58 protein-coding genes and 4 pseudogenes (2 of these 62 cut by a window edge) are annotated in these 55829 nt (G+C 60.9%); 34 read left to right on the top strand and 28 right to left on the bottom strand.

Annotated elements, in window-relative coordinates:
- The 5 genes from EB815_RS14675 to EB815_RS14655 all read left to right on the top strand — a co-directional run.
- Nucleotides 1-1655, top strand: partial view of a cation-translocating P-type ATPase gene (locus EB815_RS14675; protein ID WP_056570659.1) — the 3' portion only. Its footprint begins 607 nt before the window's first position; the window shows 1655 of its 2262 coding nt (coding positions 608-2262); the start codon falls outside the window, past its left edge; its stop codon occupies nt 1653-1655.
- Between the two features lie 19 nt (nt 1656-1674).
- Complete coding sequence (ccoS, locus tag EB815_RS14670; RefSeq protein ID WP_056570657.1) at nt 1675-1830, top strand: cbb3-type cytochrome oxidase assembly protein CcoS; 156 nt, start codon at nt 1675-1677, stop codon at nt 1828-1830.
- Entirely contained in the window at nt 1820-1987 is a 168-nt protein-coding gene (locus EB815_RS14665) for a hypothetical protein (RefSeq protein WP_155772521.1), read from the top strand. Before ccoS ends, EB815_RS14665 begins: the two co-directional genes overlap by 11 nt.
- 42 nt (nt 1988-2029) lie before the next feature.
- Nucleotides 2030-3136 carry a copper-containing nitrite reductase gene (gene nirK / locus EB815_RS14660; RefSeq protein ID WP_056570654.1) on the top strand — a complete coding sequence of 369 codons (1107 nt, stop codon included), beginning with the start codon at nt 2030-2032 and terminating at the stop codon, nt 3134-3136.
- A gap of 65 nt (nt 3137-3201) precedes the next feature.
- A complete protein-coding gene (locus EB815_RS14655) occupies nt 3202-4059 on the top strand; it encodes an SUMF1/EgtB/PvdO family nonheme iron enzyme (protein ID WP_348626808.1) in 858 nt (285 codons plus the stop codon).
- 55 nt (nt 4060-4114) lie between these two features.
- Here EB815_RS14655 and EB815_RS14650 read toward each other — a convergent pair whose 3' ends face one another.
- Together EB815_RS14650 and EB815_RS14645 are read right to left on the bottom strand one after the other, a co-directional pair.
- A complete protein-coding gene (locus tag EB815_RS14650; protein ID WP_056570651.1) occupies nt 4115-5290 on the bottom strand; it encodes an NnrS family protein in 1176 nt (391 codons plus the stop codon).
- A 97-nt stretch (nt 5291-5387) separates the two neighbouring features.
- Nucleotides 5388-5825: a pseudoazurin gene (locus tag EB815_RS14645; protein WP_056570649.1), complete on the bottom strand. Its 438-nt coding sequence runs from the start codon at nt 5823-5825 to the stop codon at nt 5388-5390.
- A 145-nt stretch (nt 5826-5970) separates the two neighbouring features.
- Here EB815_RS14645 and EB815_RS14640 point away from each other — a divergent pair, with 145 nt between their 5' ends.
- Nucleotides 5971-6672, top strand: a complete 702-nt coding sequence (locus tag EB815_RS14640; protein WP_056570647.1) for a Crp/Fnr family transcriptional regulator — start codon at nt 5971-5973, stop codon at nt 6670-6672.
- A 3-nt stretch (nt 6673-6675) separates the two neighbouring features.
- Here EB815_RS14640 and EB815_RS14635 read toward each other — a convergent pair whose 3' ends face one another.
- Nucleotides 6676-6891 (bottom strand): DUF1858 domain-containing protein, encoded by a 216-nt coding sequence (locus EB815_RS14635; protein ID WP_056570645.1) that lies wholly within the window; start codon nt 6889-6891, stop codon nt 6676-6678.
- 180 nt (nt 6892-7071) lie between these two features.
- A pseudogene (locus EB815_RS33600) lies at nt 7072-7290 on the bottom strand (VIT1/CCC1 transporter family protein); the annotation flags it as partial.
- 731 nt (nt 7291-8021) lie between these two features.
- On the opposite strand from EB815_RS33600, the gene EB815_RS33595 reads away from it, so the two are divergent.
- The 3 genes from EB815_RS33595 to EB815_RS14620 are packed head-to-tail and all read left to right on the top strand — an operon-like array spanning nt 8022 to nt 10580.
- Nucleotides 8022-8324 (top strand): FMN-binding protein, encoded by a 303-nt coding sequence (locus tag EB815_RS33595; RefSeq protein WP_244494052.1) that lies wholly within the window; start codon nt 8022-8024, stop codon nt 8322-8324.
- Nucleotides 8325-8349: 25 nt separating this feature from the next.
- Nucleotides 8350-9072 carry an FAD:protein FMN transferase gene (locus EB815_RS14625; protein ID WP_244494051.1) on the top strand — a complete coding sequence of 241 codons (723 nt, stop codon included), beginning with the start codon at nt 8350-8352 and terminating at the stop codon, nt 9070-9072.
- Nucleotides 9069-10580, top strand: coding sequence for an FAD-dependent oxidoreductase (locus tag EB815_RS14620; protein WP_056570637.1), 1512 nt, complete (start codon nt 9069-9071; stop codon nt 10578-10580). The genes EB815_RS14625 and EB815_RS14620 overlap by 4 nt, the downstream gene beginning before the upstream one ends.
- Before the next feature lie 7 nt (nt 10581-10587).
- Here the strand turns inward: EB815_RS14620 and EB815_RS14615 are convergent, their stop codons facing one another.
- From EB815_RS14615 to EB815_RS14605, 3 genes are read right to left on the bottom strand one after another with little or no spacing between them, the layout of a single operon-like run.
- Entirely contained in the window at nt 10588-11931 is a 1344-nt protein-coding gene (locus EB815_RS14615) for a sensor histidine kinase (protein WP_056570635.1), read from the bottom strand.
- Complete coding sequence (locus EB815_RS14610) at nt 11931-12596, bottom strand: response regulator transcription factor (protein ID WP_056570633.1); 666 nt, start codon at nt 12594-12596, stop codon at nt 11931-11933. Before EB815_RS14610 ends, EB815_RS14615 begins: the two co-directional genes overlap by 1 nt.
- A complete protein-coding gene (locus EB815_RS14605) occupies nt 12596-12865 on the bottom strand; it encodes a PepSY domain-containing protein (RefSeq protein ID WP_244494050.1) in 270 nt (89 codons plus the stop codon). The genes EB815_RS14610 and EB815_RS14605 overlap by 1 nt, the downstream gene beginning before the upstream one ends.
- A gap of 184 nt (nt 12866-13049) precedes the next feature.
- Between EB815_RS14605 and EB815_RS14600 the strand changes: the two genes are divergently transcribed.
- The 3 genes from EB815_RS14600 (at nt 13050) to EB815_RS14590 (ending at nt 14701) form a co-directional block, all read left to right on the top strand.
- On the top strand, nt 13050-13283 hold the full coding sequence (locus EB815_RS14600) for a hypothetical protein (protein ID WP_056570629.1): 234 nt from the start codon (nt 13050-13052) through the stop codon (nt 13281-13283).
- A gap of 120 nt (nt 13284-13403) precedes the next feature.
- The gene (locus EB815_RS14595; protein WP_244494049.1) at nt 13404-13871 is read left to right on the top strand and encodes a DUF2231 domain-containing protein; all 468 of its coding nucleotides are present in this window, start codon (nt 13404-13406) and stop codon (nt 13869-13871) included.
- Nucleotides 13872-14002: 131 nt separating this feature from the next.
- A complete protein-coding gene (locus tag EB815_RS14590) occupies nt 14003-14701 on the top strand; it encodes a CBS domain-containing protein (RefSeq protein ID WP_056570625.1) in 699 nt (232 codons plus the stop codon).
- A gap of 101 nt (nt 14702-14802) precedes the next feature.
- On the opposite strand, the gene EB815_RS14585 is transcribed toward EB815_RS14590, so the two are convergent.
- The 5 genes from EB815_RS14585 to EB815_RS14565 form a co-directional block, all read right to left on the bottom strand.
- On the bottom strand, nt 14803-15351 hold the full coding sequence (locus EB815_RS14585; RefSeq protein ID WP_056572004.1) for a hypothetical protein: 549 nt from the start codon (nt 15349-15351) through the stop codon (nt 14803-14805).
- A 109-nt stretch (nt 15352-15460) separates the two neighbouring features.
- On the bottom strand, nt 15461-15730 hold the full coding sequence (locus EB815_RS14580) for a DUF6455 family protein (protein ID WP_081295083.1): 270 nt from the start codon (nt 15728-15730) through the stop codon (nt 15461-15463).
- Between the two features lie 87 nt (nt 15731-15817).
- Nucleotides 15818-16273: an NUDIX domain-containing protein gene (locus EB815_RS14575; RefSeq protein WP_056570621.1), complete on the bottom strand. Its 456-nt coding sequence runs from the start codon at nt 16271-16273 to the stop codon at nt 15818-15820.
- A gap of 28 nt (nt 16274-16301) precedes the next feature.
- Nucleotides 16302-18929 carry a magnesium-translocating P-type ATPase gene (mgtA, locus tag EB815_RS14570; protein WP_056570620.1) on the bottom strand — a complete coding sequence of 876 codons (2628 nt, stop codon included), beginning with the start codon at nt 18927-18929 and terminating at the stop codon, nt 16302-16304.
- Nucleotides 18929-19738, bottom strand: coding sequence for a universal stress protein (locus tag EB815_RS14565; RefSeq protein ID WP_056572002.1), 810 nt, complete (start codon nt 19736-19738; stop codon nt 18929-18931). The genes mgtA and EB815_RS14565 overlap by 1 nt, the downstream gene beginning before the upstream one ends.
- A gap of 200 nt (nt 19739-19938) precedes the next feature.
- Here EB815_RS14565 and EB815_RS14560 point away from each other — a divergent pair, with 200 nt between their 5' ends.
- Nucleotides 19939-21495 carry a PAS domain S-box protein gene (locus EB815_RS14560; protein ID WP_056570618.1) on the top strand — a complete coding sequence of 519 codons (1557 nt, stop codon included), beginning with the start codon at nt 19939-19941 and terminating at the stop codon, nt 21493-21495.
- Nucleotides 21482-22096 carry a response regulator FixJ gene (gene fixJ / locus EB815_RS14555; RefSeq protein ID WP_056570616.1) on the top strand — a complete coding sequence of 205 codons (615 nt, stop codon included), beginning with the start codon at nt 21482-21484 and terminating at the stop codon, nt 22094-22096. The genes EB815_RS14560 and fixJ overlap by 14 nt, the downstream gene beginning before the upstream one ends.
- Here the strand turns inward: fixJ and EB815_RS14550 are convergent.
- Nucleotides 22093-22365: a hypothetical protein gene (locus EB815_RS14550; RefSeq protein WP_320412011.1), complete on the bottom strand. Its 273-nt coding sequence runs from the start codon at nt 22363-22365 to the stop codon at nt 22093-22095. The genes fixJ and EB815_RS14550 overlap by 4 nt on opposite strands.
- Before the next feature lie 318 nt (nt 22366-22683).
- Here EB815_RS14550 and EB815_RS14545 point away from each other — a divergent pair, with 318 nt between their 5' ends.
- Nucleotides 22684-22977: a lipoyl domain-containing protein gene (locus tag EB815_RS14545; protein WP_244494048.1), complete on the top strand. Its 294-nt coding sequence runs from the start codon at nt 22684-22686 to the stop codon at nt 22975-22977.
- Nucleotides 22978-23037: 60 nt separating this feature from the next.
- Nucleotides 23038-23424 carry a hypothetical protein gene (locus EB815_RS14540; RefSeq protein WP_056570614.1) on the top strand — a complete coding sequence of 129 codons (387 nt, stop codon included), beginning with the start codon at nt 23038-23040 and terminating at the stop codon, nt 23422-23424.
- 106 nt (nt 23425-23530) lie between these two features.
- Here the strand turns inward: EB815_RS14540 and EB815_RS14535 are convergent, their stop codons facing one another.
- Complete coding sequence (locus EB815_RS14535) at nt 23531-23821, bottom strand: c-type cytochrome (protein WP_056571995.1); 291 nt, start codon at nt 23819-23821, stop codon at nt 23531-23533.
- 73 nt (nt 23822-23894) lie between these two features.
- A complete protein-coding gene (locus EB815_RS14530) occupies nt 23895-24278 on the bottom strand; it encodes a phasin family protein (protein WP_056570611.1) in 384 nt (127 codons plus the stop codon).
- Nucleotides 24279-24479: 201 nt separating this feature from the next.
- Between EB815_RS14530 and EB815_RS14525 the strand changes: the two genes are divergently transcribed.
- Together EB815_RS14525 and hemA are read left to right on the top strand one after the other, a co-directional pair.
- On the top strand, nt 24480-25304 hold the full coding sequence (locus tag EB815_RS14525; protein ID WP_056570608.1) for a universal stress protein: 825 nt from the start codon (nt 24480-24482) through the stop codon (nt 25302-25304).
- A gap of 137 nt (nt 25305-25441) precedes the next feature.
- Nucleotides 25442-26718, top strand: a pseudogene (gene hemA / locus EB815_RS14520) (5-aminolevulinate synthase).
- A 42-nt stretch (nt 26719-26760) separates the two neighbouring features.
- Here the strand turns inward: hemA and EB815_RS14515 are convergent.
- Nucleotides 26761-26928 (bottom strand): hypothetical protein, encoded by a 168-nt coding sequence (locus tag EB815_RS14515; protein ID WP_155772426.1) that lies wholly within the window; start codon nt 26926-26928, stop codon nt 26761-26763.
- Here EB815_RS14515 and EB815_RS14510 point away from each other — a divergent pair.
- The 3 genes from EB815_RS14510 to EB815_RS14500 are packed head-to-tail and all read left to right on the top strand — an operon-like array spanning nt 26927 to nt 28517.
- Entirely contained in the window at nt 26927-27361 is a 435-nt protein-coding gene (locus tag EB815_RS14510) for a DUF2267 domain-containing protein (protein ID WP_056578407.1), read from the top strand. The genes EB815_RS14515 and EB815_RS14510 overlap by 2 nt on opposite strands.
- 3 nt (nt 27362-27364) lie before the next feature.
- Nucleotides 27365-28051 (top strand): phosphoribosyltransferase, encoded by a 687-nt coding sequence (locus EB815_RS14505; RefSeq protein WP_056578410.1) that lies wholly within the window; start codon nt 27365-27367, stop codon nt 28049-28051.
- A gap of 19 nt (nt 28052-28070) precedes the next feature.
- Nucleotides 28071-28517, top strand: coding sequence for a pyridoxamine 5'-phosphate oxidase family protein (locus tag EB815_RS14500; RefSeq protein ID WP_056578412.1), 447 nt, complete (start codon nt 28071-28073; stop codon nt 28515-28517).
- Between the two features lie 81 nt (nt 28518-28598).
- On the opposite strand, the gene EB815_RS14495 is transcribed toward EB815_RS14500, so the two are convergent.
- Nucleotides 28599-29435 carry a universal stress protein gene (locus EB815_RS14495; RefSeq protein ID WP_056578414.1) on the bottom strand — a complete coding sequence of 279 codons (837 nt, stop codon included), beginning with the start codon at nt 29433-29435 and terminating at the stop codon, nt 28599-28601.
- A 174-nt stretch (nt 29436-29609) separates the two neighbouring features.
- Between EB815_RS14495 and EB815_RS14490 the strand changes: the two genes are divergently transcribed.
- Together EB815_RS14490 and EB815_RS14485 are read left to right on the top strand one after the other, a co-directional pair.
- Nucleotides 29610-30008, top strand: coding sequence for a c-type cytochrome (locus tag EB815_RS14490; RefSeq protein WP_056578416.1), 399 nt, complete (start codon nt 29610-29612; stop codon nt 30006-30008).
- Between the two features lie 49 nt (nt 30009-30057).
- The gene (locus EB815_RS14485; protein ID WP_056578418.1) at nt 30058-31611 is read left to right on the top strand and encodes an AAA family ATPase; all 1554 of its coding nucleotides are present in this window, start codon (nt 30058-30060) and stop codon (nt 31609-31611) included.
- Between the two features lie 20 nt (nt 31612-31631).
- Here EB815_RS14485 and EB815_RS14480 read toward each other — a convergent pair whose 3' ends face one another.
- On the bottom strand, nt 31632-34313 hold the full coding sequence (locus EB815_RS14480) for a bifunctional acetate--CoA ligase family protein/GNAT family N-acetyltransferase (RefSeq protein ID WP_056578421.1): 2682 nt from the start codon (nt 34311-34313) through the stop codon (nt 31632-31634).
- A gap of 166 nt (nt 34314-34479) precedes the next feature.
- Here EB815_RS14480 and EB815_RS14475 point away from each other — a divergent pair, with 166 nt between their 5' ends.
- The 5 genes from EB815_RS14475 to EB815_RS14455 all read left to right on the top strand — a co-directional run bounded on the left by EB815_RS14475 (nt 34480) and on the right by EB815_RS14455 (nt 39172).
- The gene (locus tag EB815_RS14475) at nt 34480-36333 is read left to right on the top strand and encodes a heavy metal translocating P-type ATPase (RefSeq protein WP_065005229.1); all 1854 of its coding nucleotides are present in this window, start codon (nt 34480-34482) and stop codon (nt 36331-36333) included.
- Between the two features lie 27 nt (nt 36334-36360).
- Nucleotides 36361-36810: a thioredoxin TrxC gene (gene trxC / locus EB815_RS14470; RefSeq protein WP_056578959.1), complete on the top strand. Its 450-nt coding sequence runs from the start codon at nt 36361-36363 to the stop codon at nt 36808-36810.
- Between the two features lie 13 nt (nt 36811-36823).
- Nucleotides 36824-38077, top strand: a complete 1254-nt coding sequence (locus EB815_RS14465; RefSeq protein ID WP_065005230.1) for an MgtC/SapB family protein — start codon at nt 36824-36826, stop codon at nt 38075-38077.
- 85 nt (nt 38078-38162) lie between these two features.
- A complete protein-coding gene (locus EB815_RS14460) occupies nt 38163-38549 on the top strand; it encodes a hypothetical protein (RefSeq protein ID WP_056578424.1) in 387 nt (128 codons plus the stop codon).
- Between the two features lie 32 nt (nt 38550-38581).
- A complete protein-coding gene (locus tag EB815_RS14455) occupies nt 38582-39172 on the top strand; it encodes an NAD(P)H-dependent oxidoreductase (RefSeq protein WP_056578427.1) in 591 nt (196 codons plus the stop codon).
- Between the two features lie 14 nt (nt 39173-39186).
- Here EB815_RS14455 and EB815_RS14450 read toward each other — a convergent pair whose 3' ends face one another.
- Together EB815_RS14450 and EB815_RS14445 are read right to left on the bottom strand one after the other, a co-directional pair.
- The gene (locus EB815_RS14450; RefSeq protein WP_056578965.1) at nt 39187-40170 is read right to left on the bottom strand and encodes a zinc-dependent alcohol dehydrogenase family protein; all 984 of its coding nucleotides are present in this window, start codon (nt 40168-40170) and stop codon (nt 39187-39189) included.
- 150 nt (nt 40171-40320) lie between these two features.
- Complete coding sequence (locus EB815_RS14445) at nt 40321-40818, bottom strand: cupredoxin domain-containing protein (protein ID WP_056578431.1); 498 nt, start codon at nt 40816-40818, stop codon at nt 40321-40323.
- Between the two features lie 257 nt (nt 40819-41075).
- Here EB815_RS14445 and EB815_RS14440 point away from each other — a divergent pair, with 257 nt between their 5' ends.
- From EB815_RS14440 to EB815_RS14425, 4 genes are all read left to right on the top strand, one after another.
- A complete protein-coding gene (locus EB815_RS14440) occupies nt 41076-41354 on the top strand; it encodes a PepSY domain-containing protein (RefSeq protein WP_056578434.1) in 279 nt (92 codons plus the stop codon).
- A gap of 43 nt (nt 41355-41397) precedes the next feature.
- Entirely contained in the window at nt 41398-41928 is a 531-nt protein-coding gene (locus tag EB815_RS14435) for a cytochrome b/b6 domain-containing protein (protein WP_056578436.1), read from the top strand.
- A 412-nt stretch (nt 41929-42340) separates the two neighbouring features.
- Nucleotides 42341-42988, top strand: coding sequence for a helix-turn-helix domain-containing protein (locus EB815_RS14430; RefSeq protein WP_056578439.1), 648 nt, complete (start codon nt 42341-42343; stop codon nt 42986-42988).
- A gap of 105 nt (nt 42989-43093) precedes the next feature.
- The gene (locus EB815_RS14425) at nt 43094-43615 is read left to right on the top strand and encodes a GNAT family N-acetyltransferase (protein WP_056578442.1); all 522 of its coding nucleotides are present in this window, start codon (nt 43094-43096) and stop codon (nt 43613-43615) included.
- On the opposite strand, the gene EB815_RS14420 is transcribed toward EB815_RS14425, so the two are convergent.
- Both EB815_RS14420 and EB815_RS14415 read right to left on the bottom strand, forming a co-directional pair.
- Nucleotides 43604-44821: an acetate/propionate family kinase gene (locus tag EB815_RS14420; RefSeq protein WP_056578446.1), complete on the bottom strand. Its 1218-nt coding sequence runs from the start codon at nt 44819-44821 to the stop codon at nt 43604-43606. The genes EB815_RS14425 and EB815_RS14420 overlap by 12 nt on opposite strands.
- A 51-nt stretch (nt 44822-44872) precedes the next feature.
- Nucleotides 44873-47296, bottom strand: coding sequence for a phosphoketolase family protein (locus EB815_RS14415; RefSeq protein ID WP_056578968.1), 2424 nt, complete (start codon nt 47294-47296; stop codon nt 44873-44875).
- Between the two features lie 1554 nt (nt 47297-48850).
- Here EB815_RS14415 and EB815_RS14410 point away from each other — a divergent pair.
- Nucleotides 48851-49591 carry a hypothetical protein gene (locus tag EB815_RS14410; RefSeq protein ID WP_065005227.1) on the top strand — a complete coding sequence of 247 codons (741 nt, stop codon included), beginning with the start codon at nt 48851-48853 and terminating at the stop codon, nt 49589-49591.
- 589 nt (nt 49592-50180) lie between these two features.
- Here EB815_RS14410 and EB815_RS14405 read toward each other — a convergent pair.
- The 6 genes and pseudogenes from EB815_RS14405 to EB815_RS14380 form a co-directional block, all read right to left on the bottom strand.
- Nucleotides 50181-50618: pseudogene (locus EB815_RS14405) on the bottom strand (cysteine peptidase family C39 domain-containing protein); the annotation flags it as partial.
- 32 nt (nt 50619-50650) lie between these two features.
- On the bottom strand, nt 50651-51736 hold the full coding sequence (locus EB815_RS14400) for an HlyD family secretion protein (RefSeq protein ID WP_171883355.1): 1086 nt from the start codon (nt 51734-51736) through the stop codon (nt 50651-50653).
- 517 nt (nt 51737-52253) lie between these two features.
- A complete protein-coding gene (locus tag EB815_RS14395; protein ID WP_155767382.1) occupies nt 52254-52418 on the bottom strand; it encodes a hypothetical protein in 165 nt (54 codons plus the stop codon).
- Nucleotides 52419-52835: 417 nt separating this feature from the next.
- On the bottom strand, nt 52836-53333 hold the full coding sequence (locus EB815_RS14390) for a hypothetical protein (protein WP_065005775.1): 498 nt from the start codon (nt 53331-53333) through the stop codon (nt 52836-52838).
- Between the two features lie 69 nt (nt 53334-53402).
- Complete coding sequence (locus EB815_RS14385) at nt 53403-54014, bottom strand: radical SAM protein (protein ID WP_065005776.1); 612 nt, start codon at nt 54012-54014, stop codon at nt 53403-53405.
- 416 nt (nt 54015-54430) lie between these two features.
- Entirely contained in the window at nt 54431-55090 is a 660-nt protein-coding gene (locus tag EB815_RS14380) for a hypothetical protein (RefSeq protein WP_155767381.1), read from the bottom strand.
- A gap of 660 nt (nt 55091-55750) precedes the next feature.
- On the opposite strand from EB815_RS14380, the pseudogene EB815_RS14375 reads away from it, so the two are divergent.
- A pseudogene (locus tag EB815_RS14375) lies at nt 55751-55829 on the top strand (transposase) (its annotated part continues 319 nt past the right edge of the window); the annotation flags it as partial.

Here is a 55829-nt window from a genome sequence, read left to right as displayed (position 1 = left end):
ATGAAACGATCAATCATGGCGAACAAGCCTATTTCGACGCGTCGGTGTCGTTGCTGTTCTTCCTGTTGATCGGCCGCACGCTGGATCACGTGATGCGGGAGCGTGCCCGCACCGCGGTGAAAAGCCTGTCGCAGCTGGCCGCGCGTGGCGCCATGGTGCTGCGCGCAGACGGCGCACGGGACTATTTGCCGGTTGGCGAGATCGAACCAGGGATGCAGCTGCTGATAGCAGCCGGTGAAAGAATCCCGGTTGACGGCAAGATCATCCAGGGAGCGTCGGATCTCGACTGTTCGCTGGCCTCAGGCGAGAGCACGCCGAAAAACGTGGCGTCAGGCGAAGCCGTGCAGGCTGGCGTGCTCAACCTTACCGGCCCGCTGACGATCGAGGCGACAGCCTCCGCAAAGGATTCGTTCCTGGCCGAAATGGTTCGGCTGATGGAGGCTGCCGAGGGCGGTCGTGCGCATTATCGCCGCATCGCCGATCGCGTCTCGGCGCTCTACGCGCCTGTGGTTCATCTCACCGCCTTGGTGACGTTCCTGGGCTGGATCGCGACGACCGGCGACTGGCACCGCGCGATGACGATCGCCATCGCTGTTCTCATCATCACATGCCCCTGCGCGCTCGGTCTTGCGGTGCCGATCGTCCAGGTGGTCGCCGCGCGGCGCCTGTTCGAGAACGGCATCATGGTCAAGGACGGCTCGGCGATGGAACGCCTGGCAACGATCGACACGGCGGTGTTCGACAAGACCGGAACGCTCACGCTCGGCCAGCCCCGGCTCGTCAACGCGTTGTCGATCGATCCCGCAATGTTGGCAATCGCGGCAGACATGGCCGCGCATTCGCGCCATCCATTTTCAAAGGCCGTGGCCGGATTTGCCGCTCCTGGCGGGCACCATAAATTCGATGCGGTCACCGAGCACCCGGGATTTGGCATCGAAGCCACTGACGCCGGAAGCACCTGGCGGCTGGGTCGACGCGGATGGGCTGGGTGGAAGGCTCGAACCGGTGGTGAAGGCAAACATGGCTACGGCGGAACGGTCCTGACGAAAAACGGGATGATTGTCGCATCCTTCGTTTTCGAGGATGCATTGCGTGCCGACGCTTGTGCGGCCATCGATCAATTGAAGCATGCTGGGATGTCGGTGGAAATGCTGTCGGGCGATACCGCGGCAGCCTGCGCCGAGGTTGCGAAAGGGCTGGGTGTCGATGACTTCGTTCCCTGCCTGCTGCCATCCGGCAAGGTCGAGCGCATCGAGACCCTGGAGAAGGACGGGCACAAGGTTCTGATGGTTGGCGACGGCCTCAACGACACGCCGGCGCTGCGCGCGGCGCATGTCTCGATCGCGCCGGCCACCGCCGCCGACATTGGCCGCAACGCAGCCGACTTTGTCTTCCTGCGCGAAAGTCTTCTGGCCGTGCCTCTCGCGTTGGACGTCTCGCGCAAGGCGGGCGGCCTGATCCGCCAGAACATCGCGATTGCGATCATCTACAACGCTGTCGCCGTGCCGATCGCCATCCTGGGACACGTCACACCTCTTATCGCGGCGATCGCCATGTCCGCTTCTTCGCTGCTTGTGATCGGAAATGCGCTGCGACTGCAAGGTTCAATGCCAAATTCGCTGGCGAAGAGTGTTCGGCGCGACGTTCCGAAATAAATGAATTGGCCCCATCCGCATGACCACCCTCACCTACCTCATACCCGCTGCTCTCTTTCTTGGTGCGCTTGGCCTGGGGGGCTTCCTGTGGGCTTTGAAAAGCGGCCAATATGAAGATCTCGACGGGGCCGCCGAGCGGATTCTGATCGATCCAGAAGATAAAATTGGCCGCTGATCTTCAGAACTCCGCCAGTGACAGCACACATTTGCAGAAAACTGCAACACCAAACTTTTACATGTCAAATCTTGCTCGCATGCCGAAGCTGTTCTTTCTGCGATTAACCTCCACCAATTTGCGCCAGCGCAAAGAAACGCTGCGTCAGGTCAGCTAGGTTCTGCTTATCCGCAACGGTTGAGAGACAGGAGACTCTGACATGATCACGCGACGCGAAGCTCTGCTCGGTGCAGCGATTGGCGCTGCCACCGTGGCAGCACTGCCGGCATTTTCGGCAACTGTGACAAAGGCAGACATTCAGGGTCTCGTCCGAGAGAAGATCAAGCTTGTGGCGCCGCCTTTCGTGCATCCGCACGAGCAGGTCGCCAAGGGCGGACCGAAAATCGTCGAGTTCACCATGACGATCGAGGAAAAGCCTGTCGTCATCGATGCCGACGGCACAAAGCTCAATGCGATGACCTACGATGGGTCGATCCCCGGGCCGCTGATGGTGGTGCATCAGGACGATTATCTCGAGCTGACGCTGATCAATCCGGACACCAACTCACTTGCCCACAACATCGACTTCCATGCCGCCACCGGCGCACTGGGCGGCGGCGCGCTGACCTTGATCAATCCGGGCGAACAGGTGACCTTGCGCTTCAAGGCGACGCGAACCGGGACATTTGTCTATCACTGCGCGCCAGGTGGTCCGATGATCCCATGGCATGTCGTCTCCGGCATGAATGGCGCAATCATGGTGCTGCCGCGCCACGGCTTGAGGAACGACAAGGGCGAGCCGGTAAAATACGACAAGATCTTCTATATCGGCGAGAGCGACTTCTATATCCCGCGCGATGAGAAGGGCAACTTCAAGAGCTACGAATCGGCCGGTGACGGCTACGATGACATCGTCAAGGTGATGCGCGGACTGATCCCGACGCATGTCGTGTTCAACGGCAAGGTCGGCTCCTTGACCGGCGACAACGCCATGACGGCGAAAGTCGGAGAAACCGTCTTGATCGTCCACTCACAGGCCAACCGCGATACCCGGCCGCACCTGATCGGCGGCCACGGCGATTATGTCTGGGAACAGGGCAAATTCGCCAATCCGCCGGCCAAGGATCTGGAGACATGGTTCATCCGTGGCGGTTCTGCGGGTTCGGCGCTCTACACCTTCCTGCAGCCAGGGGTTTACGCATACGTCAACCACAATCTGATCGAGGCCGTGGAACTCGGGGCGACCGCTCACTTCAAGGTCGAGGGCGAATGGAATGATGACCTGATGACGCAGGTCGAGGCGCCCAAACCCATCGCCACCAACTGAACGTCACTCCTATTTGCCCGGACAGTGACGCTGTCCGGGCTTGGAGAAAAGACATGTCCCCTCTCATGCTCAAGCTCGTACCGATCGCCATGGTGACCGCGGCTGTGACGGCGGGGCTCTCGATGCAGGCGGCCCGTGGTCATCGACAGTCCCACGCCGTTGCGATGACGGTTATCCTGCCTGGCGGCTCGATCACGTACCCAATGCCGGGCGAGTTCCTGAAGGACGGACACCCGCAAGCCAATCCCAAGGTTGATCGGCAAATCAGCGCCCCACTCGACATCATGGCCAACCAAGTCAGCGCCGCTGACTACACGGATTGTGTGTCGGCGGGTGCCTGTCGGCCGGCGCAGGAGACCCGGTCAATCCCGCGTGACGCACCTGCGACAGGGGTGAGTTATCTCGACGCCGTCGCCTACGCCCAATGGTATTCCGATGTGACCGGCAGCCAATGGCGGCTGCCTTCCGACGAAGAGTGGGCCTTTGCCGCGGCGGAGCGGTTTGCAGGAGAATTCGAGGGCGTCGAAAACGACGCCAACAATCCCGCTAGGCGGTGGCTCACCGGCTACCAGGCCGAGGTCGACCTCAATCGCAAACCAGATCCGTTACCCAGGAGCCGCGGCTCTTTTGGCTTCAATTCCCTGGGCCTCGCCGACTTTTCGGGCAACGTCTGGGAATGGACTTCGACCTGCTATGTCCGCACGACGCTGGCCGACCAAGGAGGCGGTGTTGCGAGTTCGGTCGACAATTGCGGCGTCCACGTTCTTGAAGGCCTCCACAGAGCTTATATGTCGAACTTCGTCAGCGACGGCAAAAGCGGCGGCTGTGCCGTTGGCACGCCTCCTGACAATCTGGGTTTCAGGCTGGTGCGGGACCGTACGGAATGGGTGAACCGTATCCTCGGCTACTTCGGCATTGCCTGACAGATCGGAAGCGGCTCCTGCGGTCGCGTCTTCGACGGCCGCCCGCTCTCCCGCCTCACCGCGCCTTTGGCGTCATCAACGCGAGTCCGTGGACGAGGACGAAGCCGGCGAATGCCGCCACCCATGCCGTGCCAGCCATGTCGATCGCCACGTCAGAAGGGACGAAGGCGGCCAGGATTCTCAATGATCCCGCGAGCAGGACGGTCACGAAGATGAACGAGGCACCTTTCCCAGCCTTGAGCTCTCGCCCGGTATGGCCGAGCGTCGCGCGGGTCATCACGGCAAGCGTCATCGAGCCCACCGCACCTGTTCCGAGCGCATGCAGTCCCGCCGCCGCCGGCACGGCATCGGGAAACAAGATCGACGCCGAGATCAGGGCAAGCCCAACCGGCACGAAGGCATAGGCAAGATGCAGAACGAGCACCAGCGGATCCCGCAATGTACGCTCGCCAGCCCAGCGTGATAGCCGCCACGCCTGGCAAATGGCGGCGACGGCGATAAGCAGTGCTGAGGAGGTCTTGTCTGGGACGAATGTCCATGTTCCTAGCGCAACGGCTGAAACGGCTATGGATGCGATGTCAAAACGGTCGAACGGTGCCGGCAGCCTGCCAGGATTTTCGCGCACGAGCCAGTTGCGTGTGAAGCTCGGAATGATGCGCCCGCCGATCAGCGAGATGAGCATGATTGCAGCAGCCATGCCGAGCCGGCGGCTGATGTCGGATGCGCCTTCAAGGTGCGCTTCGATGTGGAACGCACCGTTGGCACAAGCCAGGACCGCAAGCGGCAGCAGCACCTTGAGGTTGCGCCAGTTGCGCCCCGCGACGATTTCGCGTGTCGCCGCCGCAGCGACCGCCAGCAGAAAAGAGCCATCGACCACAGCGGCTGTTTGCCAACCGATATCCGCCGAGAAGAAGACGGCGGCGCGGCCGGCAAGCCACAGGACAACCAGCGCCAGCAGCGGCAGGCCTTGCACGGGCAGCCGGCCGGTCCAGTTGGGAATGGCGGTCAGCAGGAACCCGGTAATGATCGCCGGCAGATAGCCGAACAACATTTCGTGGATGTGCCAGTCGACCGGGACAAACGCACTGTGGCCATCGAGCGCGCCGGCATACATCGGTAGCCAGAGCAGAATGGAGAGCGCGGCATACAGCGAACCGAGGAAGAAGAAAGGCCTGAACCCGTAGGATAGAACCGCGGGTCCGGTGTAGGCCCGCAGGCGTGGAGTCCCCATGATCTGTATCTCCAATGAACAGGGCCGGATGAACCGCCGCCCTCGGTCCGTCCGGCCCTTTCCCGCCTCACTTATGGCAGGCAGGCTGTACGATGCTTCAGTTGGCCGGAACCTGGGTGAACAGGTCGGCGAACACCGTCTTTGCCTTGCCAGGATGCTTGACCGCCTTGGCCGTATCGAGATTGACCGGCTTGCCGACAACGATCAGCGCGACCATGCCCATGCCGTAGTGGGGCGCGCATTTCACACCGTAGACGCCCTCCTTCGTAAGCGTGACGGTGATTTCCTCACTGGGCTTTCCCTTGAAAGGCTCAGCGCCGTCCGGAATCATGTCCTTGATCGACTCGGCATTATGCGTCTTGTCGGTCGGCACGAACTTCACGGTGTCGCCAGGAGCGGCCTTGACGAAGGCCGGCTGGAAAACCATTGCACCTTTTTCGCCCTTGTTGAGCATTTGCACCACATGCTCTTCGGCGCTTGCGCCGCCGGCGAGCGCCAGGATGGAGACTGCGGCGGCGAGGATGGAGAGTTTCATCGGTTTGTCCTTGTTTCGTCTTCGCGGCATTGCGCCGTTCCATGCCATTTAGCCTGATGCGACTGGGAACAATTTGCGCTGGCGCAAACTCGGGATAAGAAAGGGCTGCCGCACGATTGATGCGGAAGGGCCGTGAGGGATCCGCTTGGCTGCGCTGGACCGATCGCTGATTTCTCGACTGCCGCTCTTCCAGGGGCTGACACCCGACGAGCAGAGCGAGATCCTGCGAAACGCACGGTCGTCCCGCTATGCCAAGGACTCTGCGATCTTCGAGCAGGAGGCCGAGGCCCATTCCTTCTTCGTTCTGATCGCCGGGCACATACGGGTGATCCGCACCACGCCGGACGGACAGCAGGTCATCGCCAGATACATCAGCGAAGGCGAGATCTTTGGCGTCGCCGCGGCGCTGGGGCGGACGACCTACCCCGCCAGCGCCGTCGCGGCGGTGGATTGCGTGGTGCTGGCTTGGCCCAATGCTCATTGGCCGGAGTTGGCGCGACGATTCCCGGCCTTTGGGGCAAGCACCTACAGGACGGTGGGAACCAGGCTGCAGGAGGCCCAGACGCGCGTGGTGGAGATGTCCACGGAACAGGTGGAGCAGCGGGTCGCGCATGCCTTGTTGCGATTGGCAAACCAGACCGGCCGAAAGACCGACAGCGGCCTCGAGATCGATTTCCCGATATCGAGGCAGGACATTGCCGAAATGACGGGGACGACGCTGCACACCGTCAGCCGGCTGCTCAGCAAGTGGGAGGAGAACGGAATAGTCATCAGCGGGCGCCAGAAAGTCACCGTCAAGGATGCGCATCGCCTCGTGGTTCTGGCCGAGAACCGGGACAAGGACTGACCGTCATCGTTCTCCTCGAATGGTCAATTCGAGTTCGATCAGAAAGTCGCCCTCATCGACCCGATGTTCCCTGCACGCCTCGGTAACTGTATGGAAAGTGCCGATCGGACAGCCGACGCAGAGCATCTTGTGTCTCAGCACCACAGCCACCGTTGCCGGCCATTTTCTCATGATTTCGTCGACGACCATGTCCGGGTTGATTGAACTGCGCTGCTTCACGATGACGTCTCCGCGATTTGCGAAGCCCCTTCATAAATCTCCTTAGGACCGCCCTCGTTGCGCTTTCGCAACTTCATAGGAATTGGTTCCGAACCATCTCGGGACCGCCAGATGGCGGTGCCAACGACGGCACCGATACCGGCGGTCAGCGCGAGGCGACAGACACCGTTGCGGCGAGCATGCGGCCGGTGAAACAAGCACCATCGCCAATGGCATGGCCGCTCCAACCGAAAATGCAGCCGCCGAGGCCAGAGCCGCCTGGATCGGCCGCGCCGTCGTCATCTCCGAAATGCCGAGTTCGTCGCGCGCGTGGGCGATGCCGTCATTGGCGCCGAGTACGGCGGCGCGCGGCCAGCCAATGCGGGATATGAGATGGTTTTCCGTATGCAGGCGGCTCACGCGAACGCCCAATGCTTCAGGATGCGGGTGCTGGAATGGCCGGCAGGCTCGTTGGCAACGGTCATAGACAGCTACCTCGCTAGGAGCACCTCCCTACCTCGCGGCTTATGCGAGATTCCTGATTTAGGACAAATCAATTTGCTGCCTACCCTGAAGCTTCACGGCTTCTCGCAGCTTGAGCTCGGCTGACAGCCAGTTGTCAGCTTGGTCGTGGGATATTGCCTCCGAGACGGACCAGATGGACCGCCTTGCGAGATTCAACGTGGAAATACAATTCGATGAAACAGATTGCGCTATCGCTTTTCGTGATCGCTGCCTCCGGCGCCTATGTCTGGGATCAGGCCGGCAGGAATCCGGCAAACGATATGCTTGGGGAAGCGCTGCCGGCCGATGCAGCCGAAGCGCCTTCCGTGCAACCGAAAGAGCCCGCATCCGCTGCGGCTTTGCCGGTGCTCCGCACCTCGCCGGCGCCCCTCGATCCCCGGCTCAGAACAAGGTTCCCGATTGCCCGCGAAACGACGGCTGGCATAGCCGTGCCCGCCAAACGGCCAAATGATCCAGTCAAACAGACAGTGGTTCCAGTGGCACCACAGCCGTCGCCAGCGCCGCCGGCTGTCACCGATCCTGCGTCGTCAACGCCTTCATTCGCCGTAACGCCCGCCATCTACATACCAGTCCCGCAACCGAGGCCGGCATATCCGAATGCACCAGCGCGTGTCGTCCGGGTGGGCATGAAGCTCGCCGCACATGGCTATGCCGATGGCGTCTACACCGGCCCCACGGCCGATGCCTACTACGGCATCATCCAGATCCAGGCCCTCGTACAGGGCGGACAGCTTACGGCGCTGAAAGTGCTGAAATACCCCTCCGACCGCCGCACCTCGGTCAACATCAACAGGCAGGCGCTGCCCATGCTGCGCGACGAAGCGATCAGCGCCCAGAGTGCCGATGTCGACATTATCTCGGGCGCGACGCTGACCAGCAGGGCCTTCATCCAGTCGCTGCGCGGCGCGCTGAAGAAAGCGTCGTCCTAGGTCCATGCGTGAAACGCGTATTTTGATGGGAATGCCCATTACGGTCGACATCGGCGACGCGTCGAGCGGTGAGCTGATCGAGACGGTCTTCGGCTATTTCGAGCATATCGACCGGCGCTTCAGCACATACCGGACCGACAGCGAAATCACGGCCATCAACCGCGGCGACGTTCCGGTCGTCGACTGGAGCGGCGAGATGACCGAAGTGTTTGCTCTCGCGCGGCAGACGAAAGACGAGACGGACGGATACTTCGACATTCGCAAGCCCGACGGGTCGCTCGATCCTTCCGGTATCGTCAAGGGCTGGGCCATCCGCAACGCGGCAGCCATCATTCAGCGGGCCGGCATCAGCGATTTCTTCATTGAGGCGGGAGGCGACGTCCAGTCCTGCGGCAAGAATGCCTCGGGTCATGACTGGAGTGTCGGCATCCGCAACCCCTTCAACGCGGACGAGATCGTAAAGATCGTCTATCCCCGCGGTCGCGGCGTCGCAACCTCCGGCACCTATGTCCGCGGTCAACACATCTACAATCCGCACGGAATTGGCATTCCGATCCAGGACATCGTCAGCCTGACCGTGATCGGCGCCGATGTGCTCGAAGCCGATCGTTTCGCCACAGCGGCCTTCGCCATGGGGCGGGACGGCATTCTCTTCATCGAGCAGACGCCCGGCCTGGAGGGCTATCTCGTCGCCGCCAATGGCCGCGCCACGCCGACAACCGGGTTCGGAGCCTTTTGCTTGCCATGATCAAGACCATCGACCGATTTCTCGATCACCTGACCATGTACAGGCTGGTCCTCTACTATCTGATGACACTGGTCGGCGCGGCGTTCGTGCTCGGCTTCGTCAAGCTGGTGCCACATGATCCGATTGCGCTTGCCTCCACCACGGCGCTTGCGCTGGCCGCCTGCTGGATCACCAACAAGGTCTTTACGCATGTGTTCAAAGTCCCGGCCAACAACGAGTCCGTCTACATCACCGCACTCATCCTGGTGCTTATCCTCGATCCGGTTGCGGCCACGGACATCAAGGGGATCGCGGCGGTGGCGTTCGCGTCTGTCTGGGCGATTTCATCCAAATTCATTCTCGCCGTCGGACGGAAGCACCTTTTCAACCCGGCTGCTTTGGGCGTGGCGCTGTCCGCGCTGCTGCTCGACCAACCAGCCACCTGGTGGATCGGCGGCAATCTGCCGCTGCTTCCGCTCGTCCTCGTCGGTGGCATGCTCATTGTCCGCAAACTGCGCCGGCTTGATCTTGTCTCGACCTTCGTTGTCGTGGCACTGGCAACCATTCTGGCAACCAGCGACCCGTCGCAATACTGGACCGCGCTTACGGAGACACTGGGTTCGTCGCCTGTATTGTTCTTTGCCTTCGTGATGCTGACAGAGCCGCTTACCGCGCCGACGATGCGTTGGCCGCGTATCGCCTTTGCCGCCATCGTCGGCTTTCTGTTTGCGCCCAACATCCATGTCGGCTCGTTCTATTTCACCCCGGAACTGGCGCTGCTCGCCGGCAACCTGTTCGCCTATGCGGCGGGTCCCAAGGGGCGCTTCGTGCTAACCTTGGAACGCATTGAGCAATCGGCCCACGACAGCTTTGACTTCGTCTTCCGCTCGCCCCGCAAGCTCGCCTTCGAGGCCGGCCAGTATCTCGAATGGACGCTTGGCCTCGATCGTTCAGACAATCGCGGCAACCGCCGCTATTTCACTGTCGCCTCGGCGCCGACGGAGGAAACAGTCCGCCTCGGCGTCAAGTTCTATCCGCGATCAAGTGCCTTCAAGCGCGAATTGCTGACCATGAAGCCAGGCAGCACGATCCATGCCGCGCAACTGGCCGGCAATTTCACGCTGCCCGCCCGGCGCGAAACCAAGATCGCGTTCCTGGCCGGAGGCATCGGCATCACGCCGTTCCGCTCGATGCTGCAATATCTGCTCGACCGCAAGGAGCGGCGACCGATCGTCATTCTCTATGGAACCGAAGGCCAGCAGGATATCGCTTATCGCGACGTGCTTGGCGCGGCCAGGCAGGAACTTGGCATCAAGACGATCCACGCTGTGGCGCGCGGCGGCGAGCGCGGGCAATATCCCGGATACATAGACGAGCGCCTGATACGTCTGGCCATACCCGACTACCTCGAGCGCACCTTCTACATTTCCGGCCCGCAGGCGATGGTCAAGGCGCTGCGCCAGAAGCTGCTGGCCATGGGCGTTCGCCGCTCGAAGATAAAGGTCGACTATTTTCCAGGTTTTGCCTGAAGCACGCTCAACCGTGTCGCGGCAAGGCAATGGTCACGACCAGGCCCGGATCGGCGTTGGCCATGGCAAGGCGTCCGCCGTAAGCTTCGACGATGTCGGAAACGATTGCCAGGCCAAGGCCGCTGCTGCCGCCCTTGCTGTCGAGTTGGACGCCGCGCGACAAGGCGGATTCGCGATCGGCATCTGGTATACCTGGGCCATCGTCGGCGACGGTAACGATCACCTCGGCAGCCGTGGCGGATGCATCGACACGGACTGACGACTTTGCGTAGCGCGCAGCGTTTTCGATTAGATTGCCGAGGATCTCTGACAAGTCACCCTCGTCAATTGGCGCCGCCAGTTCTGCCGTGACGTCCATATTGAATGAAAGCTGCTTGCCGCTTGGCGTCCGTTTGACGACGGCAATGATACCAGTCGCAACGTCCGAGACCCGGCAGGATGCCTTGCCAGAGACGCCTGGCGCGAGTCGGGCGCGCGCGAGCTCCCGCTCGACATGGCGCCGGATCGCCCCAGCGCTCTTCTCAATCTCGTTGGCCAGTTCCGTCTCGCCTTTCTTTCGCAAAGCGCGGATGTCCGCCGACAGCACTTGCAGAGGCGTCTTGAGACCGTGCGCCAGATCGGTGGCGCGCGACCGGGCGCGCGCCAGTGCCCTCTCCTGGGCATCGAGAAGACGATTGATTTCGTCCGCGAGCGGCTGCACCTCGCTTGGTGCGGTCACCTCGAGGCGTGCAGTTCGCTGAGCAATCACGCTTCCGACGGCGGCCCGCAAGGTCTCCAGAGGCGCTAGACCAACGGTGATCTGAATGAAGAAGGCAGCCATGAGCGCAATGGCGAGCAAGATCAGGGCAGGCGCCAGGTCGCGGACATACCCGTCGACGGATTCTTTCACGGTTTGGTGGTCTTCGGCCACGATGGCCCGAAACGAGCGGCCGCTGGCGTCGATGATGGTGCGCTCGACGGCGATGGTGAGTTCCCCTTGCGGCCCTTTGAATTCCTTGATCTCTCTGAGCACGCCAGCAGTTGCGCGCTCAGGCAGGACAAGTGTCGCATCCCACAACGAACGCGACCGGACCAGGCTGCCCGAGCCGGTATCCAGTACTTGCCAGTAGTGACCGGAAAAGGGGATGGCGAAACGCGGGTCAGCCAAGCCCGCCTGGACCGAAAGCCGGCCATCGGCGGTGAAACTGGTCGCTCCGATAAGGTCGTTCAGGTCGACGGTCAGCTCACTGACGACGCGCCGCTCGACATTCAGTTCGAATAGATAGCGCAGTCCGATACCGGCGATGGCAAGAGCAACCAGGATCGAGATCGTTGCCGCCAACCAGAGCCTGAAGCGGATCGAGTTGCCCATCAGCGGGAATCGTCAGGTATCAAATACCCGAATCCGCGGCGCGTTTCGATGATGTCGCCTCCGAGCTTCCGTCGCAACCGCGCGACTATGACCTCGATCGTGTTCGGATCGCGGTCGTTGCCTGAATCGTACAAGTGCTCGGCAAGCTCGGTAGGCGCCACGACCCTTCCGGCGTGGTGCATCAGAAACGCCAGCAGCCGGTATTCCAGAGGCGAAAGAGAAATAGGAATGCCACGGAGCGAGATGCGCATCTGGCGCGTGTCCAGGAGCAAAGGACCAGACTTCAGCACGGGTGCTGCCTGTCCCGCCGAGCGACGCAGGATTGCCCGTAACCGGGCGAGCAGTTCTTCCATTTCAAAAGGCTTGGGAAGATAGTCGTCGGCACCGGAATTGATGCCGTCGACGCGTTCGGTCCACATGCCTCTTGCGGTCAGGATGAGAACCGGAAACCTGCGCTCATTGGCCCGCCAACGCTTCAAGACCGTCAGACCATCGAGCTTGGGCAATCCGAGATCCAGAATCGCGGCGTCATAATTCTCGACATCGCCTGCGAACCAGGCAGCTTCACCATCCTTCACGATATCGACCGCCATTCCGGACGCCTTGAGGACGGTCGCGATATCGGCGGCGATACGGGGCTCGTCTTCGGCCAAGAGGATCTTCATCAGTCGCCCTCCCCGTCGCGCATGATCACACCGGCGCCGGCGTCGACGTCGACGGTCTTTCGCCGGCCATCGGCACCGACGACCTGAAACCGGTAGACCCATCTGTCGGCCTTGCGGATGAGATCGACCGCAACAACATCGCCGGGAGCTGTGGCGCGGACAACGTCCAGTATGTTGGCAAGGCCCTTGATTTCGCCGCGCTCGTACAAATCCCGCGCCCGGTCATGGTCGCCGTCATCGTCCTCGTCGGCACGGACAGCGAGAGGCATTGCCAGGACAAGTCCCGCGAGACCCAGCACCGCCAAACGCTTCCATTGTCTTTTCATCGGCAGGCATGTCGCACGTTGCAGCTTTCAATTTGCTGTCAGTTATCCTCAGCCTACAGCAAGCAAAAGGTTCATATCAGGGCATTATCGCGTCCAATCATGGCCGCGCTGAGAAGGATACGAGACCATGCGCAATTCCATGCTTGTTCTTGCGGCACTTGCAAGCCTCACGATCTTTGTCCTGCCGGCGGCCGCTGAATCGGACGAAGGATTTTGTGGGGCGCCATCGTCTGTTGCCCCGTCAGGCCCGATCGACCTGCAGGCCATCCCCATGCTGGACGCCTCCACCCCGAAAGCCATCAAGGGTGGCGGCGATGCATGCGACGACCAACAGGGCGATGAAGCCGACGACAACGACTAGGTCTTCCCTTCGCTGTGCATGGCCCACCACGGCACATGACGCTTGCCAATGTCGTGGGCCACGGCTCGCTGCAAAGCCGGCAAATTATCCAAAGTCCCCTGCCAATTTCTGGAGAGTTTCGTGATCCCCATTCAACATATCCACCCCATGCTTGTTCATTTTCCCATTGTTCTGATCTACCTGCTCGTGGCTATCGACCTTGTGGCGCTCGTTGGCGGCAGCGCCGTCACCAGGAGATCGGGAGCCGGCACGATCTCTACTTTTGTGGCCCTGGCTGCCGGAATGTTCGCTATGGGGACCTGGTTCTTCGGAGGTCTTGCGCTGGATCATGCCGAAGCGGCCGGATTCAGCAGCGATGTCGCGGAGATCCATGAAAGCCTGGGAGGGATCACAGCCTTTGCTTTTCTGATCTGGGGAATCGTGCGGCTCGCGCTTTGGCTGCGGAACCGTGACATGCGGGTTGTAACGATCGCCATTCCTCTGATCGAAGTTTGCGGAGCATTTCTGGTCACTGCGACGGCCTACTATGGTGGACTGCTTGTCTACGAACTTGGCGTGAACGTCGCCAAGGCCGCGATCACTGGTTGACCGGTTCGCGCCCCGTAATTCACGGCTCCAGCTTTGGACCATTTGCCTCGACGGAAAAATGATTCAGATCAAGGCGCTTCGTGCGGGTGAAATCTAAGAAGCCGGAGGTTGGAAAACTCGGGAGAGCGAACATGCAAGCCGAAGCCATCATGAGCAAGCCAGTCGTCGGCATCGACCCGTCCGCATCGATCGCCGAGGCTGCCGGGTTGATGCTTTCCAAAAAGGTCAGCGGCCTCCCCGTCATTCGCAACGACGGCAGGCTGGTGGGGATCGTCAGCGAGGGCGATTTCCTGCGCCGGGGAGAACTGGGCACGGAGCGCAAGCGCTCGCGGTGGCTGGAGTTTCTCGTCAGCCCTGGGAAGGCCGCCGACGAATATGTCCGCGCCAATGGCCGACGGGTTGAGGAGGTGATGTCGCAAGATGTCGTCACGGCATCCCCTGCGGCATCGCTCGCAAAAATCGTCGAGCTCATGACGCGTCACCATGTTAAACGCATTCCGGTCATCGACGGCGGGAAAGTCGTGGGCATCGTCACCCGCTCTGATCTTCTGCGGGCATTGCTCGGCGTCCTTCCGGATGGCGCCGCTACGGTCATCGATGACGAACAGATCCGCCACAACATCGCCGCCGAGCTTGCGAGGCGGAAATGGGCCGGCAACGATTTGATCAACGTAATGGTGGACGAGGGCGTGGTGACGCTGAGCGGCGCCATTTTCGACGAACGCGAGCGCCAGGCAGCGATAGTCGCCGCCGAAAACGTCGCCGGTGTCAATGTTGTCAAGGATAATCTCTTCTGCGCCGATCCTGTGTCGGTCGTCCTTGTTTCGTAGCTAGGGCAATACTAGCCAGATTGCCGGTACACGACATTGATCGAAGCCAGGTGCCTTTGGCTGAGTGAGTTGCCAGTCCTCGCCCAAGGCTTCGCCGCGCTTTAGGTCGCGACCAGGGGTATCAACGGTCGAAGCAGTAACAGGGCAAAGGCAATAAGCGCCGCGCCCACAACTCTTTCTACCGTTGTTTTGCCTCCGCTGAGGCGCCGACCCAGCAAAAGCCACACCGATCCGGTGGCGGCTGTCATTACCAGGAGCGCAATCCAGAACATCCCCAGCGCGCGCGGTTCGGTGTTCATCGGCACGATAGCCAGGCAATAAATGAAGGCCTTCGGATTGAGAGCACTGGTCGCCGCAACAGAAATGGCGTCGCCATTTTTGGAAACGTTGATCCGTGCGCTGATTATCAGACTCAGGCCAAGAACCACGAGCCATCCGGCTGCTGCCAGCCTGAGTATTTGAATGGCGTCGGGCGACGCGAAGGGACGCAGCGAAAACCAGCATGCGGATGCGATCCCGTATCCGCATGCCTGAGCGGCCAAGAGCTTGACCGCTTTCTCTCGCTTGACCGACCCCGCCATCAAAAGAGCGTTGGTTGGTCCTGGCGCGACAAAGAGCAGGAATGCTTCCAGAAAAAATATCGTGTCCAAACTGCCCGGTCCCGTGGGATGCAAACCTATCAACTGCAAAACTTGGTTTGCGTTGACTCTCGTCAAATCACGGACAGCACGACATCGTCCAGGCTGAGTACTCGAATGGCTACCGTTGGCCGGCCGCGTGCTGCAGTCGAGCGATCAGGTCGCCATTGCGGCAATAGTCTGGCGGGTTATCCGCTTGCTGGTTTTCATCGAGCCAGACCGAGCATTCTTCCTGATGCCCGCAGGAACGGCAGCGATCCACGGCCCGGCTGGTGACGGCAGCATGGTCGGCTACGACTTTCAATTGTCTATCGACGCCGAGCTTCCGCATCATGCGGTCCATCAAGGTGGTTCTGGCGTCGACTGAAATCAGGTAATCGAGAAAGGTCATGGTGGTCACTCCTGCCTACTGGCCATCATTGGCATGTTGGCGGCAGGCGGCGTTGATCTCGATCAACAGGCGATCAGCTGACACGCACTAAACCGAAGCGGCGAGGCGGTCGAGAAAAGGCCGTTGACCGACAACCAGCTTGTCTCTGGCCAGTGCCAAATCGAGCCATTCACCACGGTCGACCTCGGCAAACGATTGTACCCGGCCGCTTCGTGGCGGCCATTCCATCTCAAACAGGTTGCTGCGCAACGTCGCCGTATCGAAGTCGCCTTCGAACGCGAATGCCGTGATGAGTTTGCCTCCTCGCTGGCACAACTCACCCAGAGTGAGCAGGGCTCCGTTGGGCTCCCAGCCTGTCTCTTCCGTGAATTCGCGCCGTGCCGCTGCCTCGGGCAGCTCGCTTTCGTCATGCTCGCCTTTGGCAATCGACCAGGCGCCAAGATCGCGTCTTTGCCAGAACGGGCCGCCTGGATGGACAAGCAGCACCTGCAGGTCGTTATTCGATCTGCGGTAGGGCAGGATGCCCGCACTCCTTTTGATCATCGCCGTAGACCACCCTCGTGCAGCATATTCATTGCGCCAGGGCTGAACGCGACATGGCCTTCCCGTCGATGCCCTGCCCTGCGCCGTGCCGGCGCGAGAAGCGGCTGCCATGCGAGAAGAACCAGCGTTTGGTTGCTTCTGAAACGACAATGTAAAGCCCTGTGATCGCGACGAGTCCGGCAAGTGCCCGAAATGGCAGCGGCACAAAACCGAACCATCCCGCAAAGGGGACATAGGGCAAGACAATCGCGACAATCGCCACAGCAAGTGTAAGCCAGACAAGCAACGGGCTTGGACGGCTCGCCCAGAACGCTTTGTGCGTGCGTACGATGAGCACAATCGCCAGCTGGGTCATCAGAGACTCGACGAACCAGCCGGTCTGGAAGGCTGCAGGTCCCGCGTGCGCAACAAGTAACAGAAAGGCAAAGGTCGCGAAATCGAACAGTGAACTGACCAATCCAAAACTGACCATGAATCGCCGCACGAACCCGATATCCCAGCGGCCGGGTCGCCGCATCTGCTCGGCATCGACATTGTCCGTAGCAATCGCAAGTGAGGGTATGCTGGAAAGCAAGTTGTTGAGCAGGATCTGCGTTGCCAGCAGCGGCAGGAAAGGCAGAAAAAGCGAGGCGACGGCCATGCTGATCATGTTGCCAAAGTTGGCGCTGGTGGTGATGGAAATGTACTTCATCGTGTTGGCGAAGGTCTTGCGGCCATCGTCGACGCCGCGCACCAGCACGCCCAGATCCTGTTTGAGTAGGATGATATCAGCCGCCTCGCGCGCCACATCGACAGCGCTGTCGACAGAGATGCCGATGTCGGCCTCATGGAGGGCTGGGGCGTCATTGATACCATCGCCGAGATAGCCAACGACATGGCCCCTGCTCCGCAAGGCCTGAACGATGCGCTCCTTCTGGTTGGGGTCGATCTCGACGAAGAGATCGGTGTGCTGCACGCCCGCGAAGAGCGCACTCTTCGTCAATTTCGACAGATCCTCGCCGGTCATGATCCTGTCAGCGCACAAGCCGATCGCCTGCGCGAGATGCGCGGCAACGTAGCGGTTGTCACCCGAAATGACCTTTACCGCGATGCCGCGGTGGGCGAGCTCGGCAAGCGTCTCCTTGACGCCCTCCTTTGGCGGGTCGAGGAAAAGCAGGAAGCCCGCGAAGGCGAGATCGATCTCGTCTTTCCTGCTGAACGTTTTCTGGCTCTCAAACCGACGGATTGCCAGGCCCAGAACGCGGTAGCCGTCCGCGCTCCAGCGTCGGAATTTTTCGTCGATTGCCGCACGGTACATTTCATTGAGGGGTTCCAGCCCCTTGGCCGTTCGGACGAAGCTGCAGGTTTCGAGGACATTTTGTACGGCGCCTTTGGTAATCAGAAGGTCCTGGGCGTCCTTGGTCCGCACGACAACGGATAGTCGCTTGCGAATGAAATCATAGGGGATTTCGTCGACTTTCGTGAAGGCCGCCAATGATGCGCTCTCGCCCGGCGCGCCGGCGATTGCTTCGTCCAGCGGGTTCTTCAGTCCTGTCTGCAGGGTCGCGTTGAGACGTGCCCAGAGCAGAATGTCGGTTGACGGACTGCCATCGACATCGAGCCAGCCATCCAGGTGGATAACGCCTTCCGTCAGCGTCCCCGTCTTGTCGGTGCACAGCAAATCCATGCTGCCCAGATTCTCGATGGCATCGAGACGGCGCACGATGACCCCATTGGCGGCCATGGCGCGGGCGCCCCTGGCTAGCGTCACGCTGATGATGGCCGGAAGGAGTTCGGGCGTAAGGCCTACGGCGAGTGCCAGCGAGAACAGCAACGATTCAATCAGCGGTCGATGGAGCATCAGATTGGCGAAGAACACCATGATGACAATCGCCAGCATGATTTCGGTCATCAGATAGCCGAACTGTCTTATGCCCCGGGCAAATCCCGTTTCCGGGATCTTCCGCTCCAGTGCCGCGGCGATCGATGCGAATTCCGTGCGGGCACCGGTCGCCGCCGCAAGCATGGTTGCGGTACCGCTGCGAACCGAAGTGCCCGTGAAAACGGCATTGCTGCGCTGTGCTACGGAAGCCTCGGGCACCGACCGCCCCGGGGCCTTCACGGTGGGAAAGGTTTCACCGGTCAGCACGGCCTCGCTGACATTGAAATCGCGCGCATCCAGAATGATACCGTCGGCAGGGATGAGATTTCCGGCCGAAAGCCGGATCACGTCGCCCGGCACAATATCCTCGGCGGCGACCGAGCACTCGGCGCCGTCACGCAACACTATTGCCTTGCGCGAAATACGCTCTTTCAGTGCTTCGGTCGCCCGCGACGCGCCATACTCCTGGGTGAAGCTCAGGATGCAGCTTGCCAGCACGATCGCGCCGATGATCGCAGCTTCCTGGCCCTCTCCCACGAAGGCCGATACGCTGGCCGCGAAAATAAGGATCAGCACCAGCGGGCTGCGGAACTGGCGGGCAAAAACTGCCAGGGTCGACGCGCTTGACGTCGACGCCAGTGAGTTTCGACCGAATTTTGCGAGCCTCGATGCCGCCTCGGAAGCAGCCAGGCCCGAGGCAGACGTCTCAAGGCGTCGCAGGAGGTCATTGGTCTCGATCGACCAATAGGCACCGTCCTCCGGTGAGACGGATCGCTGGCCGGCGTCGCCTATCATCAGTACGACATGAAGCGATTGATGCCGCTCTCTTCGATCAGCGTGCGGGTAACGCCGCCGAACGCCCATTCCCGCAAGCGGCTATGGCCATAAGCGCCAGAGACGATCATGTCGGCATGGATCGAGCGTGCGAATGTCGGCAACCGGTCGCCGTCGGCCTCGCCGGCGAGCAGTTCGGTTCGCGCCTTGATGCCATGGTGTTCGAGAAAGACCGCGACATCGGCGAGGCTGTCACGAATGCCGTCGTCGCGGTCGGTGTCAATCGTGACAATCACGACTTCGCTGGCTTTTGCCAGGAAAGGCAAAGCGTCAGCCATCGCCCGCCGTGCCTCCCTGGTGTCCTTCCACGCCACCAGAACGGTTCTTGCAAGGACGTGCTCGACGTTGGTTGCGGCGACCAGAACCGGACGCCCGGCACCCAGTGTCAGGCTGCCGACATCCACGGCGCGAAACACATTGTCACCTGCCTGGCCGGTAACGATCAGATCGGCCGTTCTGGCCGAAACGCTGAGGAACCGGGTCGGGCTGCAAACAGCTTGGCCCCATTCGCTAGAGATCGACGCGGGAACCAGCCTCTCGAACTCGGCACGCAGTTCGGCAAGCCGCTTTTCTATCTCCGTCCGCTGGATCTGCATGATCTCGCCTTCGTAGACCATGCCTTCGCCGGTCGCGACCAGGGGCGGAACATCCGCGGCCGCCAGGCCGACAAGACGGGCTCCGAACCGCTCCGCGAGCTCAACCCCCGCCTTTACAATAGGTGCGGGAGGCGCATCGATGGCGAGGTTGACGATGATTGACTTGTAAGACATTGCGGACGCCTTTCGCTGAATGCTGGAATGCGTGATGAATTGCATTCGTCCGCGTCTAATGCCTTGATGCGCGTCAAAGACCGCCAATTGCATCCGCCAACTGCATCTGGGCTCGAAGTCGGCGGCTCGATCCGTTTTGCGCGTGCGGCGAGAAGTGATAGTTAGCCTTGGCAGCACCGTCTCGAACCCAGGAACCTCAGGTGATCAAAGACGAAGCGCTCAGTCTGTCGCCCGGGGGAACGACACTGAAATCACTGTTGTCGCAGATGTTCGATCAGGCCCCGGGCTTTATAGCACTCCTGCGCGAGCCGGGTCACATTTTCGAGCTGACCAATGCCGCCTACCAAAGGCTGATCGGCCACAGGCAAGTGGTTGGAAAGTCGGTGCGCGACGCCTTTCCCGAGCTTGAAGGCAATGAGTTTTTCGAACATCTCGACCATGTGCACACGACCGGCGAGCCCTATGTCGGCCACGGGGTGAAGGTTGGGCTTCGCAACACAGCCGGCGGGCCGGTCGAGGAGCGCATCCTTGATTTCGTCTATCAGCCGGTCAAGGCCGACGACGGCCGTATCACCGCGATCTTCATTCAAGGCACGGATGTCAGCGACCTGTCCTTTGCAAACGCAGCACTTCGGCTGCGTGAGGACCATTTGCGATCGATCCTGGCAACAGTGCCGGACGCGATGGTCGTCATCGACGAACAGGGTGGGATTCAATCCTTCAGCACCGCTGCCGAAACGCTGTTCGGCTACCAGTCAAGCGAAGTCATTGGTCAAAACGTGAAAATGCTGATGCCCTCGCCCTACCGCGACGAGCATGATGCCTATCTGCTTCGCTACCTGACGACGGGAGAGCGCCGGATCATCGGGCTCGGCCGCACTGTTACCGGGGCCCGCAAGGATGGATCGACTTTTCCGATGGAGCTTTCCGTCGGCGAGATGCATCCGGGTACCGGGCGTTTCTTTACCGGCTTCTGCCGCGACCTGACCGAGCGCCACCGGGCGGAGGCAAGAATCCAGGAGCAGCAGCAGGAGCTCCTCCACATGGCGCGCTTTACAGCACTTGGCGAAATGGCCTCGACGCTTGCCCATGAGATCAACCAGCCGCTGACGGCGATCACGAACTACCTCAAAGGCAGTCGTCGACTGCTTGAGAAAAGCCAGGACGAGAATGCGCCCATGCTTCGAGATGCCGTCGAAAAGGCAGCCGAGCAGGCATTGCGGGCAGGCGACGTTATCCGTCACCTGAGGGATTTTGTCGCCAGGGGCGAAAGCGAGCGCCAGGTCGAACGGCTGCCGACGCTGATCGAGGAAGCCGCATCGCTGGCCTTGGTTGGCGCGAGAGAGATGAATCTTCTCGTCAGCTACAAGCTTGACCCTGCCGCCGAACTGGTCTTGACCGACCGCATCCAGATTCAGCAGGTTCTGCTCAACCTGATGCGCAACGCGGTGGAGGCCATGCACGAAGCGCCGCGCCGCGAATTGAAAGTCACAACCATTGCCCGGGATGATGGGATGGCCGAGGTAAGCGTGATCGATACAGGCACGGGTCTTGCGCCGGAGGTTTCGGCCCAGCTCTTCCAGCCGTTTGTAACGACCAAGAAGCAAGGCATGGGTGTGGGCCTTTCCATTTGCCGCACCATCGTTGAATCGCACGGTGGCCATATATGGGCCGAGGTGATGCCAGCCGGCGGAACCGCGTTCCGCTTCACCTTGCGCATCGTAGAGAAGGAAGAGATCACAAATGGCCGACAGTGATCTGGTGCATGTGGTCGACGACGATGTCGACGTCCGCAAATCGCTCGGTTTTCTTCTGGCCACAGCAGACTTCGCTGTGCGCCTGCACGAATCGGCCACAGCTTTTCTGTCTACGGCGACCGGCAACATCGACGGCTGCATTGTCACCGACGTGCGCATGCCGGGCATAGACGGCATCGAGCTCCTGCGTCAGCTTAGGGCGAGCGGGCACAGGATTCCGGTTATTGTCATGACTGGTCATGCCGATGTGGCGCTCGCCGTGCAGGCAATGAAGGAAGGGGCCTCCGATTTCATCGAGAAGCCGTTCGACGACGAAATGCTGATCGAAGCGATCCGCTCCGCGCTGGCCAACCGCAACCAGGTCAATGCAGCGCATCCCCAGTCCGCGGAGATCCGCGGGCGTCTGTCGAACTTGTCGGAGCGCGAGCGGCAGGTGCTGGATGGACTTGTTTCGGGGCTGCCCAACAAGACGATCGCCTATGATCTGGGGATCAGTCCGCGCACGGTCGAAATCCACCGGGCCAATGTCATGAGCAAGATGGGCGCAAGCAGTCTGTCACATCTCGTGCGCATGGCGCTGATCGTGGAATCCCGCCCCTAGGGAGAACCTTCGAAAGGGTTGCCTGCTCTGGCCTGAACCTTCTCATCTTCCCACTCGCGCCAGTGGGTCGGATGGATGTCGACACGGACGCCGGTGGCGGCATTTTTCCAACCTTCGCGGCTTTTTATGCAGGGAAATACCAGCGCATGCGCCCCCTCCTCGTCGAAGACGGCGAGTTCAAGGCCGCGACCATACGGTGCGCTTAGGATAGGATTCCACATCGCATCAAAATCTTCGTAAACGGTGCGTTGCGCATTGATCTGCATCATTTTCTGGAATCGCCGGACAGGCATGCGCGTTGCCGCGGGTCGGACTGATGTGGCTAACAGTTCTTGCGGCGGACGCCATATCGTCATCGGTGCCGATCACCTGCACGGCGCGTACATCCCGTTCGATCGCGAATGCAGCGCTGATACCTGATCGGGCGCTCATCGCGACGGCTGCCTCTTCCTGAAATGCTTCATGACCTCACTCCGTCGACGGCCGGACACCTTAAGGCCGGATGCCGTATCAGAATTTGATCGCCGTCAAACGCCGCGCGATTGCAGCACTTTGCGTCGGGCGCCGATTGATCGGGATCAAGGACCATGCTGCGCAAGCGCGTATCATTCGGCGGCATAGGGAGAATCGCGATGCACTATATCAAGGTCGATGAAGCCCTGTGGGCGTCCAGCATGTTGCCGGAGGGTATCCTGGAGCGCTGGTTCATTACGAGCGGCGACACAATCAAGGCCGGAGAGCGCATAGCCGAAGTTCGCGTTGAAGACGCGCTGCACGAGATTGTCGCGCCTGCAAGTGGCCGCGCGACGATTGTCGCCACTGCGAACACCGTCATCGAACCCGGCTCGGTCCTGGCAACGCTGGAGTCCCAGCCCGCGTGAGGACGTCTCATCGGGTTGATCGCGCTCATTCCTCAACCATAGCCTCAAGGATGTATCAATATGCAGACCCAACATGCCGTTGCCTGGCTGGACCATCGCGAAGCCAAGGTGTTTTTCTTCAATCGTGAAGCGGCCGAGAGCCTCAGGCTTGCCACCACGCTTGCGCATCATCAGACCCACAACAAGGCAGGCACCGTCGACGGCAAGCGTGCACCGGAAAACCAGTCCTTCTACCAGGACATCGTCGCGGCGCTGCAGCCGGCGAAGGAATGGCTGATCGTTGGTCCAGGATCGGCAAAAGACGAGTTGGCAAGGCATATACGCGACCACCATTCCCACTTGAAGGATCGCATCATCGGCGTCGAGCCTGCCGATCATCCCACGGAGGCCCAGATCGTGGCGCATGCCCGGTCGTACTTCCGTGCAGCTGACAGGATGTTGCCCTAGCTTGGTACGCGCCGGTTTGCTGGCGCGTTAACAGCCACCAGATCGACTGCCTCCATTGTGCAATGGAGGCATCAGGTTCGGTGGGCTGCCGCGCCCACGGCCCCGATCACGGTTGCTGCAAGGTGCTGATGTAAGCGATAATTGCGTCGATCTGGTCGGGGCTGGCGATCCACTCGGGCATGTCCGGGTGGCCAGTCGAAATCCCCTCAGCGAGGGCCTCCTCGAGATCGGTGATCGGATAGCGCTTTGACAAGGTCCGAAACGCCGGGGCGTCAGGATGACTGCTCTTGTCGGTTTTCCCAATGGCGTGGCAGCGGGCGCAATTGACTTCCACCAACGCCTTTCCATGATCCGTCAGGCTATCGGCCAGGGCTGGATGCACATGTCCGAGCAGCATCAGTGCAAGGACAGAAGCCGGCAGACGACGACCCCCGTAAAAGATGGTCATGTTTGACCTCCGCATTGCCGATCTACGCGACTGTCTTCGCCGCGGCGTCCTCGATCGCGGTTCTGGCTTCCTCACGGAGCCGCTTGGCAGTTTCCGAAGTGAGCCTGGAGGTCAGTGTGGCGACCTTACCGGCTTCGCTGACATATTGCGATGTCGCATTCTGCAGGAAAGCAGCAAAGATGTCGAAAGCGTCATTGAACTCCGGACCGGTGATGAGATCGTCGGCCAGCTTGACGTCCTGTTCGCAACGATGCTTCAGAAATGCCAGCGTTTCGACGCTATAGCGCATCATCGCCTTGAAGGCGTGTACTTGAAGAGACGCGACAGCAAGGAAGAACTTCTGGCCATTTTCCGCAATCGGCACCAATTGTGTGCCGAATGCGGAGGGTTCGGGCTGGGTGTGCATTATCGACTACTCCGTTCTGAATCTCCACAGCGCGACGTTGACGCCATTCGTCGTCGTGTCCTTGATCAGGATCAACCCTATGGCCTTGCGGACTGTAGGAGCGTGCCGGTACCAACCGGTTTCGTTGCGCGTTTGACCCGCATCAAGGTGCCTCCCTCCATTTGATGGCCAAGTCGCGTCAACCCCAGATGGAACGACGCGATGGCTTTCAAGACGATTATGGTTCAACTGGACGTGGACGCGATCGCGGCGCCGCGCATCGCGATGGCATGGAATCTTGCTCAACGGCAAGATGCTGATTTGATCGGCTTTTGTGCCGCCGAGCCGCATTTCGCCCTGCCAGCCGGCACTGATGACCAGGCCGCGACCAAGGCGTTGTGGTGCCAGGTGGAGGAGATAGAAGGTCGCCTCGACTGCCTGAGAGAGGAATTCCTGAGCATAGTCAACGGCAGCAATCGTGCCTCGTGGCGCGGAGAAATAGGCAATCCCACACGCCAACTTGCGCTCAATGCGCGGGCGGCCGACTTGATCCTCACTGGCTCGCCGACGGCCGATCTGGTGGCCGACCGTCATCGTGTGGTGGATCCGGCAAGCCTCATCCTTGCGGCTGGCCGTCCGATACTCGTGGCATCGGACCCATTGGCGTCGATCAAGGCCGAAAGCATCCTGATCGCGTGGAATGACACGCGGGAAGCGCGACGTGCCGTCGTCGACGCCATGCCTTTCCTGATCACCGCCAGGGAGGTCGTGATCGCCACCGTGGACAATGGGGATACGAGGCCTAGGGAAAATGCAGCGGATGTCGAACGCTTTTTGACGCGCCACGGGGTGAAAGCGCGATCGGAAATCTTGGATGCGCGCCGCTCCGAACCGGCGGAAATCCTGCTCCAGATCGGAAAGGATATTGCGGCCGATCTCATCGTTCTCGGTGGCTACGGTCATAGCCGGGTACTGGAGATGACCTTTGGCGGCGTGACGCGTTCCGTACTGCGCGGAGGATCATTGCATCGGTTCATATCGAACTGAGTAAGGTGGAGCCTCGGAGTCGTGATTTTGACATGAATCAAGGTCGTCCCTTCCCACAAAGGGTTACGTCCAACCATTGCCAAGTTCGGTGTCGCTGATGCCCGCAGCGCAACCGCGAGCAACAAGGAAATTCGGACATGAACTACCAGCGGTTCTTCGAAGAAGCGATCGACCAGCTCCATGCGGAGCGTCGCTATCGTGTCTTCGCCGATCTCGAGCGTATCGCGGGCAAGTTTCCGCGCGCCATCTGGCGCTCCAACGGCCGCGCCGAGGAAATCACCGTCTGGTGCTCCAACGACTATCTCGGCATGGCCAGCACGCGGATGTCATCGCCGCCTTCCAGAACGCGGCCGGCAAGATGGGTTCGGGCGCCGGCGGCACCCGCAACATCTCCGGTACCTCCAACCCGCTGGTCGAACTCGAGCAGGAACTCGCCGACCTGCACGGCAAGGAGGCAGCGCTGGTCTTCACCTCCGGCTTCGTCTCCAACGAAGCCTCGATCTCGACCATTGCCCGGCTTTTGCCCAACTGCCTGATCATCTCGGACGAGTTGAACCACGCCTCGATGATCGAGGGCGTGCGGCGCTCGGGCGCGGAAAAGAAGATCTTCCGCCACAATGACGTCGCGCATCTGGAAAGCCTGCTGCAGGCCGCGGGGCGCGAGCGCGCCAAGCTGATCGTCTTCGAAAGCGTCTATTCGATGGACGGCGACATCGCGCCGATCCGGGAGATCGTCGAACTCGCCGAGCGCTACAACGCCATGACCTATATCGACGAGGTCCATGCCGTGGGCATGTACGGACCGCGCGGCGGCGGCATCACCGAGCGCGAAGGCCTTGCCGACCGCATCGACATCATCCAGGGCACGCTGGCCAAGGCGTTCGGCACGCTGGGCGGCTACATCACCGGCACCAGCGCGGTGATCGACGCGGTTCGCTCCTATGCGCCGGGTTTCATCTTCACCACGGCGCTGCCGCCGGCGATCGCCGCCGCCACCACCGCCTCCATCCGCCATCTCAAGCGTTCGCAGGCCGAGCGCGACGCGCAGCAGCAGCAGGCGAGCCGAACCAAACACATCCTGGCGGCCGCCGGCCTGCCGGTGATGGAATCGGCGACCCATATCGTGCCGGTGCTGGTTGGCGATCCGGAGCTTTGCAAGATGGCGAGCGACCGGCTGCTTGGCGTCCACGGCATCTACATCCAGCCGATCAACTACCCGACCGTGCCGCGCGGCACCGAGCGGCTGCGCATCACGCCGACGCCGTTCCATTCCGATGCGCTGATCGCCGAACTGCAGGATGCGCTGGTCGAGACCTGGGATGCGCTCGGCATTCCCTATGCCAGTTCCGGCCAACCTTCGGTCGCCAAGACCGACCGCATCATTCCGCTCCTGGTCCCCAAGTCGGGCGGCTGAAAATCGGGCGGCTGATCCCGGGCGGCTAAAGCCGCCTTCGGCTCAAACGCTCTTCATCCACTTCGCCAGCCGGTGCGCCGCTTCCTCGATCTGATCGAGGCGGCGGTGGAAAAACGAGGCGATGCACCTGTGACCGATTTGATCCTGCTCAATGCTCAAAGCCTTTCGATGCCTGAGAATGGAGTTCAAATCGTCGAGGAGCATCGCCATGGGTCATATTTCCCACACGTCCTTCGCTGGCTTCACGCACGCTGGCCAGCAGGCACAACAATGGGTCAAGGAGCTCGCCAAGGATCTCTGCTGGAGCGAGCCGAGCGCGTGCCGTCTCCTGAGATCTGTCCTGCACACGGTGCGGGATTGGCTGTCGCCGGCCGAAATGGCCGATCTCTCGGCGCAACTGCCTGTTTTGCTCCGCGGCATCTATTTCGAAGGCTGGAATCCGTCAACAACTGCGCATGAGCGCACGAAGCGCGACTTCATTATCAGCGTCAGAAACAGTTTCGGCTATGATGAGGAAATCGATTTCGATGTCGCGATCAGTGCCGTTTTCAAGCTTCTGGACCGTCACATTTCGCATGGTGAGATCGTGCAGGTCAGAAACTCGATGAAGAAGTCGCTGCGAACACTGTGGCCGGTGGATTGACCGATGTTCCGCGACCGGGAAGACGCTGGAGCGAAGCTTGGCCTGGAACTGAGCAGGCTTCAACTGCACCAGCCCATCGTATTGGCATTGCCGCGTGGCGGCGTGCCCGTCGCGGTGGAAGTGGCCAAAGCCCTCAACGCTCCTCTTGACCTGCTGATCGTCCGCAAGGTCGGCGCCCCGGGCAATCCCGAGCTGGCTGTTGCCGCAATCGTCGATGGCACCCCTGGGGAGGTCGTGCTGAACCGAGAGATCGTCGAGACCTATGAGCTCGGCGAAGGTGAGCTAGGTGTCTTGATAGCAAATGAGCGTCCTGAACTCGAACGCCGGCGCATTGCCTATCGAGGCAAGACCAAACCGATGTCGATCGCGGGAAAGACCGCGATCATCGTCGATGACGGCGCCGCGACCGGTACGACCATGAAAATCGCGATCCGCGCCCTCAAGCGCCGGTCACCGAGGGAAATCATCGTGGCAATTCCCGTTTCACCGCAAGAAACGATCGCAGCGCTGGAACAGGAAGCGGACCGTGTGGTCTGCCTTAGTCAGCCAGGACAGTTCCGGGCCTTGGGCCACCATTATCTGCGGTTCCCGCAGCTCTCTGACAACGACGTTGTCTGCGCTATGGACGCGGCTGCCCAGCTGTACAAAACTGGCCAGCGGCACGTTTCCGGCCTGGTTCAAAAGTCGTGAAGAAAAGGAGATCGCATTGATGCAGATCCGCACGCTTTCTGCTTTGGAATGCACCAAATTGCTGACGGCCAATCGCATTGGCCGCCTGGCATGCGCGAAGGACGGGCAGCCCTATATCGTGCCCTTCCACTACGCCCATTCGGACGCTCATCTTTACGCGTTTTCCATGCCGGGGAAAAAGATCGAATGGATGCGGGCCAATCCGCTGGTGTCCGTCCAGGTCGATGAACATGGCCAGGGGCGAGGATGGAAAAGTGTCATTGCCGACGGCCGATACGAAGAGCTGCCTGACCGGATCGGCCATAAGCTTGAGCGGGATCATGCCTGGTCGGTGTTGAGCAAGCACACGGACTGGTGGGAGCCTGGCGCACTCAAGCCGGTCGTTCCTCCCACAGCCGACAGTGCACCGCACGTCTTCTTTCGGATCCTGATCGAGCAGGTATCCGGACGAGAAGCGAGCGAGTAGTCGCCCCATCAGGTCTTGCGAGAAATGAAAGGAAAGGGCCGGCGCAATCTGCACCGGCCCTTTTTCTTTACCGTTGAATTGCTATCGCGCCATCAAGACCGGCAGCGATTGACCCGCAAGCATCGATTTGGTGACCCCGCCGAAAATCCGCTCGCGCAACCGGGAATGACCGTAGGCGCCCATGACCATCAGCTCGGCCGCAACATCGCCGGCATGCTGGCGCAGCACGTCGGCAACCGAATGGTTCGAACTCGGCAGCCGGTCGACCGTAACCTTCACGCCGTGCCGGGCAAGATAGGCTGCGGCATCTGCGCCCGGCTCTTCGCCATGATGGAACTCATTCTCAATGGGATCGACGATGACAAGGCGCACATCTTCGGCGCCTTTCAGCATATCGATCGACTCGCGGACGGCGCGCGATGACTCAAGGCGAGCGTCCCATGCAACGAGGACGCGTTTCGGCTTCAGCGTCGGGCGCGAGCCCTCGGGAACGAGCAGAATGGGCTTTCCCGACGAGAACAGCGTGCCCTCGATGACTTTGTCCTTGAGCGTATGGCTTGCCAGCAAATCCGGCCCGAGAATGGTCAGATCCGCGTAGCGGGCACGCCTTCCGATGACGTCGTCTGCCCATCCCATGTCGGGATAGTCGTCGCTCAGATCGGCCGATACGGCGGTCTGGGAAAGAAAGCCGGCGACGTCGGAAATTCGTTTCTCGAGCCTCTTCAGCTCGACCTGACGTTCCTCCAGCCAGGCTGGTGAGACGACGGCGGCATACTCGCCGCCCGAGGGCGGCGCGGCAAGCTCGAGAACGAGCACGGAGAGATGGGCACCGATCTGTTCGCACAGCGAGGCGGCGAGCTTTAGATCGCCTTCACCCTGGTTCGGCCCGGTAACCGTAAGCAGTGTCCTGAAAGTCACGGCGGCAACTCCTGATTTCGATTGAAGGGTCAGTCGTGGTTTCAGTCACTAGCGAGGGCGATCGTCGTGGTCATTGCGCTGAATCAAACACCATGACCGCGGGGCATTTGATCCGCATCAACGCACCGCTAAACCAGGGCTGTAGGTTTCAACCGATCAATCGGGGAAACGCATATGAAATTCCTGGTCGCGGCGGCTCTGGCAGGATTCGTCTTCAATGCGGCCGGCGCCCAGGAACTCGGCGACGGCAAGGCCGAATACATGAACTCATGCGCGGTCTGTCATGGTCCCGAAGGCAAGGGCGATGGCCCGTTGGGCGACGAACTGCTGAAGCGTCCGAGCGACCTGACACGCATCTCCAGGCGCAATGGCGGCGAATTCCCTTACTGGCGCGTTTATGCCGTGATCGACGGTCGCGCCATGGTGCCGGCGCATGGCGAGCGTGACATGCCAGTATGGGGCAGCCAATTCCTGCCTGCCGACGTGAAGAAATATGGCCCGAACGCAGGCGAGATCGTCACCAGGGAACGCATCCATGAGTTGGCAGGTTATGTCCAGACATTGCAGCAATGAGCGCGGATCACGGAAACGAATTTCCCAAGACACACTGGGAAGGCCGGCCATGATCGTCGACGACCAGCAAGCCGCTGCCGCGTTTCTGCTTCATCCTGCTACCCATGGCGCGATTGGGCCCGTCGAGGCGATCGAGACTCACATTTCACGCATCTTCCTCGTTGGCCAGCGCGCCTACAAGATGAAGCGGGCGGTCAAGCTGCCCTATGTCGATTTCTCGACGCCAGGCCTCAGGCTGGCCGCTTGCGAGAAAGAGCTGGAACTCAACTCGAAAACCGCTCCCGGCCTCTATCTGAGGGTGCGGCGCATCACGCGGGAAGCCGACGACAAGTTGACTTTTGACGGCACCGGCCAAATGCTCGACGCGGCGATCGAGATGATCCGCTTCGATCAGTCGAAGCTTCTCGATCGAATGGCAACTGCGGGAGAACTGACGCCGGCGCTGATGACCGACGTCGCACGGATGATCGTAGGATATCACCGCACGGCGCCGGAGGTCCACAATGGCACAGGCTCGTTCAATTTGATGGGCGTGCTCGACATCAACGAGGCCGGCTTTGGCACCAGCCATGTTTTTGCGAAACAGGAGATTGAGACGTTTGCCGGCGCCTTCCGCACAGCGCTTGCCCGGCATGCCGGATTGCTGGACCGCCGGGAGGCCGCGGGCAAGATCCGCCGGTGCCATGGCGATCTGCACCTGCGCAACATCTGCCTTTTCGATGGCGAGCCTCGCCTCTTCGATTGCATCGAATTCAATGACCAGATTGCCAGCATCGATGTTCTGTACGACCTTGCCTTCCTGTTGATGGACCTTTGGCATCGCGGCTTCCCCCAGCTCGCCAATCTCGTGATGAACCGCTACCTCGACGAGGCCGACGATGAAGACGGCTTCATCCTGCTGCCCTTTTTCATGGCCGTGCGGGCTGCCGTGCGCGCCCATGTCACCGCGACACAGGTCGAGGAAGGCAGCGCCGACAGCGACAAGCTGATTGCCGAGGCGAGATCCTATTTCGAACTGGCCCTGACATTTCTCCAGGAGACAGAACCGCGGCTCGTTGCCATCGGTGGCCTCAGTGGTTCAGGCAAGACGACCATTGCCGAGGCGCTCGCTGCCTACGTTGGAGCGCCGCCCGGCGCTCGCATTGTCGAAAGCGACCGTATCCGCAAGGCAATGCACGGCGTGGCTGCCGAGACCAGGCTGCCGGACAAGGCCTATCGACCTGAGGTGTCCGAACGGGTCTACAACGAAATGGCATGGCGCGCCGGACTGATCCTTTCCGAGGGGGGCTCGGTTGTCGCCGATGCGGTTTTCGACAGACCGGCCGATCGTGAGCGGATTGAAAAGGCGGCGCGTGACCGAGGTATCGCATTCTCCGGCGTCTGGCTGGAGGCGAATCCGCTCATCCTTTGGCAGCGGGTCAATGAACGCAAGGGCGGCCCCTCGGACGCCACGGTCGATATCCTGTCGCGTCAATTGCAGCGCAATGCCAGCCAGGCCAGTTGGCGCAGGACCGACTCCGATCGGCAGCTCGTCGACATCGTCGCCGAATTGAGGAGATGTTGCGCGCACGATGCTTCCGAGATCCTGCGCACAGCGTCCTGACTTGGTGCGGACGATCAATCTCAACCGAGTTCGAGCTTGGCCTCGACAAGGCCGGGCTCGTTCGGAAGATGCCTGATCGAGAAGCCAAACTCGCGGCACATGGCCAGCATCTTGCTGTTTTCGCTCAGCACGACGCCTTCGATGCGGCGGATCCCATCCGCTCTTGCATAGTCGACGATCTGGCTGAGCAATTCCCAACCCAGGCCATGTCCCTGCAAGTCCGTCCGCACCAACAATGCGTATTCGGCGTCGACGTGGTCGGGGTCGCAGGATAGCCGGCTGATGCCCGCCAGCGCGCCAGTGCTCGTGTCCAATGCGACGAAAGCCATGTTGCGGTCATAATCGAGCTGGGTAAGCCGCTTCAACATCTGGTCGGAGAAGCTCTTGCGCGGCGACAGAAAACGCAGGCGCAGATCGTCAGGCGAAATCCGGGTGAGGAAATCCGGATAGAGCGCGATGTCGGCCGGCTTGATCGGCCGGATATGGTAACGCATGCCGTCGGCCGAAAACTGTCTTTCCCAACCCGACGGATAGGGCCGGATGGCAAGCGCCCGATTCGGCCCCGGCTCCTCCACGCGTTCCGGCTCGATCTCGATACGGGCATCGAGCGCGATCACGCCGGCGGAATCGGCGAGCAACGGATTGATGTCCATTGAAACAAGGCACGGAAAGTCGACGATCATCTGTGACAGGCCGTTCAGCGCCGTGATGATCGCCTGCCGATCAGCAGGCTTGCGATCGCGGAATCCGGCCAGCAGGCGGCCGATCCGCGTTTGCCCGATCAGGTCACCGGCGAGAACGTCGTCGAGCGGCGGCAATGCTATCGCCGTGTCATCCATCACCTCGACGGAGACGCCGCCTGCTCCAAACAGGATGGCAGGCCCGAAGATCGCATCCTGGCTCATGCCGAGGATGAGTTCCTGCGCCTGTTTTCGCACCACCATCGGCTGAACGGCATAGCCTTCAATATCGGCTTGCGGTGCGTGCTTGCGCACGCGCGCCTCGATGGCGCATGCGGCTTCCCCCGCGGCGGCGGCATCGGCAATGTTGAGCACCACGCCGCCAATGTCCGACTTGTGCGAGATCGCCTTGGACAACAGTTTGACGGCGACCTGCCCGGACGTCTTGAGGAGCCGGCTGGCGGCCGCCTCCGCTTCGACAGGAGATCTGGCGACGATCGTCTCGGGCACCGGTATGCCATAGGCGGAAATTGCTGCCTTGGCTTCGGGCTCGGTCAGCATTCGCCGCCCTTCCCCCGCGGCCTGCCTGAATATGGCGAGCACGGCTTCTCGGTGGCTCGTAATGTCCTCGCCGCGGCTCGACGGGGTGCGCATCAATGCCCGCTGGGCACGCGACCACTCGCTGAGGTAGGAGACGGCCGTTGCGGCATCCGCTGGCGTCTCGAAGCTGGCAATGCCGGCATCCTGAAGAACACGTCGCCCGGCGCGGGCAGTGTGTTCCCCGAGCCAGCAGGTGAGGACTGGCTTGCCGGCGATCATCCCTTCCCTTGCGAGTACCGCCACCGCACTTGCCGCGGCAAGCGGTGAGCTCAACCCGGTCGGACAGTTCATCACCAGCATGACGTCCGTGCCGGGGTCGGCGGCAACTGCTTGGACAGCGGCCCTGTAGCGCTCCGGCGGGGCGTCACCAATGATGTCGACCGGATTGGCATGCGACCATGTCGACGGCAACATGGTATTCAGGCGTTCGATGGTGGCAGGAGAAAGCGCTGCCAATTCTCCTTTACAGTCGATGAGTTGATCGATGGCCAATACCCCTGCCCCACCGCCGTTGGTGACGATGGCAACACGGGCTCTCTTGAGGGGACTGAAGCGGGCGATCGTCTCGGCGGCATCAAACAGCTCGGTCAGGCCTTTGACGCGCAGGATGCCTGCCCTCAGCAATGCCGCATCGACAACACGGTCGGCCCCCGATAGTGCGCCGGTATGGGTCGCGGCCGCTTTGGCCGATTGCTCGTGCCGACCCGATTTTATTGCGATCACCGGCTTGATCCGCGCCGCCGCCCGAGCGGCCGAGATGAATTTGCGCGGATTGGGAATTGTTTCGAGATACATGACGATAGCGCGGGTGCGCGCATCGCCCGCCAGCATGTCGAGACAATCTCCGACGTCGACATCCGCCATGTCGCCAAGGGAGACGATCTGGGAGAACCCGACATTGTTGTCGGCCGCCCAATCGATCAGCGACGTGGCAATGGCGCCGGATTGAGACAGCAGCGCGATGTTGCCGGGCTTGGCGGCCATATGCGCAAATCCGGCATTAAGCTTCATCAGCGGGATCATCAGCCCGACCGTATTCGGTCCGATGATGCGGAAGAGCGTGGGCTTGGCAGCATCGAGCATCGCCTGGCGCAGGCCATTTTCGCGCGTCAGCCCGGCTGTGATCACGACCGCCGCCCGCGTGCCCTTTTCAGCGAGGTCGCGCACGATGCCGGGAACTGTCTCAGGCGGCGTGACGATGACACCAAGGTCTGGGACATCAGGCAGATCGGCCGCTTTGGCATAGCATTGCCGATCGGCGACCTCGGAATATTTCGGGTTGACCGGCCAGATGTCGCCCTCGAAGCCACCGCTGACGATGTTGTCGAAAACGACACGGCCGACGGAGCCTTCGCGCACCGACGCACCGAAGACAGCAACGGACTTCGGGGCGAACGCATGTTCGAGATTTCGGATCGTCACCCCTCATGCCTCCTGTTCGTAGCGATGATCGCCCGTCGATCTTGCCCGTTCGTTGCGTTGGATCAAAGCGTTCTCCGGTTCTCGCTATTAGCTGTTGCCCGAGTTCGACGCGCCCCGTCAGCGCTGGTGATAATTGGCGAGCATCGATCAAATCGAAAGGCATCGCATGAACGAGTCCACCTTGCGACGCGCATTGCTGGTCATTGCCATCCTGGGTCTCGCCATTGGAATCGGAGCGTGGCGAACCGGGTTCGGCCCTCTTGACGCCAACACGATCTGGACGGTGGCGACCTTGCCCGTGGTGGCGGCTCTCGCCATCTCTATCCTCCGTGATTTCTGGATCGGCCGCTTTGGCGTCGATGCGATTGCGCTGGTGTCGATGTCCGCTGCGCTCTTGCTCGGCGAGCCTCTGGCGGCAGTGGTGGTCGCGATCATGTATGCAGGCGGCACCGTGCTTGAGGATTTCGCTCGTGGCCGCGCGGAACGGAACCTCAAGGCATTGACGGACCGATCGCCGCGTGTCGCCCACCGAACATCAACACTGGGGACAGAGACAATCTCCGTCGAAGACGTGGCTGTCGGTGACGAGCTTCTGGTCCGGGCGGGCGAGCTACTCCCAGTCGATGGCATCCTGCTCGATGCTTCGGCCGCTCTCGACGAGTCGGCGGTTAGCGGAGAACCGCTGCCGGAACGGCGGAGCGCAGGGGATATGCTGCGCAGCGGCACCGTCAACGCCGGCGAGACCTTCAACATGCGGGCTTCCGCCCTCGCGGAACAAAGCACTTATGCCGCGATCGTGCGCATGGTCGCTGCAGCGCAGACCGCTAAATCCCCGTTCATTCGCATGGCCGACCGCTTTGCCCTGTTCCTTCTGCCGGTCACATTGCTGGTTTCCGGTGCCGCCTGGTATGTTTCCGGCGACCCAATCAGAGCGCTTGCGGTGCTGGTCGTCGCAACGCCCTGCCCGCTCATCCTCGCCGCGCCCGTTGCCTTCATCGGTGGCGTATCGCGCGCCGCGCGTGCCGGCATCCTGATGAAAGGCAGCACGGCGCTGGAGGCGCTTGCGCAAGTCCGAACCGCGATCTTCGACAAGACCGGAACCTTGACCATCGGCGGCGCCGAACTCATCGAAATCGAAGCTGCGCCCGGCCGTGACGCGAACCATTTGCTGCGGCTCTTGGCATCCCTGGAACAGGCATCGCACCACGTGCTCGCCGACTCGATCATCCGGGCGGCGCGCGGCAGGCAGTTGGTGCTTTCGCATCCGCGTGATGTCCACGAGCATCGCGGTGCCGGCCTGAAGGGCCGGGTCGACGACATGGCGATCGTGGCGGGATCGCGGGCGCTCGTGCTCGCCGACAAGCCGTTGCCCGGCTGGGCGGAAAGCGGCGAAGAAAAATACCGGGATGAGCCCGTACTCAGGGTTTTTGTGGCACTCGGCGGACGGCTTGCCGGTGTGTTCACGTTCGGCGACGCCCTGCGTCTTGATGCGCACGATACACTCGGCAGACTGCGCTCTGCCGGCATAACGCGCATGGTCATGCTCACGGGCGACGACGGCGCCGCGGCCAAGCGCACCTCCGCCTTGCTCGACCTCGACGCCCTGGTCGCCGATGCGACCCCTGCCGAAAAAGTCGCGACGGTCACAGCCGAGAAAGCCTCGGCACCGACGATGATGGTCGGCGACGGCATCAACGATGCCCCCGCGCTTGCGGCGGCAACGGTCGGCGTAGCGATGGGCGCACGAGGTGCGACCGCCTCCTCCGAGGCGGCGGACGTCATTGTCCTGACCGACAGGCTGCAGCCCGTCGCCGATGCGGTCCGGATTGCACGGCGTACGCGATCGATCGCCTTGCAAAGCATCATCGCTGGGCTGGCGCTGTCCGGGCTGGCAATGATCGCGGCGGCCATGGGGCAGATCACCCCGGTTGCCGGAGCGCTGCTTCAGGAAGGGATCGACGTGGCGGTTATCCTGAACGCGTTGCGCACCCTTGGCGACGGGCATCTGTGGCGCGCATAGTGGTCCAGAACAAATCGGTGAATGGCCATGACACAGCAAGATATGGTGGTTTGCGGCAAATGTGGTGGGGTCAACCGCCTGCCGCCCGCCTGCAATGCCATTGAGGCAAAATGCGGAAAGTGCGGGACCAGGCTGTTTTCGGGGCATCCCGAAGATGTCGACGCCGCTGGTTTCGATCGTCAGATCGCACGCACCAGCCTGCCCGTTGTTGTCGACATCTGGGCACCTTGGTGCGGCCCCTGCAAGATGATGGCGCCGGCCTATGAAGCGGCGGCAAGTGAACTGGAACCGCATGTTCGCCTGATCAAACTCAACTCCGACAATGCGCAGGCCGTCGCGGCCAGGCTCGGCATCCGTGGCATCCCGACCATGATCCTGTTCCATGGCGGGCGCGAAGTCGCGCGCACATCCGGCGCAATGACGGCAGGCCAGATTGTCAGGTGGGTTCGTGACCGTCTACCAACGGTCGCCGCCTGAAGTCGTCGCGCCAATGGATCCGCTCATCACCCGGCTTGGACTGGCCCTCGCAATAGGTCTTCTTGTCGGCTTGGAGCGTGGTTGGCAGGAGCGGGATGCCCCCGATCGCAGTCGCACAGCTGGCATCCGGACATTCGGCATATCCGGCCTGCTTGGTGGCGTGCTCGCGGCGCTGGCGAATGCACTAGGCTCCGTATCAGTGCTGGTCGGCGGCTTCATCGCCTTTGCGGCAATCCTTGCCTGGTACAAGGCGCGCGAGGCTGCCCATGACGAGGATTTCAGTGTCACCAGCGTGATCGCGGGCCTGGGCGTTTTTGCCCTTGGCGCGCTTTCCGTCGCCGGCGATTATCGTGCCGCCGCCGCCGGAGGGGCGGCGCTGGCGGCAATCCTGGCCAGCCGCGAGGTCCTGCACGGTCTTTTGAAGCGACTGACCTGGGTCGAACTCCGGTCGGCGCTGATCCTTGCGGTGATGACGGCGATCGTCTTGCCCTTGCTGCCAAACCGGACAATGGACCCGTGGGGCGGTTTCAATCCTTGGGAAATCTGGTTCCTGACGGTGCTGATGGCCTCGATTTCGTTCGCCGGCTACGTGGCTGTTCGCATTCTGGGAAATACGCGAGGGCTGCTGGTCAGTTCGCTGACCGGTGCAATCGTCTCTTCCACAGCGGTGACCTTGGCGCTTGCCCGCAATGCCGCGTCGGCAAGCAATCCGCTGCCGCTCGCCGGGGCGGCATCCCTGGCCGCAGTGGTTTCGGTGCTCCGCGTCTGCGCCGTGGTTCTGATCGTCGAGCCAAGCGTGCTCGCGTCGGTCGTCATTCCGGCTATCGCCGCGGCGCTTGCCTTCGCCGTCTGCGGCGCATTGCTGCTGTTTCGTGACAGCGGGAACGGTGAAGGCAGCGCGACCGCGCGCAATCCATTCGAACTGGGCCCGTTGCTGCTCTTCGCCTTGCTCTTTGCCGTCGTCGCGACCGCAAGTGCGGGGCTGGCCGCTCAATTCGGTGGGCGCGGTCTGCTGGCGAGTTCGGCGCTGGCCGGCGCATTCGATGTCGATGTCTCGGTGCTTGGCGCGCTGCGCCTGGTCAAGCATTCCGTGTCGGTCGAGACCGTGGGCCAGGCCGTGCTCGCGGCGCTGGCAGCAAACGCGATCGGTCGCCTGTCGCTCGCGGTATTTGCTGGTCCGGTCAGGTTCTGGTTGCCACTGGCCGTCACAACACTGATCGCCGCGGCCATGGGCATCTGCGCCCTGCTGTTGCCCGGTCCTGGATAGAAGTGCTGCGCTCGGGCTTTCTTTTGATGCGGATCAAGGGCCAGGTCCCGCCACCGCTCTATGAAACTCCGTAAAGGAGTTCGCCATGACCAGTTTGAAAGACCTCACCCCGAAATTCCGCAATGTCCGGCTGCTGCTAGCCCGTGAAAAGGGCCACCCGGAAGGCGACCGCGAAGAGGGCTACGACGTGTTGGCTCCGTTGACTGGCGAAGGGCGGATCGATGCGGAAGAGTGGAAATCGCACAGAGCCTCTTGCCGCGTTCGCCGCTTTCGCACCGGCGAGGAGGATTTGATCGGCCGGTTGAGGCGCAAGCCCGGCGGGCAGTGGTATTTCGACTACGCCGAAGGCGACCGCGATGATGAAATCGGCTTTCATCTCGGCGACGAACGGTTCGTGACTGGCGAGTATGTGTCGATCGAGCGCAACGGCGCCATGCATACCTACCAGGTGGCGAGGGTGGAGCGCCCCTGAAGCGACAACCTCAGGCTCGCTGGGAGTAGACTGTGTCGCGACGCATCTTGATTGTGGTCGGCCATCCCGACCCATCCCCGGACCGGCTCTGCCGCGGTCTCGCCAGGGCCTATGGCGAGGGCGCGGAGAAGGCGGGGCACGCCGTCCGCCGGGTCGATCTGGCGGCGATCGATTTTCCAATGCTGCGAACAATGCAGGAGTTCGAGCACGGTTCGATTCCCTACGAGTTGAAGGACGCAGCCGAAGCGATTGTCTGGGCGGAGCACATTGTCTTTGTTTTTCCGCTGTGGCTTGGGACTATGCCGGCCATGCTCAAGGCATTTCTGGAACAGGTCATGCGGCCGGGAACCGCTTTTGCCTATCCGGACAAGGGCGGCGGCTTCACCAAGACATTGCTTCGCGGCCGCACCGCGCGCGTTGTGGTGACGATGGGCATGCCTTCCGCTCTTTACCGGCTATGGTTTCTTGGACACGGCATCGCCGGCATGAAGCGGAGCATCCTGCATCTTGTCGGCATCAGTCCGGTGCGTGAGACCTTGTTCGGCATGGTCGCCGGCGCCAGCGATGCGACCAGGGCGAAGTGGATCAGCCAGATCCGAGATCTCGGCGAGCGAGCCAGATAATCCTCAAGCGTCAATCACGGCACCAGGACGGCGGCGCCGTTCAATCTGCCTTGCCTCAGATCGTCCAATGCCTGATTGGCCTGTTCCAGCGGGTAGACCTTGGTGTGGGTGCGTACCTGCGCGCGCTTGGCAATGGGAAAGAACTCTTCGGCGTCGCGGCGCGTCAGGTTTGCAACCGACACCAGTTCACGCTCTCCCCAGAGCAATTCGTAGGCCATCGCCGGAACGTCGCTCATGTGGATGCCGCCACAAACCACCCGGCCGCCCTTGCGGACGGCACCAAGCGCGATCGGCACCAGGTCGCCCACAGGAGCGAAGATGATCGCGGCATCGAGCTGCCTGGGCGGAGGTTGATCCGAACCGCCCGCCCAACTCGCTCCAAGCGAGCGCGCGAAATCCTGTGCTTGCTCATCACCGGGCCGGGTGACAGCGAAAATCTCACGGCCTTGCCAGATCGCGATCTGGGCGACGATATGCGCGGCGGCGCCGAAGCCGTAGATCCCGAGCCGCTTGCCGTCACCGGCTTTCTTCAGGCATCTCCAGCCGATCAGGCCGGCGCAGAGCAACGGCGCCAGCGATACGGGATCGGCATCCTGGTCCAGATCGAAGGCGAATTGCGCGTCGGCAATGACAAGGCTGGCAAAGCCGCCATCGCGTGTGTAGCCGGTGAAATCTGGCTGATCGCAAAGATTTTCACTGTCAGCGATGCAGTAGGGACAATGTCCGCAGGTGTGTCCAAGCCAAGGGACGCCAACCCTGCGCCCGATCCTTGAACGCGCCACGCCCTTGCCCACGGAATCGACCATGCCGACGATTTCGTGACCGGGAGTCAGCGGCAGTTTTGGATGACGCAGATCGCCATCAATGACATGCAGATCGGTTCGACAGACAGCGCATGCCTCGACCTTCAACCTGATCTCGCCCACCCCCGGTAAGGGGTCGGATCTGTCGACCAGTCTCAAGCGAGTGCCTATGCTTTCGAGCACCATTGCTCTCATGACGCGCTCCATGTTGCCCCGCAAACGAACGGAGCGGATTACGATCCACTCCTTTCGCCATGCCCGACATCAGGCGATGGGATGCGATCCCGGCAGGCTTTCGAAACCTGCGACAGGTCACTGCCTCCCAGCGCTGCCTTGTGCAGGGGTTTATGGATCGACGGTGAACTCGGTCCACATGCCGGCTCCAAAGTGACCTGGCACGTTACAGATGAGCAGGTATTTTCCGGCCTTCAGTTCGACAGTCAACGTGCCCGATTTACCGGGATCAAGCTCGGAAACTTCGCCCTTGTCGCCGGCCTTGTCTTCGTCGACCCGGTTCTCGGCCTCAACGTAAGGAAGTGGCTTGCGGGGATCGGCAAGGTACATCACGATCATTTCGTGAACGGTGTCCTTGGAGTCATTCTTCACATTGAATGTGACCTTCCCGGCCTTCACCGCTCCGGGGGAAGCCTTGATGCCCATGGTGGCCTTGGAGAGATCGAGTCCTGGCATTGCATAAGCAAGACCCATCGGCATCTCCGTACTCGCGCCCTTGTCCCACAGCGAAACCTGAACAAGTTCGGCAGCCTGGGCAGCGCCAGCACTGCCCGCCATCAGCGTTGCGGCCACAAGCCCAAGCGCCACTCTCCTCGATATGGTTTCCATGGTGATCCTCTTTCAGGGACGGCAGCAGAAGCGCTCTACATCCTGGCGGTCATCCTGTTCGCTGAATCACCCGCCGTCTTTGCGCCAGATCAAACCGGCCGGCGCGAGCCCGATCTGCGGCCCCGGCCCAACTGTCAGCCAGTTGTCAGGTTGAACGCGCTATTTCGACCAATGACGGTGAAATCGCCGTCTGACAAGACCGATCGAAGTCCCACCCGCAGGCGCAACTTCGGCGCCCAATCCCGAATGGAGCCATCATGTATCGCACACTCGTCCTCGCCGCTCTCGCTGGCATGATCGCGGGACCGGCGCTCGCCGCCAGCGGCAGCTGCAGCACCGCCCCGAAATCACAATTCAAGCCCAAGGCAACGCTCGAGGCGCAATTGACCGGCGAAGGCCTCACCGTCCGCCAGATCAAGGTCGAGAAGGGTTGTTACGAGGTCTACGCGGTCGACAAGGCCGGCAAGAAAGTGAATCTGGCTTACAATGCCGAGACCCTTGAAAAGCTCGACAATGCCGAAGCCGGCGAAAACTGATCCAAACATTTCCATAGCCGCGGACGCGCAAGCATCGCCGGAGATGGTGCGCGTCTGGGACCGGGTCGTGCGGAGTTTCCACTGGGCGCTTGTGCTCAGCTTCGTCACGGCCTGGCTCACCTCCCATTCCTCCGAGGGCATTCACCATTGGGCCGGCTACACCGCTGCCGCGCTGGTCGCAATGCGGCTCTTATGGGGCTTTCTGGGCACGCCCTATGCGCGGTTCTCTCAATTCGTGCGCGACCCGGCGACGGTGCTGCGCTATCTCTATGCAATACTGAGCGGTCGCGAAGCCCGCTACATCGGCCACAACCCGGCCGGCGGTGCAATGGTTGTCGTGCTGATCGCGGCGATGGGGTCAACCGCACTGACCGGTTGGCTGATGACGACGGACGCCTATTTCGGCGTCTCGTGGGTCGAAACGGCGCACAGCCTGAGCGCGCACGGCCTACTTGTGCTGGTCCTTTTTCATATAGGCGGCGTCGCGCTGGCAAGCCTTCGTCATCGCGAAAACCTGGTACGGGCCATGATCACGGGGCGAAAACGCAAAGCCGAGCCGGTGGACATCGCCTGACGACCTGCCAGTAGACCAAATCCGATTTGCGCCCTGGCCGGTTTCGGGGCGCAAGTCGGTCGGTCCTTGTTCGAGATGGCCCTGGAAGCGCGATGCGACATGGGCGGAGAGGACAAGATAAGAGCAGGCATTGGTGCAGCGACCCAGATAGAGCCACGATGCCCGACGTCAAACAGATTCCGACCATGAATTGCGGAAGATACATCGCTGCCCACCGGCCTTTTCGGCGCAACGAAACGACCCCCGTTGCTATTGCCAAATCAAAGGAGGACTTAAGCGACCGGCGCGCCTGGCCACTTGATGTGGATCAACAATCCGCGCGGCTAGGTAGTTTCCCGTAGGGATATAACCGAATTTCGCGCCCCGCGGATTCGCGCGATTGCTGTGTCACGGAACAACCGGGAAAACAGCCATGCACGCTTACACCGTCTCCAGAATTTCACTGCAGTCGCATTCTGTTCAACCAAGCCTGCCGGACGCATTCGACCCGGCGCCGCTGCAGCCGGTGAGCTTTTTCCCCGCCGGCGCGGAAATCTATGCCCAGGGCGGGAAGGCCAGTGCTTTCTATCAGGTCGAGTTCGGCGCCGTGCGCATCTACCGCCTGCTTGCCGACGGTCGCCGGCAGATCAGCGCCTTTCACCTCGCCGGCGAGACTTTCGGCTTCGAAGCCGACTCGACGCATCATTTCTTCGCCGAGGCGATCAACGCCACCGGCGTCCGCGTCTTCCGCCTGGCTGCCGGGGCGGACATGTCCCGGCAGTTGCTGCCGTTGGCGCTCAAGGGTCTGACGCGCGCACAGGAGCACCTCCTGGTCCTTGGAAGACAGAACGCCATCGAACGTGTCGCCGCCTTCCTGGTCGACATGGCGGAGCGGCAGGGCGGATTGCGGCAGGTCGAGCTGCCAATGTCGCGCATGGACATCGGCGACTATCTCGGCCTGACCATCGAGACCGTGTCGCGGGTCTTCACCCGGCTGAAGGACAAGGGCGTCATCCGCCTTCTCAACCTGCGCAGCATCGAAATCGTCAAGCACGACGCGCTCCATTGCATGAGCGAATGACCAGACATCGTCGAACGGTGGCACGGAGATATCCAAAGGAAGCCATATCCACTCGGTTCCGCGGCATCTGGCCATTCAGAACAACCCAGGATTAGAGTTCAAACCATGTCCACGAACAGCGCAATTACCACACGTACTGGATTTCGTTTCGAAGTCCGCCTTGCTCGGCCCGAGGACGAGCCAACCCTGGCGGAGTTCTTCACCCATGTGACTCCGGAAGACCTGCGCTTCCGCTTCCTCGGCGGCATGAAGGAAGTTTCGCATGAACGGCTGGTGGCGATGACGCGTTCAGACGACGCGCATATCCATAATTTTCTGGCCTTCTCGACCGACGGGATGCTGATCGCCGTTGCGACGCTGGCAAGCGATCGAGCCGACCGAACCGGTGAGGTCGCGATCTGCATCCGCGCGGATCGCAAGCATCTGGGCGTTGGCTGGGAGTTACTCGCCTATATTGCGAAATATGCCGAAGACCTCGGCCTCGAAGCCATCGAGTCGATCGAGAGCCGTGAGAACCGCGCCGCGATCGAGGTCGAGCGCGACATGGGTTTCACCGTCACGACCGATCCCGACGATGCGACGCTGGTCCTGGTTAGGCGGGAGCTGGGGGCGCGATCAGCCGCTTAGCTGCCTTGGCCCCTTCCGAGCCGCTGTGGGCTCGGCAGATCGAAGGACGAGCATCTCCGCGGCCACGGCGCTTTCTTCATCCGCTGGAATGACAAGGACATCGACGCGGGAAGTCGCGTTGCTGACCACTTCCTCGCCCTCTCGGTTTCGTTTCTCGTCGAGACCGACTCCAAGCCAGGCTGCGGCAAGGCAAATCCTTTCGCGGACCAACGGCGCGTTTTCGCCAATGCCGGCCGTCAGCACCAGCGTGTCCAGTCCTCCCATCGCAGCGGCCAGCGATCCTATCTCGCGTCCGATCCGATAAAGGAAGAGATCGACGGCCTCGGCGGCGGCGGAATCGTCCGAGTCGATCAGCGTCCGCATATCACCCGATATTCCAGACACTCCGAGCAGGCCTGATTGCTCGTAGAGAAGCGTGGCCAGTTCGTCCTGAGACAACCTCCGCTCCTGCAGCAAGTGAAGGATGACCCCTGGGTCGAGCGCGCCGCAACGTGTGCTCATTACCAGGCCGTCCAGGGTCGAAAACCCCATCGTCGTGGCGATGCTTCGTCCGGCGTCCATGGCGCACAGGCTGGCGCCGCTACCGAGATGGGCGACGATCGCCCGACCGCCGGCGCGCGCGCCGTAGCGGTCACGCAGCTTCGCAGCGATGTGGCTGTAGGACAGCCCATGAAAGCCGTAGGAAACGATGCCCGCGTCAGTCAGGGCGCGCGGCAGCCCGTAGATTTTGGCAAGCTCCGGCCTGGTCGAATGAAACGCTGTGTCAAAGCACCCGATCTGGAGGGCCCGCGGCAAGAGCTCAGCAGCCAGCGCGACAATGTCGAGATTGATCCGCTGGTGGATGGGCGCCAGCGGCTCGAGCAAGCGCAATGCCTTGATCGTGCGTTCGTCGAGCAGCGTCGCTTCGGTGAAATCACGACCGCCATGAACGATCCTGTGCCCTACCCTGTCGATGCGGCGCGGGAGATCGTTGTCGACGAGCACGGATGCAACCGCCGCGAACGCCGTGCTAATATCGATCGGTGCTTCGCCCAAGCTCTTGTCGATCTTGGACCTGCCGGCCGCGGCATCGACACGCAGCCGCGGTTGTTGACCGATAGAGGAGACATTGCCGCGCAGCAGCAGCGGGAGCTCGTCGCGTCGCTCGAAGACGGCGAACTTGAGGCTCGAAGACCCGCCGTTCAGGACAAGGATCGCATCGGTCATGAAGCCATCCGATATGTTGCCGTTCCCATGCGCTTGCGGGCGGGCGTCCGCTCAATCCGGACGCTTCGGCCCCGCATCGGCATCCTGTTCCCACTTCCAGTCAAGGATTTCCGGCATATCCTGCCCATGGGCGCGAATATAGGCGCGGTGTTCAAGCAGTTTGCTGTCCATGGCCTGCTTGATGCCGACCCGCACGCTCTTTAGTCGTGGAACCCAATCGACGACGCTTTGGACGATATGAAAGCGGTCGAGACCGTTCAGTACGGTCATGTCGAAGGGCGTGGTTGTCGTGCCCTCCTCATTGTAGCCGCGCACATGGATGTTGTCGTGGTTGGTGCGTCGATAGGTCAGGCGATGGATCGTCCAGGGATAGCCATGATAGGCAAAGATGACCGGCTTGTCGGCTGTGAACAGCGCATCGAACTCGCGATCCGACAGCCCGTGCGGATGATATTCCTTTGGCTGAAGAGTCATCAGATCGACGATATTGACCACTCTGATCCTGAGATCGGGAACCAGTTGCCTGAGGATCTGCACTGCCGCCAGCGTTTCGAGGGTCGGGACATCGCCCGCACAAGCCATCACGACGTCGGGCTCAGCCCCATCGTCCGTTGACGCCCAGTCCCAGATGCCGATTCCTGCCCGGCAGTGAACGATTGCCTTGTCCATCGACAGCCACTGCCAGGATGGCGGCTTGCCGGCGACGATGACGTTGATGCGGTTCCAGGTCTGCAGCACATGCTCGGTCACGCACAGCAAGGTGTTGGCGTCCGGGGGCAGGTAGACCCGCACGATGTCGGCCTTCTTGTTGAGGGCCACGTCGATGAATCCCGGATCCTGATGGCTGAAGCCATTGTGCTCCTGATGCCAGACATGGCTGGACAACAGATAGTTCAGCGATGCGATCGGCCGCCGCCAAGGGACGGCGCGGCAGGCATCGAGCCATTTCGCATGCTGGTTGAACATGGAATCGACGATGTGGATGAACGCCTCGTAGCAGGAAAAGAGACCGTGGCGCCCGGTGAGCAGGTAGCCTTCGAGCCAACCCTGGCAGGTGTGCTCGGAGAGGATTTCGAGAACCCTGCCCTCGCGCCCGAGGTGAACGTCTTCGGGCAGAATCTTTTCCATCCAGCCGCGCTCGGTCACTTCGAACACGTCCTGAAGACGGTTCGAGGCAGTCTCATCCGGGCCCACGATCCGGAAGTTCTTCATGGCCTCGTTCAACTGCATGACATCGCGCAGGAAACTGCCCATGACCCGCGTGGACTCGGCCTTGACGGCGCCGGGGCGCTCAAGCGCAATGGCGTGATCTTGCAACCCGGGCAGTTCGAGAGACCTGCGCAGCAGGCCGCCATTGGCGTGCGGGTTTGCACTCATTCGTTTCGTCGCCTGGGGTGCCGTGGCGCGGATCGAGGCGACAGGAGCGCCGGCGGTGTCGAACAATTCTTCCGGTCGGTAGCTTTTCAGCCATTCCTCAAGCATCTTCAGATGCGCTGGGTTTTCCGCGAGGCCTGACAAGGGAACCTGGTGCGAGCGCCAGAAGCCCTCGGTCTTCAGCCCGTCGACCTCTTTCGGACCGGTCCAGCCCTTGGGGCTGCGCAACACGATCATCGGCCACTTTGGTCGTAACGCCGTCGCGGCGGAGCCGTTGCGCGCGGCATGCTGGATAGCCTTGATCCGATCGAACGCATCCTCGAGCACGCTCGCCATCCGCTGATGCATCAGCGCCGGATCGTGCCCTTCCACGAACAGCGGTTCGTAGCCGTAGCCGATAAACAGCGCGCGCAATTCGTCTTCGGGAATTCGGGCAAGGATCGTTGGATTGGCGATCTTGTAGCCGTTCAGATGCAGGATCGGCAGGACCGCCCCGTCGCGCGCCGGGTTGAGGAATTTGTTGGAATGCCAGGCGGCGGAAAGCGGCCCAGTTTCAGCCTCGCCGTCACCAACGACGCAGGCGACCACAAGGTCGGGATTGTCGAAGGCGGCGCCATAGGCGTGCGAAAGCGAATAGCCCAACTCGCCGCCCTCATGGATAGAACCGGGCACATCGGGTGCTGCATGGCTCGGGACGCCGCCGGGGAACGAGAACTGTCGGAACAGTTTGCGCATCCCTTGCTCGTCCATCGCAATGTCGGGATTGGATTCGCTGTAAGTCCCCTCCAGGTAGGTGTTTGCCACCATCGCCGGACCGCCGTGTCCGGGACCGCAGATGTAGATGACATTCGTGTCCGTGAGGCGGATGACACGGTTGAGATGCGCGTAGATGAAACTCAATCCCGGCGACGTTCCCCAATGGCCGAGCAATCGCGGCTTGACGTGCTCCAGCCGCAACGGTTCGCGCAGCAACGGATTGTCGAGCAGGTAGATCTGGCCGATCGTCAGATAGTTGGCAGCACGCCAATAGGCGTCGATGTCATGCAATTCCTGCTCGGAAAGCTGGCTGGATTGGACGACTGGAGAGGTGTGTTGGGTCATGTCTGGCTCCATTGCCTCTTGGTGCATCTCACCGTACCGCGACATGGGCCCGTGCCATCGACCTGCAGTGAATGAGCACAAACGCTTCCCGCGCTCTTTGGTTCAGGGCAATCGGCCGCACACACTGAAGGACTTGCGATAGATGTTGTTCGCGACATCTGTAGTAGCGCCGGAACGGGCACGCTTTGATCCACCGCAAACCGGATGACCAGCGGCCGGCTTAGCTCCTGGACGACATCTGACGGAGCCCAATCAAGGTTAGGGTGTGGCCAGGTGTTCCGCTCGTGCGGAGGGCTGCGCGCGCACCGCCCGCAACGCGTACCGGAGGGCATTCAGAATGCCGACGGAAGCGGGCAATTTTCAACAACAAAATCAATGGTTATGGTGGGCCCGGAGGGCGAATGAAAATCGTTGATTTTGTTGAGTTTTTCGTGGGCGAAAATCTGAAAGCTTCCCGTATCGTCCCGTATGCTCCCGCGACGCCACACAGCCGACCGCAGCTAACCTCGTTCGCGAACGTTCGGAGACAGGGTCTAGAACGGCGGAAATGGGCACGCAAGCGGACGGTCAGCTTCTGCATACTCAGGCCGGCAATTTCCTACGCGCAGGACGACATTCGCATTACGAAGCAGATTGAGATAGAACAGAAGCAGTGTGGGTTCACGGTTTCGCAATAGACCTGCCCACGTTCTATTGCGACCAACATGTCATCTGGCCTCTATCCTTAGCGCAGTCAGCGTCTCGGGCGTAATCGTGCCGGTTACCTTCAAAGAGTAGTCCGCCGTATTCATCGTTTTCTCCCTTATAGAACATGCAGATCAGTCAAGGTCGACTGTCGGAAGGCAGATCGCCGCCGGGCAATGGGAACATCAAGACTCGTGCCAACTGCGCAGGAAGCTTCAGAAAAAAGGCCATTATGCATTCTCGTTCAGCGGCTAAGGTGGTGGTGGCGCCGACCGTGAATGCTGGAACGGGGTTTTCTGATGACGCCGAATTGCTCTGGCGCGCTCTCGACCCCGATGAGCGAGATCGATATCCTAGATTTAGCCGCAGCGCTCGTGGATGCCGTTCATGAAGGTTGGAAGCAATCTCCGTGGGACTGATCGAACAAACGGTGGAAACGCAGTCGCGGCAGCGCTCGCTCGGCGGCGTCGCCGATATGGGACGAGGTCCGAGGGGAAATGAATAACCAGCCAATCAAATAGCCGGCGATGTCGCTGGTCTTCGAGGCAACTTCGCGAACCATCTGCTTTACACTCGCCGGTCAGTCTGCTCACAACTTCCTGCTCGATCAGTGGCCACAACAGGTAATCGGAATAATGCCGTCCTCGAGCGCAGCGCTCGTAGAGGCAATAGGCCATTTCCGCGAAACGTGATGCAGATGCCCGGCGCGCCGTTATTGACTGGCTGCCAGAGCAGGACATTGGGAGTTCATCATGGTCGCACCAAGGTTACCTGCGTCCACTCATCGACCATCCAGAGGGCAGGGCTGCGGTCGTCAGCTTCCTGCGGCGCTCGCGAGCGAATGGACACCTGATCGTCGATGGCGGGCTGTTGCGACTGCTTGCCGAGGCGGGCGACGGCCGGGCCCGAGACGAGCTGCTGCGCGCGGCCTACCGCCACTCGGGATTTGACCGCGGCAACGCGATCGGGGCCATTGGCTATTTGCGAAGCGAGGATCCGGAAGAGGCCTATTTCGCCGCGCAACGCTTGCTCACGCGCCACAAGGTACCAGCTGCCGCCGACCTGATGCTTGAGATCGACCCGGATAGCGCCGCCCCGGAACTCCTGAACCGCTACCCGGACGCGAAGCCTTCCCTTCGCCTGCAGCTCGAGCGGCGCCTTCGCGTACATCTGGGGGGCGACAGACTGGCAGCGCTGCTCGCTCCGCTGGCGAACTCGCAGCGCTCAAAGGACCGAGTCTTGGCGGCTCAGGTAGCCGCGGTCATTCCTTCGGCTGTGGTTGTACCTTGGCTTGACCAGCTCGCAGCCGAAACTCTGCCGGCCGTATGCGATGCCGCTCTTGTGGCGCTCCGTCAACGTCGCCTTGAAACGTCTGCGCTACTGCATCGCGGTCGGCTGCTCGATTCGCCGAAGCCGATCCAGTGGGCTCGCTTGGTAAAAATCATTGAAATCGTCGATCCTTATTATCTGTGGCCGCGCAACGATCCGGTCAGCCTCAAGGAAGTGTTTGAGGTGCTCCCGTATGAGTTTGTCGTCGAGGCCCGCCAGCTTCGTTCGCGACTTCTCAAGGATCGGAAGAACGCGGCTTCCAGGGCGGACAAGGATCGTTGACGCGCCGCGAGCACGGTTGGGTGCAGCTCGGCGAAGATTGGTCCCATGTCTGAACGCAGGACAAATCGAAGCCGGAGAGACGATACAGTATTTTAGCGAGTGGATAGAGTGGAAAGACAGAAAGAAAAGCAAATATGCGTTGATTGTTCATGTCTCTCCGCGCATTATCGATCTGGGTGGGGACATGAACGAAATTTTCGAACACTACTGAATGCGAATGTGTGGTGAAGATCCCGCCGCAGTTCGAGAAATACGCCGATGCCGCGATGCTTCGGCTGCAGGCCCTCTACCCAAACTGCCGCCTTGAGTGGAAAGGCGGTACGATATCAATAGACTCATCAGCCGGTATTGAAGACCAGCTTCGAAAAGATATTTTGTACGCCGTCTACCGCGAGAAAATATACGCGGAAACCTTGTCCACGCGTGAAGCGCTGGTCGCCGCGGTGACACGCCGATGAACGTATGGCCATTGAAGTTCCGCGAGATGTCGGACGGTTCGGTGCTGTTCTCCGACGACGCAGGCGAGTTCTTCAAGTCTGCAAGCCACGCCGCTTGACGTCGACCAGCAGCTCGCACCAGCTCTGTGCGCTGTCTCGTCGCGGCGCTTGAAGGTGTCTGCGGGAACCAGGAGCACCAGGGCGCCAGTCCATTGCTTTTTGAATTCCTCGTGCGCCAGCTTGCGGATTTCACCATAGGCTGGGTCCATGACGATGACCCACCTGGCGTTGATCTCCTGGACTACGACGAAGTGATGCAGAACCTCGCTGACGACGACGTGCGCGATGGCGGGCTTGGGGATCTTGTATAGGCTGTCGAAGCCACCCTTTACCCCCTTGGCAACGAAGCCCAGCTTCCGGGCCGCTTCCATGAGGCCCAGCACAGTGGTGCCGGAGCGGCCGGTCGAGGCATACTGTCGGATACGCGACAATGGCAGCTTGTAGCCATAGAAGGCCGCGACAGAAGCAAGGCTGGCGGCACCGCAATCGGTGATGTCGCGCTGCTTGAACTTGATGATCTTGCTCGACATAGAGGCTCGCTGACTGTTTGGAAAATGGAGAATCAGTGGCTCGCCAGGAGCGGATTGAGCCAATCGTCGACCTCGTTGTACAGGAGTTCCAGGACAGTGCGGTCGCCCAGGAGGAAGCGGGCCCGCACGGTCATGCCTTTCTTCAGGTTACCGATGACCCCGCGCTTGAGGGCGAGATGGCGGCGAGAGAGCGCGCAGCGGACCTTGAAGGCCGGGCTCCCGTCGTGCAGCGTGAAGTCGTGCGCCACGTCGAGCACCGTCGCGTCAATGACACCCCATTGATTGTAGTTGAAGGCATCCACTTGCAGACGCACCGACTGGCCGGGGCGCACAAAGCCGATGTCGTTGGGAGAAACGAAGATTTCCGCCACCAGTTCACCATCCGGCGAAACCCAAGCGACGGTTTGCCCGGCCTGGACGTAGCTGCTGGAAGTGAGGCCCGAGAATTGCTCGAGAGCGCCTGATACGGGGGCTCGAATGAGAGTCAGGTCCCGTTCGCTCTCAAGCTGATGCAAGGCGGCCGTGAGTTCCTCAAGGCGCAGGTTAACGTCGGACAGCTGCTGGTTCCATTCGGCGAATTTGCGCCGGGCGAGGATCTCGCCCTGGATCTCAACGTTCTGAAGTGCGAAGGCCTTTTCCTCAACGGCCTTTGCCGGTGCTACAGCAGCGGAGAGCAGTCGCTTGGCACGCTGAAGTTCCGCAGCCGCATGACCGCGGTCATACTGGTTCTCCCGCACAAGGTTCAGGAAATGGGCGCGCTCGGCCGTGGCGGTCTCGGTCAAGAGGCGGATCGGGTCCTTGGCTTGCGTGCCGGAGGAGATCAGGGTTTCGAGGTCACGGGCAAAATCGCTCTTTGCGCGAATATCGCCTGTAAGCGCCCTGAGCTTTTCCTCAACCACCCCATCATCGAGGGCGAGGATCTCTTGCCCCTGGGCAACCAGATCGTTTTCAGCGGCAAGGATGCGGGAGATGCGTCCGGAGACGGGCGCGACCAAGGGCGTCTTCTCGACGGTGGGGCGAATGATACCGGCACTTTGGACAGACACCGATATGGTAATAAGTGGCAGCGACAACAATGCCGCAACCACAGAGAGCACAACCACTTTGTAGATGGCCAAAGATCGCCCTGATCGGCGAGAGAGGATGCTCTCTGCGGTGTAGTTGGCGAGTTCAGGAATAAGTGAGATAATGATGCCGATCTCGCTGGTTACAGTGATATTGATCCATGATGCTGCCAATTGTCCAGCATGTCTTCGGCGCGTACTACACCAACGAAATACTACAGCAGAAACTGAGGATATGAACCAAAGACCACCGGAAGTTGATGATGCCGCTTCTCGAGTTGACTCGGTTAAGCCGTATACTGATATGTCGGTATTCATCGTTTTTCTTTTTTAAAAAAATTCAACGATGAATGTCGGCGATCATCCTGCCGCTTGGCAGCACTCCCCCGCGCCTAATGGCGGCAATACCCATGCCGACCACGCAAATAGAGGCCAAAAAGGCGTTCTGTAGCTTGTTCCCAACCCAACTGAGAGTGCGTCGGCCGTACATCACGCCGCCGACAAACCAGGCGACAGCTGCCCGGAGGTGACCGAGATCAACCCCAGGTAGTTGCGAATATTGTCGATCGCCTTAATGATGCTTAAGATATCTTTCCAAGGCTGCTATAGCCAGTCCTAACGCAGCAACTGCGCCAAATCCTGCCACCGCTGCCCAGAACCACCACCCTCCGGACGTTGCACATGCTTCTTCGCGCGTTAACTCGGTCACACCATAGGCTTGCATATTGGTCTTCATTTTTCTCCTTTCCTAGAGCTCGAAATCACAGGATGAAGCAATAATGCACCGTAGCAGCGTGTGCCGCCGCACAACGAGATCATCAAAGGTCGTGCCAACTGCACAGGAAACCGCAAAACGGCTTAGTTGTGAGCGCGGCGGCAGATCGGGGCGAACAACACAGTGTCACGAACTCGACAAAACCGACAAAGACGACCAAAGATCGTTCTGGCCGTGGATAGTCTCTCCAGGTAGCTGGATACGTCAGGGGAAAGTAAGATACTTTTCCCTAGCCCAGATAGTGACCAGTAGTAGGCCCATGACTTCTTCGTCGTTAGTTCTAGAATGACAGCGATTATAACTGCGACACTAAAAGCTCCAAACAATAACCAGAGAAGCCACCCGCCAGAAGTTGAGGATGCCTCTTCCCGAGTTAGCTCAGTCACGCCATATACAGACATATCGCTGCATGCGCAGTAGCCCGGCCCTCAGCTCCGGATTCATCTCGCCGTCTATCTCCTCGCTGTAGTAGCCGAACGCGAGCAACGCGAACTGGACCTCCTGGACGATGTCCCTGAACTTGTAGGAATTGCCTGGGAGTGTCTTCAGCGGTGACGGCGCTGGCGCGATAGCGGGCGGTTGATAGATCGGGGCAAGCGTGGACGGCGCGTTATACAGCGGAGCGGCTTGGCTCGGCGCTGGCGGGGTGTAAGAATAGCCGCCCGACGACGACCTGTGGCTCGAGTGAGAACTGTGACTGCTGTGGCTGCGATGTCCCGCCAAGGTATATAGGTGGTCGAGCTTAAAAATATCGAACAGAGATTTCGTGTTTCCGAGATCGCCGTCCAACGTTGGCTTGGTCGGCAGCGCCTGTGCATTGGCAGGCAAGAATCCCGCAGCGAGTAGCAACGGTATCGCGAAAAGTCGCTTCTTCATTGGATAGCCCCAAATTGCTGTATCCGTGGTTAGCTGGATGCCACTCGAAAAATCCCCCGCACCGAGCCTTCAACGAGCATCCGTCACACTCCTCTCGGTAGGCACGCTTCCAGTCGGAGATCGTAGCCGGCGCCAGATGGCGGTATGGCTCCGGTACCGTGCAGAGCGGGAAATTGTAGAGCCGGCATCTATTCCCCGGCTCCGCACCAGATCGATGGAACGGCCGACGACATCGAAGCCTTCCGAACTGTCGTAGAAGAGCGTCCTCCAGTTCATTCGACCGAAGCCGATGTTCTCCATCTGCACTGCCCATGTCCGGATGAACGGCAGAGTGGAGATGATGAACCTTGCCAGTAGAGGCAGCCCATCCGCATTCGGACGCATCAGAACGGTGCGGAGCTCTACCTGGGCACCCAGGCGGCACATGAGCGCCAGGTTCTCGAGCAGCTGGGCGTGCGCGCCGGCCTTCCCGACGATCTCGTCATGAACAGCGGGATCGCAGGAATAGAGAGGGATCCCCCAGACCACCCTTCCCCGATCGATACGACTCATTGCCTCCCAGTCATCCAGATCGAAATGCTGGCCATTGGTCAGGACGTGGAAGGAAAGGTCCGGGCGCGCCAAAAGCACCCTTTCTAGAAATCGGAACAGTTGAGTTTTGAAAAGTGTCGGCTCCCCCACCGGAGATCCCGATCGTCACGCCTTCCGGCGCAAGCAATGCCGCAGTCTCGAAATACGGGAATAGGTCGACGTGGTGGCTCTTGGGCGGCTGGGAGCACATTAGGCAAACCTGGTCGCACCGCTCCGTAACTAGGAAGGTGTTGTGTCGCGAATCACTACGGATAAGGCGGTCCGCAGTTCCGCGCCGCGGGTTCACGAGCAACACGTCTCCATCGACCTTGGAAGGATCGATGCCAATGATTCGTATCGGACCGCCCTCGCTGACGTAATCAGCCCCTTTCGGGCCGACGCGCTCCAGCGCAGCGTCGAAAGGATTCAGTTGTTCAGTCCCTTGCCCGCAGAGCGAGAGCTCAAACGACCGAAGCCCGACCACGAAAAGCCGGTCAGCGTTTGCTTCCACCTTGATGCGTAGGGTATCATGGGTGGACCGGCGCTATATTGCCGTTCCAGCCGGCAACGCCGAGCCAAGCGGCCAACGAAGCGCGCGTCGGCTCGTCGTTTCGGTAGAGAATCTCAAAGATTTTGTCGAAGAGCGACAAGTGCCGGCCGCAGAACCATGTTTCAGGCCGCGGCACGTCGATCCGGCCACACCGGGAGAGATCATCGATCACGTCAGTGCCGCAGAACGGTTGGTAGGCGCAGTGGATGCAATCCGGATCGAAGTGGTTGAATGCACCGGAATTGAGAACGTCGACCTTTGCCCAGTCGATTCCCGTCCCGACATCGCCGATGCTGAGATCGATGCGGCCGATCCTGGACAGCATTCGGGCTTCGTCGGTCGGATAGAAACGCCCGTCGTGATCTATCACGACATAGTCGGAGGCGAAGAAGTTCGGGTTGCGTATGTCGACGTGGTTATCGGCGTCGAAGCGAAGGACGCGCTTCAGGCATTGGCTGAAGTAGTACTCCTCCATAAAGCGCCCAGTGCGATGGTTGCGAGCGATCAGCAGGTCGATGAATTCGCAATGAAGGCGATTCCAACGCGCAAGGAGATTGTCGCCCTGCTGAAGCTTTCGCGCGATTCCTTGGTGGTTTATCGGGCGAAGGTAAACCGAGCGGACTCCCATAGCGTTCATAGTTGTCCAGCAGCGCCTCGAAGTCCGGTGGGTTGGCGACGTCCACCGTCGGCAATGCCGAGATCTTGCCCTTCGGATAGCGGGAAACGGCCGCCTCGAGATTTCGAAAGAAGGCGTCGGTGACCTCGCTTCCATGCGTGCGCTGGCGCTCGTGCGTTACCCGGTCTCCGTCAAGGGACGTGCTGATGACGGTGTCGTCGGCATCCAGGAACGCCCATTCGCGCGTATCCAGTCGCTGCAGGTTGGTGCAGACGACGAACTGGCATTGGGAGAACTTTTCCCGGCAGAAATCGCGGACGGCTTCCAGTATGTCGACCCGAAGCAGAGGCTCGCCACCCTGGAATTCGATTTTGATGTCGGGACCTTCCAGAGTGTCGAGAAACGAAAGGACACCAGCGAGGGTTTCGGGCGACCAATCGAACCCGCCGGCCGTTTCGGGAGCGCGGGAAACCTAGCAATAGCCGCAGGCAAGATTGCAGCGGAGCGTCGGCACGAGGATGACGTAGTTCATTCTCGTCGGCCTCGACTGGCGCCCCGCCCACCTGTAGGCGAACGATGTCCAGTGAAGGTCGAACTCCTTGTCGAAGCCGTGATTTCCCTCGTTCAGGAAGGTCTCATCGGCGGGGGACAGGTTGTCGGTGGCGTACCGGTCCAGGAAGCCGTGGCTGGACTATCGCGCCCGAGATCGCCGTTGGCGACGGTGCACTTGGCTTCTGGAAGGCTCTCGACGAGCTGCTTC

This window comes from Mesorhizobium loti, from assembly GCF_013170705.1.
GTDB lineage: Bacteria > Pseudomonadota > Alphaproteobacteria > Rhizobiales > Rhizobiaceae > Mesorhizobium > Mesorhizobium loti_D.
This window is presented reverse-complemented; position numbering and strand designations above follow the sequence as displayed.

Excerpts from the sequence above, each read along its gene's own strand:
- ccoS (WP_056570657.1), top strand. The coding sequence starts at position 1,675 with ATGACCACCCTCACCTACCTCATACCCGCTGCTCTCTTTCTTGGTGCG.
- nirK (WP_056570654.1), top strand. The coding sequence starts at position 2,030 with ATGATCACGCGACGCGAAGCTCTGCTCGGTGCAGCGATTGGCGCTGCC.
- EB815_RS14655 (WP_348626808.1), top strand. The coding sequence starts at position 3,202 with ATGCTCAAGCTCGTACCGATCGCCATGGTGACCGCGGCTGTGACGGCG.
- EB815_RS14650 (WP_056570651.1), bottom strand. The coding sequence starts at position 5,290 with ATGGGGACTCCACGCCTGCGGGCCTACACCGGACCCGCGGTTCTATCC.
- EB815_RS14645 (WP_056570649.1), bottom strand. The coding sequence starts at position 5,825 with ATGAAACTCTCCATCCTCGCCGCCGCAGTCTCCATCCTGGCGCTCGCC.
- EB815_RS33595 (WP_244494052.1), top strand. The coding sequence starts at position 8,022 with ATGAAGCTCGCCGCACATGGCTATGCCGATGGCGTCTACACCGGCCCC.
- EB815_RS14625 (WP_244494051.1), top strand. The coding sequence starts at position 8,350 with ATGGGAATGCCCATTACGGTCGACATCGGCGACGCGTCGAGCGGTGAG.
- EB815_RS14620 (WP_056570637.1), top strand. The coding sequence starts at position 9,069 with ATGATCAAGACCATCGACCGATTTCTCGATCACCTGACCATGTACAGG.
- EB815_RS14615 (WP_056570635.1), bottom strand. The coding sequence starts at position 11,931 with ATGGGCAACTCGATCCGCTTCAGGCTCTGGTTGGCGGCAACGATCTCG.
- EB815_RS14610 (WP_056570633.1), bottom strand. The coding sequence starts at position 12,596 with ATGAAGATCCTCTTGGCCGAAGACGAGCCCCGTATCGCCGCCGATATC.
- EB815_RS14605 (WP_244494050.1), bottom strand. The coding sequence starts at position 12,865 with ATGCCTCTCGCTGTCCGTGCCGACGAGGACGATGACGGCGACCATGAC.
- EB815_RS14600 (WP_056570629.1), top strand. The coding sequence starts at position 13,050 with ATGCGCAATTCCATGCTTGTTCTTGCGGCACTTGCAAGCCTCACGATC.
- EB815_RS14590 (WP_056570625.1), top strand. The coding sequence starts at position 14,003 with ATGCAAGCCGAAGCCATCATGAGCAAGCCAGTCGTCGGCATCGACCCG.
- EB815_RS14580 (WP_081295083.1), bottom strand. The coding sequence starts at position 15,730 with ATGACCTTTCTCGATTACCTGATTTCAGTCGACGCCAGAACCACCTTG.
- EB815_RS14575 (WP_056570621.1), bottom strand. The coding sequence starts at position 16,273 with ATGATCAAAAGGAGTGCGGGCATCCTGCCCTACCGCAGATCGAATAAC.
- mgtA (WP_056570620.1), bottom strand. The coding sequence starts at position 18,929 with ATGATAGGCGACGCCGGCCAGCGATCCGTCTCACCGGAGGACGGTGCC.
- EB815_RS14565 (WP_056572002.1), bottom strand. The coding sequence starts at position 19,738 with ATGTCTTACAAGTCAATCATCGTCAACCTCGCCATCGATGCGCCTCCC.
- fixJ (WP_056570616.1), top strand. The coding sequence starts at position 21,482 with ATGGCCGACAGTGATCTGGTGCATGTGGTCGACGACGATGTCGACGTC.
- EB815_RS14550 (WP_320412011.1), bottom strand. The coding sequence starts at position 22,365 with ATGATGCAGATCAATGCGCAACGCACCGTTTACGAAGATTTTGATGCG.
- EB815_RS14545 (WP_244494048.1), top strand. The coding sequence starts at position 22,684 with ATGCTGCGCAAGCGCGTATCATTCGGCGGCATAGGGAGAATCGCGATG.
- EB815_RS14540 (WP_056570614.1), top strand. The coding sequence starts at position 23,038 with ATGCAGACCCAACATGCCGTTGCCTGGCTGGACCATCGCGAAGCCAAG.
- EB815_RS14535 (WP_056571995.1), bottom strand. The coding sequence starts at position 23,821 with ATGCTGCTCGGACATGTGCATCCAGCCCTGGCCGATAGCCTGACGGAT.
- EB815_RS14530 (WP_056570611.1), bottom strand. The coding sequence starts at position 24,278 with ATGCACACCCAGCCCGAACCCTCCGCATTCGGCACACAATTGGTGCCG.
- EB815_RS14525 (WP_056570608.1), top strand. The coding sequence starts at position 24,480 with ATGGCTTTCAAGACGATTATGGTTCAACTGGACGTGGACGCGATCGCG.
- EB815_RS14510 (WP_056578407.1), top strand. The coding sequence starts at position 26,927 with ATGGGTCATATTTCCCACACGTCCTTCGCTGGCTTCACGCACGCTGGC.
- EB815_RS14515 (WP_155772426.1), bottom strand. The coding sequence starts at position 26,928 with ATGGCGATGCTCCTCGACGATTTGAACTCCATTCTCAGGCATCGAAAG.
- EB815_RS14505 (WP_056578410.1), top strand. The coding sequence starts at position 27,365 with ATGTTCCGCGACCGGGAAGACGCTGGAGCGAAGCTTGGCCTGGAACTG.
- EB815_RS14500 (WP_056578412.1), top strand. The coding sequence starts at position 28,071 with ATGCAGATCCGCACGCTTTCTGCTTTGGAATGCACCAAATTGCTGACG.
- EB815_RS14490 (WP_056578416.1), top strand. The coding sequence starts at position 29,610 with ATGAAATTCCTGGTCGCGGCGGCTCTGGCAGGATTCGTCTTCAATGCG.
- EB815_RS14485 (WP_056578418.1), top strand. The coding sequence starts at position 30,058 with ATGATCGTCGACGACCAGCAAGCCGCTGCCGCGTTTCTGCTTCATCCT.
- EB815_RS14475 (WP_065005229.1), top strand. The coding sequence starts at position 34,480 with ATGAACGAGTCCACCTTGCGACGCGCATTGCTGGTCATTGCCATCCTG.
- trxC (WP_056578959.1), top strand. The coding sequence starts at position 36,361 with ATGACACAGCAAGATATGGTGGTTTGCGGCAAATGTGGTGGGGTCAAC.
- EB815_RS14465 (WP_065005230.1), top strand. The coding sequence starts at position 36,824 with ATGGATCCGCTCATCACCCGGCTTGGACTGGCCCTCGCAATAGGTCTT.
- EB815_RS14460 (WP_056578424.1), top strand. The coding sequence starts at position 38,163 with ATGACCAGTTTGAAAGACCTCACCCCGAAATTCCGCAATGTCCGGCTG.
- EB815_RS14450 (WP_056578965.1), bottom strand. The coding sequence starts at position 40,170 with ATGAGAGCAATGGTGCTCGAAAGCATAGGCACTCGCTTGAGACTGGTC.
- EB815_RS14445 (WP_056578431.1), bottom strand. The coding sequence starts at position 40,818 with ATGGAAACCATATCGAGGAGAGTGGCGCTTGGGCTTGTGGCCGCAACG.
- EB815_RS14440 (WP_056578434.1), top strand. The coding sequence starts at position 41,076 with ATGTATCGCACACTCGTCCTCGCCGCTCTCGCTGGCATGATCGCGGGA.
- EB815_RS14435 (WP_056578436.1), top strand. The coding sequence starts at position 41,398 with ATGGTGCGCGTCTGGGACCGGGTCGTGCGGAGTTTCCACTGGGCGCTT.
- EB815_RS14430 (WP_056578439.1), top strand. The coding sequence starts at position 42,341 with ATGCACGCTTACACCGTCTCCAGAATTTCACTGCAGTCGCATTCTGTT.
- EB815_RS14425 (WP_056578442.1), top strand. The coding sequence starts at position 43,094 with ATGTCCACGAACAGCGCAATTACCACACGTACTGGATTTCGTTTCGAA.
- EB815_RS14420 (WP_056578446.1), bottom strand. The coding sequence starts at position 44,821 with ATGACCGATGCGATCCTTGTCCTGAACGGCGGGTCTTCGAGCCTCAAG.
- EB815_RS14415 (WP_056578968.1), bottom strand. The coding sequence starts at position 47,296 with ATGACCCAACACACCTCTCCAGTCGTCCAATCCAGCCAGCTTTCCGAG.
- EB815_RS14395 (WP_155767382.1), bottom strand. The coding sequence starts at position 52,418 with ATGAAGACCAATATGCAAGCCTATGGTGTGACCGAGTTAACGCGCGAA.
- EB815_RS14390 (WP_065005775.1), bottom strand. The coding sequence starts at position 53,333 with ATGAAGAAGCGACTTTTCGCGATACCGTTGCTACTCGCTGCGGGATTC.
- EB815_RS14380 (WP_155767381.1), bottom strand. The coding sequence starts at position 55,090 with ATGAACGCTATGGGAGTCCGCTCGGTTTACCTTCGCCCGATAAACCAC.